A 55,781-nucleotide genomic window follows, 5' to 3' on the forward strand; every position below is an offset into this window, starting at 1 on the left:
CGTCGGGCCGCTTCTCCGTGTTGGTGCTGGAGGCCGGCGGAACCGACCGGCGCTTCTATGTCCAGATGCCGCTCGGCTACGGCAAGACCTTCTTCGACCCGGCTGTCAACTGGAACTACAAGGCCGATCCGGATCCGGGTCTCAGCAACAATGCCGACCACTGGCCACGCGGCAGGCTGCTTGGCGGCTCGAGCTCGATCAACGCCATGGTCTTCATCCGGGGCGCGCGCGAGGACTTCGATGCCTGGGCCGCTGCCGGCAATCCCGGCTGGGCGTATGATGACCTCCTGCCCTCCTTCAAGGCGCTGGAAGATAATGCGGCGGGCGCTGACCAGTGGCGCGGAGTCGGGGGCCCTTTGCACATCACGGACTGCACGAACGCGGTGCATCCGCTGACCAAGCGCTATCTTGCCGCCGCACAGCAGGCCGGGCTGCCGCTCAATCCGGACTTCAACGGCGCCTCCCAGGAAGGCGTCGGCGTCTACCAGATCACGACGAAAAACGGACGCCGCATGTCGGCCGCCCGCGCCTTCCTGCGGCCGGCGATGAAACGCTCAAACGTACGCGTCGAGACCAACGCGCTGGCGACGAAGATCCTGTTCGAGGGCAAGCGCGCCGTCGGCGTCGAATACGAGCAGAACGGGCAGAAGAAGACCGCTCGCGCGGGCCGCGAGGTGATCCTGTCGGGCGGCTCGATCAACTCGCCGCAACTGCTGGAGCTGTCCGGTATCGGCCCTGCGGCATTGCTGGCCGACCTCGGTATCCCAGTAGTGCACGCCAATGAAAATGTCGGCGCCAATCTGCAGGACCATGTCGGCATCAACTACACCTTCAAGGGCAAGCTGCCGACGCTCAACCAGATCCTGCGCCCGTGGTGGGGCAAGCTGCTCGTCGGCATGCAATACATCCTCTTGCGCTCCGGTCCGCTGTCGCTGTCGATGAACAATGCCGGCGGCTTCTTCCGCACCGACCCCTCGATGACGCGGCCGAACATGCAGCTCTATTTCCAGGCTTTCTCGACCGTCATCCCGAAGAGCGGCGAGCGTCCGATCCTGACGCCCGACCCCTGGCCGGGCTTCTCGATCGGCCTGTCCAATTGCCGGCCCTCGAGCCGCGGCGAGATCATGATCCGCTCGAAGGACCCGCGCGACTATCCGAGCATCAGGCCCAACGCCTATTCGACCAACGCCGATGTCGACGAGATGCTGGCGGCGGTGAAGTTCGTGCGCAAGATCGCCTCGATGCCGGCCATGGCCGAGATCATCGAGGAAGAGGTTCTGCCCGGCCCGTCGATCCAGTCGGACGCCGACCTGATCCAGGATTTCAGGAAACGCTCCGGCACCGTCTATCACCCTGTCTCGACCTGCCGCATGGGGCCTGATGCGGCGCGCGCCGTCGTCGACCCGCGGCTTCGGGTGCATGGGCTGGACGGTCTGCGCGTCATCGACGCTTCGATTTTCCCCGACAACATCACGGGCAACACCAACGCCGCCGCGATCCTGACCGGATGGAAAGGCGCCGACCTGGTTCTGGAGGATCACAAATGAAAATCACCGACGTGAAGACCTGGGTTGTCGGCAACCCGCCGCCCGGCATCGGCGGCAAGTATTTCATCTTCGTCAAGCTCACCACCGATGGCGGCGTGGTCGGTTATGGCGAGGCTTACAACGCCACCTTCTCCGCGCATGTCACCGCCAGGATGATCGAGGACATGGCCGAGCGCTATCTCGTCGGCCGCGATCCGCACGACATCGAGAATTTCTTCCGCCGCGCCTATTCCTCCGGCTTCACCCAGCGCCCCGACGTTTCCGGCATGGGCTGCTTCTCGGCGCTCGAAATGGCCTGCTGGGATATCGTCGGCAAGGAGGCCGGCAAGCCGGTCTACAAGCTGCTCGGCGGCCAGGTGCACGAGACCCTGCGCTCCTACACCTACCTCTATCCGCACACCGGCAGCGTCCATTCGGAAGATGCGCGCGGCAAGAACGTCTACAACGACCCAGACCTGGCTGCGGCCTGCGCGCTCGAATATGTCGAGCAGGGTTTCAACGCCGTGAAGCTCGATCCGGCCGGCCCCTACACCGCCTATGACGGCCATCAGCCGCGCTTGATCGACATCGACCTGTCGGCGCGTATGGTCAAGGCGATCCGCGAAGCAGTCGGTAACAGGGCGGATATCCTGTTTGGTACGCATGGCCAGTTCACCGCCTCGGGCGCGCTGCGGCTCGCCCGCGCCATCGAGCCCTACGATCCGCTGTGGTTCGAGGAGCCGGTGCCGCCTGATATGCCCGAGGTGATGGCGCAGGTCGCCCGCAGCACCTCCATCCCGATAGCAACCGGCGAGCGGCTGACGACGAAGTTCGAGTTCGCCCGCGTCATCGAGAACCGCGCCGCGACCATCCTGCAGCCGGATCTCGGCCGCTCCGGCGGCATTCTCGAGACCAAGAAGATCGCTGCCATGGCCGAAGCCTACCACATCCAGGTGGCGCCGCATTGCTATTGCGGCCCGATCGTCGGCGCCGCCAACATCCAGCTTGCCGTGACGCTGCCCAACTTCCTCATCCTGGAATCGCTGAAGCAGTGGGACGGTTTCCACGCCACGCTGCTCAAGAAGAAGATCGAATGGCAGGACGGCAACGTCATCCCCTCGAAGGAGCCCGGCCTCGGCGTCGAGCTCGACGAGGCGGTCTGCGAGGCCCATCCCTATAGCGGCAAGGAGCTGCATCTGCAGATGATGCAGACGCCGCTGATGCCGTGAGCCTCGCTTATGCCTTCGTCGGCCTTGGCCATCTCGGCGGCAACCTTGCCGCTAGCCTGCTGCGCAACGGCTTTGCCGTCACCGTCTTCGACCGCGACCCGGCGCCGGTCGAGCGCCTGGTCGCGCTCGGTGCATCGGCGTCGGGTAGCCCCGCCGAGGCCGCTGCCCGCGCCGGCAATGCAATCACCTGCCTGCCCTCGCCGAAGGTCAGCGAAACTGTGCTCGCCGGCCCCGACGGATTGCTCCAGGGCCTGCCCGCGGGCGGCACCTGGATCGAGATGTCGACCAATGGCCGTGACGAGATTTTACGACTCGCCGCGCTGGCATCGGCACAAGGCATCGAGACGCTCGAATGCCCGGTGACCGGCGGCGTGCATCTGGCCGCAGTGGGCAGGATCACGGCGCTCGTCGGCGGCGATGCGGCGCTCTACGAACGCCATCGTCCGGCCATCGAGGCGATGTGCGCGAAATCCTTCCTGATGGGCCCGGTCGGCTCGGCGGCGGTGATCAAGGTCATCACCAATATGCTCGCCTTCATTCATCTCGTCGCTGCCGGCGAAGCGTTGATGCTGGCGAAGCAGGGCGGGCTCGATCTCGCCCAGGCCTACCACGCCATCGTCGCCTCTTCCGGTAACAGCTTCGTCCACGAAACCGAAAGCCAGCTCGTGCTCAACGGCTCCTACGACATCGGCTTCACCATGGACCTGGCACTGAAGGACCTCGGCTTCGCGCTTGCCATGGCCAGGGATTTCGGCGCGCCGCTCGATCTTGCCACCCGCGTCAACGCGATTTTCGAAGAGGGTAAGCGCGCCTATGGTGGTGGCGCCTGGTCGACACAGATCGTCAAGCTGCTTGAGGATGAAGTCGGCGTGGAGCTTCGCGCGCCGGGCTTTCCGGCGAAGCTCGAACTGTAACCCGGCAGAAATTAGCCAGCTGTTTCAATTGCCTGACCGCACCGGCTGAATCGGCCTCTTAGCCGGCTGATTCAACCTCTCAGCGTCAGCGCGCCGGGCAGGATCTCGAACGTCGCCGGAATTCGGCCTGGCGACTCGCCGTCTATGTCGACCAGCGCGCCGTTCTTCTCGGCATCGCCGAGCGGCTCGACCAGCACCTTGCGGCCACGCAGGATGGTGATTGCCGGATGGTTGCGGTGGCGCCCGCCGTAGAGCAGGCGGAGGTCGCGGATCAGCCCAAGCTTGCCGGCGGCCCGCAGGATGATGATATCGAACTGGCCGTCGGCGAGCTCGGCGTCCGGCGCGATCATCATGCCGCCGCCGAAGAATTTGCCGTTTGCCACCGCGACCAGCGCCATGCGCGCCTCGACCGGCTCGCCGTCGTCGATGGTGATCCTGACATCCTGGAAGCGGTAGCGGATGAACTCCAGCACGGTGCGCCAGAAGAACAGCGCCTTGGCCGAGACCCTGCCCTTGCGCTTGTCGGCATTGACGGCGCGATCCGTCGCGCCGGACAGGCCGAGGCTGGCAATGTTGATGAAGTGGCGGCTGGCCAGCGCGCCGTGGTCGTCGATGTAGCAGATGCGGCCGGCGTCGATTTTTCGCGCATTGGAATCGGCGATCCGCTTCAGCGCGGCATCGATGCCGCGCGGCAAGTCGAGCCCGCGCGCGAAGTCGATGCCGGTACCACAGGGCAGAAGGCCAAGCGCGGCTTCCTGGCCGGTCTCATCTTGTGCCTGCAGCAACCCGTCGGCCACCTCGCTTGCGGTGCCGTCGCCGCCTGCCGCGATCACCAGGTCGCACCCGCCGGCGGCGAGATCGATCGCCAGCCGCTCTGCGTCGCCGCTGGCCTGAGTTTCCCGCAAGTGGAAATCGCCGAAATTCCTGTTGAGCGATGCCGCGGCCTCCGCCCAATGCCGCTTGAGCCTGCCGCCGCCGGCAATCGGATTGAGAACCACCCCGACTTTCAAGTCGACCTCCCCCGAGGCAAGTCGCGCAACTAGCACCCAAAGTCTTTTGCCGACATTGAAACGCGGACCGGGCGCCGGAGCAAGGCTCCAACATCGAACGGATACAGAAAAGCGGGGCAGGCTGTCTAAGCGGTTCGGCCGGCGGATTCCGCGGCTTTCGCCATTGGTCCCCGATAATCCCGCTATCCACAGGCGCGCCGGCATTCCCCAGACCCCTTACCCGGCGTACATTCAACCCATCTCAGGCGGCTACCGAACGCCCAGCCGAAAGGCAAAAGCGCAAGGCGGATTTCCTGAGGCCCGTACGGCCCAGAACGAGAGCAGGCTTGCCTGTTGGAGGGACGGATGCCGAGACCTACGGGTGCCGCGGAAAGCGTGCCAACGCCGACGGCGGACCGATGCTGCCATTAAGGCCGGTAAAAACCTTCGATGGCACGCTGGGCGAAGCCTGCAAGGGTGGAGATCGGCGTGGTCTGGAACGGGAGCTGCCCTTCGGGCGGCGACTGGCAGGACCGTCAAAATCAAGGCTGGCCTGGCGCGACGACTTTACGGAAGTTGCTGCCTTGACTGGTTCCTGATCTGACAGGGAGGCGCTGGGAGAAATCCCAGCGCCGACTGTCTTTTTGGTGCTGTCCGCCTCACAGGCTACCGCCCCTCCCGGGCGTCCGCTGCTGATGCTTTCCGGCCACAGTCGCCGGCCAAGCAACCTTCCGTAACGCATCGACACGCACAATCCACAATCGCGGCCAAATCCCGCCTTGTTCCCCGGCGATTGATCGGTTTGGGAACATTTAAAGGGACAAGACCGTGATCAAGACCGCCCTTGTCGCCATGACCATTGTCGGCTGCGACTGCGACGCCAAGCTCTGCGAATATATCGGCGAGACGCCTGCCAAGTGGGCGACGCTCGCCGACTGCGAAGCGGCGATGAAGAGCCAGATGCTGCACCAGCGCAATTTCGACTATCCGCTGGTTTCGGGTATCTGCCGCGTCAAGGGCTCGGCCTCTTCCTCCGAGCTTGCCGAGAAAGCTTCCAGGCCGGAGTTGAAGCCCAGGAACCGCGTTGTCGAAACCATCGCCCCGCTGCCGCCCGAGCTCGACCATCGCCCGAGCGCTCCGGTCGGCGCAACGGTGACCGCCAGCGAAACGGAATCGGCAAAGCCCGTGGCCTTCGACGGGTCGGTCGATGGCGGCCGCGCCGTGCTTTACCGCACCAAGGCCGGCTATGCCGTGGTCAAGACCGACCTCAGCCGCGCTGCCGGCGCAACGGTGGACGTGGCGAAGCGCTCGGCAAGCTGGCTGGCCGGATTGACCGGGCTGTAAGCCTGCCCAAGGTTCAGGTCGGCCCGAGCAGCCATTCCCTTATCATTGCCCGATGACAATGGCGTAGGGCCGCTTCGCAACCGCAGACCGGATTGATCAAGCCGACACATTGCCCGAAGATAACGCACAGGATATTGGCCTTCACCGGGGGGTGTCATGACAATTGCCGTTCGTATCGCGTTATCCCTGCTGCTGGCGCTCGCTCCCTTGCATGCCAGGGCGGAAGGCGACGACAAGGCCATGGTGATCGCATCCGACGACGCCGAGATGGCGGCGGCGGTCGAGAAGGCGCGATCCAGCCTGGAGGAATTCCTGAACCTGTCCGACGCTCCGCCGCCGGGAACCGACAGGTTCAAGCTGAAGGTGATGGTCGTCGACGGAAAGGCGACGGAGCATTTCTGGGTCATCCCCTTCAAGCGGACCGCCGACGGCTTCGTCGGCATATTGGCGAACGAGCCGGAAATCGTCCGCAATGTCGTCCTTGGCCAGAACATCGAATTCACCAAGGACGATATTTCCGACTGGGGCTACACCAAAAACGGCCGCCAGGTCGGCAGCTTCACCGTCTGCGTGATGTTTAAGAAGATGTCGAAGGAAGAGGCCGACTATATGCGCACTCAATACGGCTTCGACTGCTGAGGTCTATCCGCTCACTTCCCGCCATGGGAAAAATCGCCACCAGTCGGGCCGCGACCCGCTGCTTGAGCACTCCATCCAGAACTTCGATCGGCAGCAGCCGCTCATGGTTGCCTGCACGCAGCCGCACGAAGAAATGCATCCGGTAGGCAGCGATCCTACCCCGCGTGGCCGGATCGGCGCTGACATCGACAACGAATATCGAGCCGATGCGTGCCGGCCATGGCAGTCTGGCGAGCGCAGTGCCGAGGAAATCGCCAAGGCCGTAGGCGATCACGCTGTCGCCGACACGCTCGATGGGCTGCAAGACATGCGCGTGATGCCCGGCGATCAACCGGACGCCGTGATCCGCCAGCCGTCTCGCCAGCGCCCGCGTCGCGGGTCGTGGAAAATGCCGGAACTCCCAGTCCCAGTGCGGCACGGCGCAGATGAGATCGATGCCGGATACGGCGTCGCGCGGCCATTCCGCCGCGCGCATTGAGATGCGCTCTTCGAACGGCGCGGCGTCCGTGTTGCGCCACAGCGTGAAGGCCGCAAAGCCGATCGTCAGCGATCCGGCCGCATGACTCTGGACAGGCCCGCCGGCAACTGTGCCGATGGTCCGGACCCCGAGCCGGTTCAGCGCAGCGAGCGTTTCGTCGAAACCGGCGATGCCCTGATCGAGCACGTGGTTGTTGGCCAGGGACAGAACGAGCCTGTCGCGCGCGATGCCGGCGGCTGCGAGTGCATCGGCCAGGAAATGCTCGCTCATCGCATGATGCGTGCCGAGCCGCGTGCCCATGACCGCGCGTGCTCGTTCGACGATCGGACTTTCGCAATTGCCGATCACGAGGTCGGCGGATGAAAGCAGCGTCGTGATCGCCGGATCGCAATCCGGCGCATCGCGATTGGCGACTGCCGAAATGTCGCCGACGAAGGCCAGCCGCACCTTCCGTGTGGGCTGCGGATCGAGCAACGTCGCCGCGGGCGCCGCGAAGCCGCTTCTGTCGCCGGCAAGCGACGGTCTCAGCAGGCGCGGCAGCCATGACAGTTTATAGGCAAGCGGATAGTTCGACACGGGCCCATCCAGTTTCGCCCTGTGTAGACTGTCTGATGGATAGGTTGAAGCGGGTTGCTGGCGATCCCGCGGCGGGCATCTCGGACTGACCGAAATCCGTGTATGCTCACGACGTGGAGCAGTGGAGGGCGATGACGATGCGTAGAGTGATCCTTGCAGCAGCCTTGTTTGCATTCCTGCCGGCGTCCGTTGCCTGGGCGGAGATGCCGGACGCGGCCAAGTCCATGTTCGAGGCCAAGAGCGTGAGCGACCGGAACACGGCGCTGTCGACGTTGGAGGCGGCAGCGGCCAAGGACCCGGCCTCGGCCTATGCGGCCGGCGCCGGCGAATTCTTCACCGCGCTTGAGCTCCTCGCCGGCGGACTGCATCGCCACGGTTTCGAGAGCCCGAAATCCTTCATGCTGCCGCTGATGCGGTTGCCCGTGCCCGACAATCCCAACCCGCAGCCGCTGACCTACGAAGAATTCCGCGCCATCCTTGTCGCCTTCCGCGACCGGCTCGAAAAATCCGCCGCCATGCTGGGCTCAGTCCCGGCCAACGCCGACATCGGCATGGTGGTCGATCTCACCCGCGCCGGCATCGATCTCAACGAAGACGGCACGATTGCGCCGGACGAAAGCTTCGCCGCCATCATGGCGTCGCTGTCGCGCGGCAGCATCGACACCAGCAATACCGCGCCTTCGCTCACCTTCCGCTTCGACCGCGCCGACGGTTTTTGGCTGCAAGGTTATGCCGAGTTCCTCATGGCGCAGGCCGATTTCTGGCTGGCGCATGATTTTCGCAATGCTTTCGACGGCTCGTTCCACATGCTGTTCCCGCGCGCGAAACTGCCTCTGCAGGATACGCTTGTGCCGCTGGACGGCGGCATGAGCGGCAACATTTTCGCCTCGGAATGGCGCTTCGCCGACTTCATCTCGCTGGTGCATCTCGTCAACTGGCCGGTGGTCGAGCCGGAACGCCGGCAGGCCGCGCGACGCCACCTGCTGGAGATGATCCGACTGTCGCGCGAGGACTGGAAATCGATCCTGGCCGAGACCGACAACGATCGCGAATGGCTGCCGGGACCCCAACAGAAAGGCGTCAATCCGCTGACCGGCCTCGAGGTCGGCGAGGAACAGGTGCAGGCCTGGCTCGCCACGTTGACCGTGGCCGAGGATCTTCTCGAAGGCCGCGCGCTGCTGCCGCATTTCCGCATCACCGGCAAGGGCATCAACATGAAGCGCTTCTTCGACGAGCCGAAACCTTTTGACCTGGTCCTTTCGATCACCGGTCCCGGCATCGCGCCCTATCTCGAAAGCGGCAAGATCCTCACCAGCGACGATTTCGACCAGATCCAGCGCCAGTTCAGCGGCGCCGGTTTCTTGACGTTTGCGCTGTGGTTCAATTGAGGCCCGCGGTCTTAGGTTCCTCGCCCCCATGAAATGGGGGAGAGGTGGCTCGGCGAAGCCGAGACGGAGAGGGGGCGCCGGTCCCGCGCGGCGAAAGCGCTTTGAAGAGAAGGGCTTCCGCCTTACGAAACCCCCTCTCCGTCCGCTTCGCGGACACCTCTCCCCCGCCTCTGGCGGGGGCGAGGAAACCGAACCTTCGAGGTCGACGCCGTCCCCCTGGCTATCGTCAGAAAATTGCGCCCTGATAAAGCACCGCTTCCGCCTCTTCCGGCGCGAAGCGCCGCGCCAGCGTGCGGAAGGCGCTGTGGACGCCGTCGCGGTCCAGGTTGCAGCTTCTGAGGTGGCGGACGGCCAGCGTCGGATCGAATTCGGTGCGTCCGTGCAAGACCCGCTGATTGTCGAAGACCAGCACCTCGCCGGGCTGCAGCTGGTGCCGGAACTGGTTCGCCGGATCGCAGATCAGCCGCGTTAGCTCGGCAAGCGCCTCGATCAGCCCGTCGATCTCATCGACAGCCCCCGTTTGCGGCGCCAGGCAGCGATCGTTGTAGCGTATGCCGGTGACGGCGCCGCTCGCGTCGAGGCTGATGACATGCGCCTCGGCGCTGAAGAACACGTCGCCGGCATGCTCGCGATGGAAGGTGACGCCATGACGGGTCAGCAGGTCAAAGAGCTCCGGTCTGTTCCTGCGCATCCGTTCAGCGACTTGAAAGCCGTCGACCATCAACGAGGTGCCGCCGCTGCCGGCGCCGGTCCTGATGGCATGGAAGAAGATGAAGCCCGGCGGCGAATAGCGGAACGGCTCGTCCGTGTGCGGAATTTGCGCGCGCGCCGTTTCTCCGGCCACCCGCGCGTCGGGCCGCGAGATGAGATCGAAAACCTTGCCGTAACTAGTCTCGCGCACGGGCCCGTAGCGGCCGGCGACGCGCAGCGTCGCCTCAGGCTCGGCCGGGACGCCGGTCAGCATGGCGATGCCATGGTCGCGCAAGGCGCGCAGCGACTGGAAAAGCACCGCGTCGTCCTCCACCACGGCGTCGAAGGCGAAGCGCCCAAGCCGCGCGCCGAGATCGCTATTCCACAGTTCCGGCTGAAAGCGTGGCGCGCCGAAATCGCCGCCGCGTCCGGCATGGGCCGCCAGAAAGCCCGCCGCGAAGCGCGAGACATGGCCGTCCCGCCAGACCACGTCCGTCGTCCCAACCGTCGAGATCTCGATCGAGGTCGCGCGGATATCGGCCGGAACATCGGCAGGCGTCAGCCAGCGCTTTCCGGAAGCGGTGTCGCCGCATATCCCGCATTCGCAGGCAAGCCGCAGCCAGCGCATCGACAGCCGGCCGGCGCTGCCGTCATCGAATTCCACGGCGATGCGCGGTCCTTCGTTGCGCATCGCTCGCAAGGAGCGCGTCGCGAGTGCCTGGCCGGCGGGGACGGACTGAGTCTGCATATCGAGCATGGCGACGGCTTTCCTGGATTGAGTTGTCTTCAACAACGGTAGGGCGCTCGCGGCTTTTCTTGCAAACGAGTTTGTTTTCATAAGTTTTGAGGTATTCTCAATCCATGGCGTTTCTTCGCGACCTCCCGCTGTCGGCCCTGCGTGCGCTTGCAGCCGCCGCGCGCACCGGCAGTCTGACGCGCGCCGCCGACGAGCTCGGCGTCACGCCGGGCGCCGTCGGCCATCAGTTGCGGCAGCTGGAGGACCGGCTTGGCGTCAAGCTGGTCAGGCGCGAGGGCAACGGCATCGCGCTCACACGCATTGCCGAGGCGGCGCTGCCAGACATCGACCGCGGCTTCGACGCGCTGGCCTCCGGATTGCGGCGGCTGCGGTTCGAGCGCCGCGCCGATACCTTCACCATCGCGGCCGATCCGTCCTTCGCCTCGCTTTGGCTGGCGCCGCGCCTTGGCAATGTCCGCGCGGCTCTCGGCAGGCTGGACGTGCGCATCGTGGTGTCGATCGCGTTGGATTCGATGCTGGAGGAAGGCATCGACCTCGCCATCAGCTACCGCAACAGCACGGCAAGAGATCTCGCATCGGCCGATCTCTTCACCGAAAGGGTGGTTCCGGCCTGTGCCCCGGCGCTGATCCGCAACCGCACAGATCAAGACAGCGCCGAAGTGCTCAGCCGCCTGCCCCTCCTCCACATCGACCAGACCATGGGCGACGACGTTTACCCCACATGGGCAAACTGGTTCGCCGCCGCCGGCCGCCTACGCAAGAACATCGACCACGGCCCGCGGTTCCCCTTGACCGTGCTGGCCGCGCAGGCCTCGCTTTCCGGCATGGGTGCGCTGCTTGCCAGCGAACTGATGCTGAAGGAGCATTTCCGCGACGGCCAACTCGTCGAGATCGCCCGCGTTATTCCCGCGCTGACCATCAAGCGCCGTCTGGTCTGGCCGGTGGATGGACCGAAGGCCCGCCGCGCCGCCGTCGTCGCCGCGGCGCTTGCCGCGGTTGCCAAGGCGGAGCCGGACGATCCCAGGCCAATCGGATCATGACCCCTTTCCTGACAGCCTTCTGTCAGCAGCGTCCGCGCTCGGCCGGAGCCCTTTCACTCCGCTCTTTCCATTTCGGCCGAGTCCTCCCATATTCGGGCCATGGCCAGACATCCTGACAAGAAGACGCCTTCGCAAGATGGCGCGCCGAAGCGGCGCAGCCCGCTGACCGAATTCCTCGATGCCGCCGAGCCGCTGGAGCCCGGCGGCTTCGCGGAAGCGCCGCAGGCCGACTTTTCCGGCGCGCCGCTGACCGGCTCGATCTCCGATTGGGCCGGGCAGATCGAGCGTGAAGCTGAAAAGCAGCCGAAGGCAAAAGCGCCGAAGAAGAAGATACCAGAGCGCTCGTCGGCGCCCGGCCGCACCGCGCGCGGCACCTCGATGGGCGGCGCTGCCTCGGCGAAGGAGCGCGCGGCCGCCGGCCTCAACCCTGTGGCCGGCCTCGACATCAGCCTGGAGGATGCAGAGTCGGTTTCGTCCGGCGGCGTCACCGCAACGGTTGCGGCGCTGTCGGCGCTGATCGAATCCGGCAATCCGCTGCACAAGGACGGCCAGCTGTGGACGCCGCACCGTCCGGCCCGCCCGGAAAAGTCTGAGGGCGGCATCGCCATCAAGATGGTCTCGGATTTCGAGCCCGCCGGAGATCAGCCGACAGCCATCAAGGACCTCGTCGAAGGCGTCGAGCGGAACGACCGCACCCAGGTGCTGCTCGGCGTCACCGGCTCGGGCAAGACCTTCACCATGGCCAAGGTGATCGAGGAGACGCAGCGCCCTGCTTTGATCCTGGCGCCGAACAAGACGCTTGCCGCGCAGCTCTATGCCGAGTTCAAAAAATTCTTCCCCGAGAACGCGGTCGAGTATTTCGTCTCCTATTACGACTATTACCAGCCGGAAGCCTACGTCCCGCGCACGGACACCTATATCGAGAAGGAATCCTCGATCAACGAACAGATCGACCGCATGCGCCACTCGGCGACCCGCTCGCTGTTGGAACGCGACGACGTTATCATCGTCGCCTCGGTGTCCTGCATCTATGGTATCGGCTCGGTCGAGACCTACACGGCGATGACGTTCCAGATGCAGGTCGGCGACCGGCTCGACCAGCGCTCGCTTCTCGCCGACCTCGTCGCCCAGCAGTACAAGCGCCAGGACATCAACTTCGTGCGCGGCTCGTTTCGCGTGCGCGGCGACACCATCGAGATCTTCCCCGCCCACCTGGAAGACCGCGCCTGGCGCATCTCGATGTTCGGCGACGAGATCGAACAGATCACCGAGTTCGATCCGCTCACCGGCCAGAAGACCGGCGAGCTGAAGAGCGTCAAAATCTACGCCAACTCGCATTATGTGACGCCGCGCCCGACCTTGAATCAAGCCATCAAGTCGATCAAGGAGGAGCTCAAGCACCGCCTGCAAGAGCTTGAAAAGGCTGGCCGTCTGCTGGAAGCGCAGCGGCTGGAACAGCGCACGCGCTTCGATCTGGAGATGCTGGAGGCGACCGGCTCCTGCGCCGGCATCGAGAACTATTCGCGTTACCTCACCGGACGTCAGCCCGGCGACCCGCCGCCGACCTTGTTCGAATATGTGCCCGACAACGCGCTGATCTTCATCGACGAAAGCCACGTCACCGTGCCGCAGATCGGCGGCATGTATCGCGGCGACTTTCGCCGCAAGGCGACGCTGGCCGAGTATGGTTTCCGCCTGCCCTCCTGCATGGACAACCGGCCGCTCCGCTTCGAGGAATGGGACGCCATGCGCCCGCTGTCGGTGGCGGTTTCGGCGACGCCGGGCGCCTGGGAACTCGACCAGTCCGGCGGCGTCTTCGCCGAGCAGGTCATCCGTCCGACCGGCCTGATCGATCCGCCGGTCGAGGTGCGTCCGGCCAAGAGCCAGGTCGACGACGTCGTCGGCGAGATCCGCGACACGACCCGGGCCGGCTATCGCACGCTGGTCACCGTACTGACCAAGCGCATGGCCGAGGACCTCACCGAATATTTGCACGAGAACGGCATCCGCGTCCGCTACATGCATTCCGACATCGACACGCTGGAGCGCATCGAGATCCTGCGCGATTTGCGCCTCGGCGCCTTCGACGTGCTGGTCGGCATCAACCTGTTGCGCGAAGGCCTCGACATTCCCGAATGCGGCTTCGTCGCCATTCTCGATGCCGACAAGGAAGGGTTCCTGCGTTCGGAAACCTCGCTGATCCAGACCATCGGCCGCGCCGCCCGCAACGTCGACGGCAAGGTCATCCTCTACGCCGACCAGATCACCGGCTCGATGGAACGGGCGATGGCGGAGACCAACCGCCGCCGCGAGAAGCAGATGGAGTGGAACGCCGCCAACGGCATCACACCGGAATCGGTCAAGTCGCGCATCGCCGACATCCTCGACTCGGTCTACGAGAAGGACCATGTCCGCGCCGACATCTCGCAGTTCACCGACGACGCCGGGGCGATGATCGGCAACAATCTGAAGACGCACCTCGAGGCGCTGGACAAGCAGATGCGCGACGCCGCCGCCAATCTCGATTTCGAGAAGGCGGCGCGCGTCCGCGACGAGATCAAGCGGCTGCGCGAGATGGAGCTTGCCATCTCCGACGACCCGCTGGCGCGCGAGGTGGAAGGCCAAAGCCCTGCCTCAGGCCGCGAAAAGGGCAAGCACAACAAGGGCGTGGCCAAGCATCGCACGGTCGAGGAGCAGGAGCGCTTCCGCAAGCTCGATGAGGCACGCGCCGCCGAGGAGGCGGCAAAGGCTGCCCGGCCCAACCTCTTCCGCAAGCCGCATCTGGACGAGATGGGCGCTGACGGCGCCGTGCCGGTGAAGAAGCCGCTCTTCGCCAAGCCGTCGATCGACGACATGGGGCCCGGCACCGACATGGCGACGCCCGCCGGCGCGGTGTCGCGTTCGCTGTTCAAGAAGCAGAGCGCGCAGGAAGCGCACGGTTCCGATTTCGGCATTCCGGGCGAGCCGATCAAGCCGCTGTTCAGGAAGAACTCGCTCGACGAGATGACGGTGCGCCGCACGGAGAAACCGGTCGAGGGCAAGAAGCCGGCGAAGCCGCAGCCAACGCCTCCTCCGGCGGGGGAGATGTCCGGCAGGACGGGCGCGAAGGAACGCGACGATAAGCCGATCGTCCGCCAGCGAGCCGGCATCGGCTCCTACGAGGACCCTGGCGACGAGCGGCGTCAAAAACGCCGGCCGGGCAAGACCGGACGGCCGGGGCAGTAGCATCTTTTCCTTCTCCCCGGGTGGGAGAAGGTGTCGCCGAAGGCGACGGATGAGGGGTGCTCCAGCTTGGCGACACCGTTTGTCCAGCGAAGAGGTCGCGGCCGTCTCACTCCGCCGGAACACCCCTCATCCGTCTCGGCGCTTCGCGCCGATCCACCTTCTCCCACAACAAGGGGAGAAGGGAAGTGCGGACCACTTGCCTCCGCCCCTCCCCCGGTGTACCCAATTCCCAACTCGAACATCCGGAAAGGAGGGCTGCGTGAACTACTGCCACCACCGTCAGCGCGGCCCTGTCTGTGCCCTGCGAGCTTGCTTGCAGGGCTGACCAGGACGGTCCGGGTTTTCCCGCTTCGATTTTGGTCTGCCCTTTCGTGGTGCCGCTGAACCTGGCCTGATGGCCTAGGGGCGCACCGTCAAAGTGCATTGAGCCGGATTTTCCGGGCAGACCAGAGAAATCGACATGGCCCTGATCAGCCTCAAATCTCTCGGCGTCACCATGAGTGCGCCGCTCTTCTCCAACCTCGACCTCATCATCGGCGCCGGCGACCGGCTCGGCATCGTCGCGGCCAATGGCCGTGGCAAATCCACACTTCTCAAATGCCTGGCCGGCGAAGTCGAAGCCACGACCGGCGACATCACCCGGTCGCGCGGCCTGCGCGTCGGCCATGTCGAGCAATCCATCCCTGACGCATTCCTCGGCGGCAGCTTCCATGACGTCGTCGCCGATGCCTTGCCGCCCGAACAGCGCGACAGCGAGTTCTGGCGCGTCGACGTCGTGCTGGATTCGCTCGAGGTGCCGGAGGACATGCGCGGCCGGCCAATGCGTGCGCTGAGCGGCGGCTGGCAGCGTCTGGCGCTGATCGCCCGCGTCTGGGTCACCGATCCCGACGTGCTTCTGCTCGACGAGCCGACCAATCATCTCGACCTCGCCAGGATCAGCCAGCTGGAAACATGGCTCAAGGCGCTGCCGCGCGACGTGCCGGTCATCATCGCCAGCCACGACCGCGCCTTCCTCGACGCGGCCACCAACCGTACCCTGTTCCTGCGCCCGGAAGAGTCGGCGGTGTTCGCGCTGCCCTATTCCCGTGCCCGGCAGGCGCTCGACGAGCTCGACGCCTCGACGGCGCGCAAGTTCGAGCGCGACATGAAGATCGCCCAGCAGCTGCGCAAGCAGGCCGCCAAGTTGAACAATATCGGCATCAATTCCGGCAGCGACCTTTTGACGATTAAGACCAGGCAGCTCAAGGAACGGGCCGAGAAGCTGGAGGATGCCGCCATACAAGCGCATCGCGAGCGCTCGGCCGGCGCGATCAAGCTGGCCAACCGCGGCACCCACGCCAAGGTGCTGATCACGCTGGAGGACGCGGCGGTCGAAACCCCTGACGGCACGCTGCTGTTCAGGACCGGCAAGCGCCACATCTGCCAGGACGACCGCATCGTGCTGCTCGGCCGCAACGGCGTCGGCAAGACGCGCTTCATCGCGATGATCCGTGGCGCCATCGCCGAGCCGGGATCGGTCGCGAACATCAAGGTGACGCCGTCGGTGGTGCTCGGTTACAGCGATCAGGCGCTGTCGGGCATCGATAGCGACGACACGCCGCTGGCGATGGTCTCGCGCCGCTTCGAGGTCGGCGAGCATCGCGCCCGCTCGTTGCTCGCCGGCGCCGGCGTCGCGATCGAGATGCAGGAGAAGAAGATCGGCGCTCTGTCCGGCGGACAGAGATCGAGGCTGATGATGCTGGTGCTCAGGCTCATCCATCCCAATTTCTATCTGCTCGACGAGCCGACCAACCATCTCGACATCGACGGCCAGGAAGCATTGGAGGACGAATTGTTGAAGCATCAGGCGAGCTGCCTGCTTGCCTCGCATGACCGCTCCTTCATCCGCGCCGTCGGCAACCGCTTCTGGCTGATCGACAAGCGGCGGCTGACCGAGGTCGACGACCCGGAGGCGTTCTTCCGCTCGGTCGCCGAGATGTCGAACTGAGGCGATACCTCTGTTGGGCCGGCACTGCCGGCCCGACAGAGATTGCTGCCGGCTCGGCGATACTTTTCCACCTGCTAAAAAAAGCGCATGCTGAACTGCTTAGCCATGGAGGGAATGGGCCATGCGTGCAGTGGAAATCGTCAGCAATCTTTATCAGGCCTATGCGGACCGCGACATCGAAGGCGCCTTGTCTCGGTGCGCCGAAGATGTCGTGTTCCGCTGGATTGCCGATCCCCGGCAATCGCGTCATGCCGGCACCGCGCACGGCAAGCAGGAATTCCTCGCCAGGCTCCTGGCGCTCGATGACGACTTCGAGTACCGGCATTTTGTCCCCGTCGAGCTCATCGACGGCGGCGACAAGGTCGCCGCGCAAGTCGAGATCCACATGACGCGCCGCGCCACCGGCGAGGAGCTCATCATGCGTACCGCCAATTTCTGGACGGTCCGCGACGGCGAGATCATCGAGATGGTGGAATATTACGACACCGCGCTGGCCGCGTCGGTGCTCTGAAAAAAAATCGAGGGCGACCTGTCGGATCGCCGATTGCCGCCTCGTCCTTGGGATGCCGACACAATGATGCCGGCATCAACCAGGAGAGACATCATGTCGGTACTGTCATCCATCGGCCGTCTTGCCAACCGCTATGCCCAGGCGCGCGCGCGTCATCGCAGCGAGCGCATCCTGCTGTCGCTGCCGGCCGAGCTGCGCAAGGACATCGGCTTTCCGGAGATTTTCGAAACGCGGGAAAGCCGCCGCGCCGCCACCTTCTCGGCGAAGGTCATATAAGTCGCTTTCGATGCGATCGTTTTGCAGCCGCGCTTGCCGCCCGAGCTGTTTGGGCTAGCTACTCTAAAAATAATTCTCGGGCCATGTAGGATCGCCGCCGCTTCATCCGTCCTGGGGTCGCAAAACCGGATCAACCCGTGAAGAGGAACACGAGAATGAATGACCAAACCCCGCCCCGCGCCAAGGTCCTTGGCGGATTGACCCCCTACCTGCAGGTCGACGGCGCCATCAAGGCCGCCGAGTTCTACAAGAAGGCTTTCGGCGCGGAGGAAGTGTTCGCCTATCCGCCTGACGACAAGGGCCGCACCATGCACATCCATCTCTACGTCAACGGCTCGACGCTGATGCTGGGCGATGCCTATCCCGAACACGGTCATCCGCACCAGGCGGCGCAAGGCTATACGCTGCAGCTGCATCTCGGCAGCGACGACATCGATGCCTGGTGGCAGCGCGCGGTGGATGCCGGCTGCGAGGTCGTCACGCCGCTGCAGGTAATGTTCTGGGGCGACCGCTGGGGCCAGGTGAAAGACCCCTTCGGCGTCGCTTGGGCGATGAACGCGCCGGTGAAGTGAGCCCGCCCACCTCTCCCCCTCTTGTGGGAGAGGTGGGATTGCCCCGAATTGCCCTTCGCAAATCGGCTCCGGGTGAGGGGTAAGCGACGCCGAGCTGGCGCACCCCTCATCCGTCTCGGCGCTGCGCGCCGATCCACCTTCTCCCACAGGGGAAGAGACGCCACAAAGAGGAGTTCAGCATGTCCTATGTCGATGGTTTCGTGCTTGCCGTGCCGAAGGCAAATCTCGATGCGTACAAGAAGATGGCCGAGAACGCCGGCGCCGTCTGGATGGAGCACGGCGCGCTCGCCTATGTCGAATGCGTCGGCGACGATGTCCCCTATGGCGAGCTGACCTCGTTCCCGCGCGCCGTGCAGGCGAAGGACGACGAGGTCGTCATCTTCTCCTGGGTCGTCTACGAGTCCAGGCAGAGCCGCGACGCGGTCATGGCCAAGGTGATGGCCGATGAGCGTCTCAAGATGGACTGGTCCGCCATGCCGTTCGACGGCAAGCGCATGATCTTCGGCGGCTTCCAGCCATTCATCCAGCTTTGAGGAGCGACGGAACGCCAGTGTCGGCTGATCGCAATCCGTTGCGATTGGCCGAGACGCTCGTCAGGTCGTCATCCATGGGCGGAGCAAGGAGCGAAGCGACGCGGCGCAGACCCGAGGATCCATTCCGTTACCTATGAGCTTTGCAGCGATGCAAACGACCTCTGTTCTGCGCCGCCTTTAACCTTCGCGCGAGGTCACGGAATGGATCCTCGGGTCTACGCGTCCGCTTCGCTCCCGCTCCGCCCGAGGATGACGAAGTTCGGGCGCTTCGGCCAATCGCTGACGCGTGTGCTAGTTCAGCCGATCAAGCAGCGGCTTCAGCCGCTCCCCATACCTCTTCCACAGATCGACCGAGCCCTGATACATCGGCTGGCGCACCTGCGCGGCGGAAGCGGTGCGCACCGGCCGGTCCGTCTCGTGGAAGGACAGCACCTTGTCGTCCCAGGGCAGGCCGAGATACGCCATCAGCGCCCGCGACTGCCCTTCCTGGTCGGCGACGAAATCCTCATAGCGCACATCATGCACGACGCCAGGCAGCACCTTGTGCCAATGCGCCATGATATCGGTGTAGAGGTTATGGAAATCGGCGAGCTCGCCGAGGTCGTAGCCGTAGCGGTGGCTGTCGCCGCGGAAATGCACCTTGAAGATCGACAGGCACGTGGCCGCCGCATCGCGCGCGCAATGGACGATCTTGGCCTTCGGCAGCATCATGTGCAGGAAGCCGACCAGCAGGAAGTTGCCCGGCATCTTGTCGGTGACATGGCGGTAGCCCGGATAGCGGCTATGCAGCATGTCGAGATAGGCCTGGCCCGCCTCGGCGAAGGCCTTGTCGGGCATGTCGGCGATACCGGCGGGGAAGCCGCCCGGCATGTTCATCGGAAACTGCTTGCCGACGGCCGTCTTCAGGATGTTCAATTCGCCCGCACCGAAAACCTGCGGATGGCTGGCGATGATCTGCTCGACCAGCGTGGTGCCGGAACGTGGCATGCCGACGACGAAGATCGGCGTGTCGTCGGAAATGCCGCTTGGCCTGTGCTTCTCGAAGAAGGCTGCGTCGAAGGCCGTCTTCATCGCCTCGAATTCGCCCCGCGCGCGCGCGGGATCGTAGTCGATCACGCTGCGGCGGATGGCATTGCCCTCGGCGAAATAGTCGAAGGCGCGGCCATAATCCTTGAGGTCGTCATTAACCTTGCCCAGTCCGAAGGAGAGCTGCATGCGCGCGAGGCTGCCTTGCGGCGCCTTGGCGTGCTCGGCCTCCATGCCGGAAAGCTCCTTGTCGCGCTCGGTCTGGCGCTTGACCTGCGAGAGCAGCAGCCAGGCTTTCGACATGTTCGGGGCGATCGCCAACGCCTGGCGGGCGAAATCGGCCGCCTCGCCGAGCTTGCCCTTCTCCATCATCGCGACGCCAAGCCCGTAGAGCAACTCGGCGTCCTTCGGCCGGATCGACAGCGCCTCGCTAAACAGCTTGATCGCCTCATCCAGCCGCCCGGCCTCCTGCATCGTCTCGGCAAGGCCGATGCGCGCGCGGACGTGGAACGGGTTGCGGCCGATGGTGCCGCGATAGATCTCCTCAGCCGCGTCGAGCTGTCCGAGCTGCTTCAGCGACGAGCCGAGATTGTCGCGCGCGGCCAGTTGGTCCGGCCGGATATCCACCGCGCCGCGGAAGAAATCGATCGCGGCGGCGACGCGCCCGAGATCGCGCATGACCGTGCCCATATTGTTGAGGAAGTCGGCATTCTGGGGCTGCAGCGTCACCGACTGCTCGATGAGATCGAGCCCTTCCTCGCTCCTGCCGCTCTGGTGCAGCAGCAGCCCGAGGAAATGCAGCGCGGCGGCATGGTTCGGCTGCTGCCCCAATACCTGCCGGTAGAGGCCCTCGGCCTCCTGGCGCCGGCCGGCCTGGTGCAGTTGCAGCGCCTTTTGCACATAAGGATCGAGCGGGCTCGCCGAGCCACCTGGCCTGCCACCGGCGTTTGCCGCTCTTCTGCGATCTTTGTTAATGGGAAACCTGCCGTATTTGTTGGTCCGCCGGACCTAAGCCATGCGGGCAAGAGATTCAAGACAAACGTCAGCGCGCCTCGCGGTGTCTATCTTGCGAATGGACACCGCGGTCTGCTCAGCACGGCCCGTCGCCGACGATGCGATAGTCCGCCGCGCGCGCCTCGCAGGCGTTCGGGAAGGTGCGCATCTGCCCATGGCGCCTGGCGCAGACCGGCGCGTATTCGCGCGTGCAGAAGGCTTGTTCGCCACCACCGCCTCCGCCGTCGCGGCAAGGACCGTCCCGCACGATGCGGTAGCCTTCCCTTTCAGCCAGGCAGGCATTGGCAAAGGTCTGCCGGTCGCCGCCGCGCCGGGCGCAGACCGGTTGGTACTGCATGGTGCAGAGCTGCGGATGCGGCCGGGACGGCAGCGGGCGCGGCCCATCGTCGACGACGACGGTGCAGGCTGCCAGCAGCGCCGACAGCGTGAAAACGACAACGCCCTGCCATGACACCGCAAGAAGCCGCATATACCCCTCCTCCATCCCGACGCGTGACGCCGGCTCGCGGTATCCTCGCATCCTGCGCGTTAAACGCAACCATCGTTTGTGGAGCCACGGAACGGTCGTCGCCACCTACATTCTGGCCCATGCTTGGCCCGCCTCTGGCCGATGACCGGTGATAGGGCCGGGTCTATCGAGGCCCAGCGTTGGACGCGCCGCTGGCCGCCCGCGAGCGTCGTCTTGCAACCATCACGTTTCCGTGTAATAAAAATCATGTTCGGGCATTTGCGACCCGGAGAGCGGAACGTTTTGGACGACCTTTCCCCGATAAGTGTGAATCTCTGACAACCCCGTTTTTCGGCGGGGGGTTTGACCATGCGCGAATGCATGACCGCCGAAGCAACCACCGGGATTTGCCCAAGGCGCGAGGCAGCGGGCAAACCACCAAGACTGACACGGGTGAAGGAGTTTTCCCCAATGGCCCAGACCGGTACTGTAAAGTTCTTCAATGCCACCAAAGGCTTCGGCTTTATCACGCCGGATGGTGGCGCCAAGGACGTGTTCGTCCACATTTCCGCGATCGAGGCCTCTGGCCTGCGCACGCTGGTCGACGGCCAGAAGGTCACCTTCGACGTCGAGCCGGACCGCATGGGCAAGGGCCCGAAGGCGGTCAACCTGCGCGCTGCCTGATCCGCTGAAACAGCCTATCGTTGCGGATGCAATGGTGCGGCAGGATCATGAGCCGGCTTCAGGACAGGCCTGAATTTGCGAAGGCGCGACCGAAAAGGTTGCGCCTTTTTTGCTCGCAAATGCTTGGATCGGCAGGCGAAAACTTTCTCTTGCCGATAGCGCTAAAATAAAGGACAAATTTCCTCTCGGGCAGTTTGCCGGCCCGAGACTTGACTTGATGGGATCAAAGGAGTTTCCCATGCCGCAGACCGGCACCGTCAAATTCTTCAACCATGCCAAGGGCTTCGGCTTCATCACGCCCGATGATGGCGCGAAGGATGTCTTCGTCCACATCTCGGCTGTGCAGGCGTCGGGCCTTCCCGGTCTTGAGGATGGGCAGAAAGTGACATTCGACACCGAGCCGGACAAGCGCGGCAAGGGTCCGAAGGCCGTCAATCTGTCGGTCGGCTAAGCCGGCTCGCGACGGATCCGACGGAAGCTTTTCAGGCGGGACCGCTCCCGCCCCGGAACGGATTGTGCCTAGGTCCGGAAAGGTCGCCGGCTTCGAAAATCGCCAAGCCTCGCAAACCGCCGAGGCTCGAAAAATCCCCAGGCCTCGAAAAATCGTTTACGCCGATTTCCGTTCAGCCTCCGTTCAGCCACGGTCTTCTATTAACCTTTGCTAAAGCCGGTCCGTATCCCCCGAAAAACGCGCGGGCCGGCGCTAAGGAGACCGAAAATGAACCGTTTTCTCAGGACCGCCATCCTCAGTGTTGGCATTGCCGCGACCACCTTGGCCACCTTCTCGGCGGCCAATGCGGACGACTGGCGCTGGCACCATCATCGTCATCATGGCGGTGACGCCCTCGCCGCCGGCGTTGTCGGCCTCGCGGCCGGCGCTCTGATCGGCAGCGCGCTCAGCAACCCCGGGCCGCGCTATTACGAACCGGCCTATGGTGACGATTATTATGTCTACCGGCCGGTGCGCCGCTACTATGTTCAGCAGCCGCGCGTCGTCTATGCCGACCGCTACGCCGAGCCGTGGACCCGCGGCTGGTACGAGTATTGCTCGGACCGCTACCGCAGCTTCAATTCGCGGACCGGCACTTTCACCGGCAGTGACGGCGCTCAGCATTTCTGCGTCGCCAATTAAGAAACCCAGGTTCCCTACCTTAAAAAGCGCCGCCCTTGGGCGGCGCTTTTTTGAATAACTCGCCAACGATGGCTATGCCGAGATTCAGGTCAGGCCGAGCCGAGAGCGATGGGTTCCGAGAACCGGAGCGGAGCGTACTTACAGTACGTGAGCACCGGAAGCGCAGGAAACTGACGCTCGCAGGCCGGCATCACCTGAATATCGGCATAGCCTAGGTCAGAAACGGATTGGTCCGCCGTTCGTCGCCAAGGCGGCTACCCGGGCCATGGCCGCAGATGAAACCTATGTCGTCGCCTAGCGGCAGAAGCTTGTCCTTGATTGAGGCGATCAGCGCTGCGTGGTCGCCGCCGGGCAGGTCGGTGCGCCCGATCGAGCCGCGGAACAGCACGTCGCCGACATGCGCGAATTTGGCCGCCCGGTTGTAGTAGACGACATGGCCCGGCGCATGTCCCGGGCAATGCAGCACTTCGAACACATGGTTGCCGAACGACACCGTTTCGCCTTCGGTGAGAAAACGGTCCGGCACGCAATTGCGCACCGGATCGGTGAGGCCGAAACGTTTGGCCTGGTTCTCGAGATTGGTAAGCAGCGGCTTGTCGGCCTCATGTGGGCCGATAATGTCGATGCCCAGCGCGTCCTTCAGGTCCATCGCGCCGCCGGCATGGTCGATATGGCCGTGCGTGATCCAGATTGCGCCGGCGGTGATGGCATTGTCCTTCAGCGCCGACAGTATCTGGTCGACATCGCCGCCGGGATCGACCACGACGCCCGACCTGTCGTCCATGTCGAAGAGAATGGTGCAGTTCTGCTGGAAGGGCGTGACCGGCACGATACCGGCATTGAGCTGACCCATGGCATTCCTTTCCCTTCCTTCGAAGTGTCGCCCTGATGTAGACAGCCCGGCGAACCTCGTCCACCATTGTCCGAACTTCGGGAGGAAATGCGCGGCCGAGGCCGCTGGCCATGTTTCCAAAGGAATGGGCGGCCGAGGCCGCCGGCTTGGTAATAAAGAATGGGCGGCCGAGGCCGCCCATGGCAAAGTCCGAAAGACCGGACCTATTTCTTCATCGCATTCATGACCGCGCCGACGATGCCGGTCAGTATCGCGCCACCGCCAACGCCGCCGAGGAGGTTCTTCAGGTCGAGCGCGCTGCCGATGCCGCCCGCCGCCGCTGCCGCGTCAACGCCGCCGCCGCCGAGCAGGCTGCCGAGAATGGCCGCGCCGCCGACGCCGCCGATCGCACCGCTGAGGATTTTGGTAAGTTGGCCCATCGCCGCCTGCTTGAACGCTGCGCCAACCGCCTGGCCACCGATAACGCCGGCAATTACCTGTACAACGATCTGAATAATCGTGTTGCTGTCCATGTAACTAGTCCCTCCATAGCCGCCAGCCTCCTCGGGCCGACGCCATCATGAGACGCCGAATTGTTCGAAAGTCAAATGCGCGCGCGCTTAAATAAAAGGGGCGGCTCGAAAACCGCCCCTATTGCATAAAAAAGCTGTGACTATCTCTATTCTGCAGCGATTGCGTGCTTTGGCTGCACCGCGGCGGAATAGTCATTCATCAATGTCTTGGCGATCTCGCCGACCTCGAATCGGTATGGACCGATCTCGGAAACCGGCGTGACCTCGGCGGCGGTGCCGGTGAGGAAGCACTGCTCGAAACCTTCGAGCTCCTCCGGCATTATGGCGCGCTCGATCACCTCGAAAGCGCGGTCCTTCGCCAGGCCGATCACCGTGCGGCGGGTTATGCCGTCCAGGAAGCAGTCGGGCGTCGGCGTATGGATCTTGCCGTCCTTGACGAAGAAGATGTTGGCGCCCGTCGCTTCCGCCACCTGGCCGCGCCAATCGAGCATCATGGCGTCGGCGTAGCCATTGGCCTCGGCGGCGTGCTTGGACAGCGTGCAGATCATGTAGAGGCCGGCGGCCTTCGACTTGGACGGCGCGGTGCGCGGATCGGGCCGGCGCCATTCGGCGACGTCGAGCCGAATGCCCTTGAGCTTCTGCGCGGGATCGAAATAGCTCGGCCACTGCCAGATGGCGATGGCGCAGTTGATGCGGTTGTTCTGCGCCGAAACGCCCATCTGCTCGCTGCCGCGCCAGGCGATCGGACGCACATAGGCGTCCTGGAAACCCTGCTTCTTCAGCAGCGTGCGGCAGGCCTCGTCGATCTCGGCGACCGGATAGGGAATCTTGAAGCCGAGCAGGCGCGCCGATTCATGCAGGCGCTCATTGTGCTCGGTCAGCTTGAAGATCTGGCCGCCATAGGCGCGCTCGCCCTCGAAGACGGCACTGGCATAGTGCAGGCCATGGGTCAGCACATGGATCTTGGCGTCGGCCCATTTGACGAACTCGCCGTTCATCCAGATGAAGCCTTCCAATTGATCGAAGGGAACGGATGCCATGGAAACCTCCCGCGGGCAGGCGCCCGCAAATCGTTGTGTTTATGACCTTTCGAACCGGCCCCGCACAGGATCCGAAACGCTGGCCAATGCTTGAAAGCGTAGGCGGATATTCAATCCGTGGCAAACTCAGGAAGTTCCGGAAAAACGGCTTCCTCTTGCCTTTTTGTTCGCAATCCGCCGAAAAGCTTGTCAAAAATTATCATTGCCCGGAAATTACGTCAATAGTACTGACATAATTCCCGCCTCGCATGGAGAAACGATGACGAGCCCCGCAGCCGGAAAACCGATCAGGACGGCCATCGCCGATGAGGACGGCATCGACTTCGCCATCATCGAGCTGTTTTTCTTCGCCTATCGCGATTTCACCTCCGACCCGGACCAGATCCTCGCCGATTACGGCTTCGGCCGCGCCCATCATCGCGTGCTGCACTTCGTCAACCGCAGGCCGGGCCTCACCGTCGCCGAGCTGCTCGATGTGCTGAAGATCACCAAGCAGAGCCTGGCGCGGGTTTTGAAGCAGTTGATCGACACCGATCACATCGTCCAGGTGCAGGGTCCGCGCGACCGCCGGCAGCGCGAGCTTTACCCGACCGCCAAGGGTCGCGCCCTGGCCTTGGCACTGGCGCGGCCACAGTCGCGCCGCATCCGTGCGGCATTGGAGGATTCCGGAACCACCGAACGCGCCACGATCGAGCGTTTCCTGGAAGCGATGGTCAATCCGGAACTAAGAGCGCAGATCGACATTGTGCCTGCGCAAACATCGGGGAAGAACCATGGAGACCATTGAGAAGGTCGATCATCCGTCAGCGCCCGACGATGACGCGCCGCATCTTCTGGTCGTCGACGACGACACGCGTATCCGCAACCTGCTCAAGCAGTATCTGTCCGAGAACGGTTTTCGCGTCACTGTGGCCGGCAATTCCGGCGAGGCCAGGCGCAAGCTCGCCGGCCTCGACTTCGACCTTCTGGTGCTCGATGTGATGATGCCGGGCGAGACCGGCGTCGACCTCACCAAGGCGCTGCGGGCCGAGAAGAACGTGCCGATCCTGATGCTGACGGCGCTGTCCGAGACCGACAGCCGCATCACCGGCCTGGAAGCCGGCGCCGATGATTACCTGCCGAAACCGTTCGATCCGCGCGAGCTGATCCTGCGCATCAACAACATCCTGCGCCGTGGCGGCCCGGCGGCGACGCCGAAGGTGGAGCAACTGGTGTTCGGGCCCTACACGTTCCAGATCGCCAAGCGGGAATTGAAGCGCGGCGGCGAGGCGCTTAAGCTGACCGACCGCGAGCAGGAGATCCTCGCGATCTTCGCCGCGCGGGCGGGCGAGACCATACCGCGCCATGAGCTGGTGGGCGATGAATCGGATGTCGGCGAGCGCACCATCGACGTGCAGATCAACCGGCTGCGCCGCAAGATAGAGCGCGATCCATCCAATCCGGTGTGGCTGCAGACGGTGCGCGGTATTGGGTATCGGCTCAGCGTCGAATAGGTTACCGTCGAAGGCCCTTTGCTGAACGGCCATCGACGAGCGGAAGGGCGAATGGCGACCACGCAACTGGACAAGCCGAAAGGAAGCGGTCCCGGCGATCTCGCATTGCGGACGCTGAGGGCGATGCCGCGTGCCTGGAACCGGTTCTGGCGCCTGGTCGCGCTCTACATGCCGAAGCGGCTTTACGCACGCTCGCTGATCATCGTCATCGCGCCGATGATCCTGCTGCAGTCGGTGGTCGCCTTCGTCTTCATGGAGCGCCACTGGCAGACGGTCACGCAGCGCCTGTCGCAGGCGACCATCTCGGACATAGCGGCCGTCATCGACATGATGGAGACCTATCCGCACGACGCCGACTACGCCAACATCATCCGCATCGCCCAGGACCGCATGCAGTTGAAGGTGGATCTGCTGCCGCCGGATCCGCTGCCGCCGCCCGGTCCCAAACCGTTCTTCTCAATCCTCGACGAGGCCTTGTCGTCGGAGATCACGAAGCAGATCAACCGCCCGTTCTGGATCGACACGGTCGGCAACTCCAACGTCGTCGAGGTTCGCGTCCAGCTTGAAGGCAAGGTGCTGCGCGTCTTCGTGCGGCGCAGCCAGGCTTATGCCTCGAACACCCACATCTTCCTGATCTGGATGGTCGGCACATCGCTGGTGCTGTTGATGATCGCCATCCCGTTCCTGCGCAATCAGATCAGGCCGATCCTGACGCTCGCCGAGGCCGCCGAGAGTTTCGGCAAGGGTCGGCCAATGCCGCGCGATTTCCGCCCGCGCGGCGCCGAGGAAGTCCGTCGCGCCGGCTTCGCTTTCATCCAGATGCGAGAGCGTATCGAGCGCCAGATCGAGCAGCGCACCGCGATGCTGACGGGCGTCAGCCACGACCTCAGGACCATTCTCACCCGCTTCAAGCTGCAGCTGGCGCTGGCCGGCGGCAAGTCCGAGACCAAGGCCGCGCTGAACCAGGACATCGACGACATGCAGTCGATGCTGGAAGGCTATCTCTCTTTTGCCCGCGGCGAGTCCGCGGAGGATACCGGCCGCTTCGACCTTGAGACCTATTTCCAGAAGCTCGGCGAGGAAGCGCAATTGCGCGGCTGCAAGCTCGCGACGACGCTGGTCGGCGATCCGACCGTGCATGTGCGGCCGAACGCCTTTGCCCGTTTGCTGTCGAACGTCATCGGCAATGCTTTCCGCTATGCCAAGACCGTCGAGGTCCACGCCAATCATGGCCGCGGCTCGCTCACCGTCACCATCGACGACGACGGACCGGGCATCGCGCCCGACAAGCGAGAAGAGGTGTTCAAGCCTTTCCTGCGGCTCGACGAGGCGCGCAATCTCGATGCCAGCGGCACCGGCCTTGGCCTGTCGATCGCCCGCGACATCGCCCGCAGTCACGGCGGCGACGTCAGCCTCGAGGACAGCCCGCTCGGCGGCCTGCGCGCCGTGATCAAGGTGCCTGCGTAAGTCCAGCCGAGACAAGCTTCATCCGCCCGTCATGAAATCATGGTCAAGAGCGCGCATGAAGCGCGCGACCTCTGTTGATTCGGCCCTGCCGCATCGCTTCGATCCGGCCCCTGCCCGGGTGCGCTGGAGCGAGGCGCGAGCGGCTGCCTGGTTGCCGTTCCGGCACCGCGCCGGCGCGCTCAGGAATTATTGCGGCAAAGGATCGCCATGCGTATCGGGATCGCCATGCGTATCCTGATGGTCACCGACGCGTGGCGGCCCCAGGTCAACGGCGTGGTGCACACGCTGGAACGCCTCACCGAGGCGCTGAAACCCTTCGACGTCGAGCTCGATTTCCTGACGCCGAACCTGTTTCGCACCTTGCCGATGCCGACCTATCCCGACATTCGCTTGGCGTTGACCACGCCTGGCCGCGTCGCGCGCATGATCGAGGCCGCCAAGGCCGACCACATCCACATTGTCACCGAGGGTCCGCTCGGCATCATGGCGCGCCGCCATTGCCGAAAAGTGGGCCGCCCCTTCACCACCAGCTATCACACGCGCTTTCCCGAATATCTCAGCGCCCGCCTGCCGGTGCCGGAGAGCTGGGCTTACAATTGGCTGCGCGACTTCCACAATTCCGGACAGGGCACGCTCATCGCGACGCAATCGCTGGCGGACGATCTCGCGGCACGCGGCTTCAACAAGCTGAGGCCCTGGACGCGCGGCGTCGACACCGACCATTTCCGGCCCAACAAGCGCAAGGAAACCGGATTCCCCCGCCCGGTATTCTTGTGCGTCGGCCGGGTCGCAATCGAAAAGAACCTGACCGCCTTCCTTGATCTCGACCTGCCCGGCAGCAAGGTTATCGTCGGCGAAGGACCGGAACTGGCAAAGCTCAAGGCGCGCTATCCCAACGCGCATTTTCTCGGCCACCGCCCGAACGACGAGCTGGCCGAGATCTACGCGTCGGCCGATGTCTTCGTTTTTCCGAGCCGCACCGACACCTTCGGCAATGTCATCATCGAGGCGCTGGCCAGCGGAACGCCCGTCGCCGCCTATCCGGTGACCGGACCGATCGATATTGTCGGCGATGGCGTCGGCGGGGCCGTGTCGAACGACCTGGGCGAGGCGGCGATGAAGGCGACTCACGTCGATCGCGCCGAAGCGCGCCAGCGCGCGATGCGCTATAGTTGGCAGGCCTGCGCCGAAATGTTCCTCGACGCCGTCGACGAAGCGCTGGGCATGCCAAGCAAGCGCGCCGATCAGGACAGGGTGGCTCCAGTTCGCTCCAGGCTCGCCCTAGAATAGGCGCCCGCCGTCCGGCACCTTGCGCTCGATGGCACCGAGCACGACCGCGCCCTCTTCGTCGGGAAAGCCCAGCGTCAGCACTTCCGACATGAACGGGCCGATCTGGCGCGGCGGGAAATTGACCACCGCGAAGACCTGGCGGCCGATCAGCGTTTCCGGCGCGTAGTATTTGGTGATCTGCGCCGACGATTTCTTTACCCCGATCGCCGGGCCGAAATCGATCTTCAGCTTGATCGCCGGCTTGCGCGCCTCCGGAAACGGCTCGGCCTCGACGATCGTGCCGGCACGGATGTCGACACGGTCGAAATCGGCAAAGCTGATCTCGGGCTTGCGCTCGCTGCTGGAACTCATTGGCGGAATTGGCTTGGTTCAGGCGTTACCATGGGTCTCGAAGAGCACGCTGGAAAGCGCGTCCTTGGCCGATGTACCCGACCAGACGACGAACTGGAAGGCCTGGAAATAGCATTCGCAGGCCTCGAGCGCCGACGACAGCAGCACCTCGACCTGCTGGCTCGACGGCTCGACCCCGCCGGCAAGCAGCAGCGACTGCCTGAACATGATCGCGCCTTCCTGCTCCCACAGGTCGAAATGCCCGAACAGCATCTGCTCGTTGATCAGCGAAAGCAGCCGCATCACTTCCAGCGCGCGCGTCTCCGGCACCTTGATGTCGAAGGCGCAGGCCAGATGCAGCGCCTCGAAATCCTCCATCCAGGAAAAGGAGACGTGATAGTCTGTCCAGCTGCCGGCCACCGAAATCGAAATCTCGTCGTCGCCGGCGCGCTCGAAGGACCAGTCGTTGTTGTGGGCCACCTGCTCGATGACGTCCACCGGGTGGATTTCGCGGGAGAATTCGAGTTCGAGGAGTTCCATGAATGCTTCCTGTGTTCAGGGGAGCGCCACACGCTCCGCGGGGCACACACGACGAACAATCTTGTCTAGAACTCGGACGGTCAGGACTTTCCAACACAAAGACCCAACCGGACCCCACCGCCCGGCGCATGACCCTGCTTCGAATCATGCAACAAATTCAGTCTATTGATCGGGAGTCGCGTGAACAGCCCAATTTTTCGCACTGCGTCATCCGCATGTGGAAAGGTGGCTGTGACAAAGATTCATGCAATGCCGGTAAGCGATTCACGGCAAAGCGATTTTTCGGATCGCGCTATGTGGAAAAGTTTAACGATTATTTTTTTGCGCGGGGCTTCGCGGCACCCGCTGGTGCGGCTTGTCCGGTCAATTCGGCGAGCCTGGCCTCGAGCGCCTCGACGCGCGTCGCCAGCTGAATGTTGTCTTCCCGCGCCTTGACCGCCATCTCGCGCACCGCCTCGAACTCTTCGCGCTGCACCACATCCATGGAATTCAGCATGCGCTCGGCCTGGGCCCGGAACGCCGTCTCCACTTCGCGCCGCACGCCCTGCGCGGCACCCGCGGCATCGGTCATGATCTTTGCGAATTCATCGAGAATGCGGTTCGGTCCAGTCGCCATGGCATATCCTCGCTTTGTCATTTTGACGTAGTGGCGAGCGGCGCGGAATGCAAGCGAAGCCTTGCCTTGACCGCGCCAAAACCCTGCCGCATGGTCCGCGCCCAATCGTGACCGTCACCGGGGACCCGTTTTGAGCGAATATTTCCTGCTGCCGCTGGCCTCCCTGCCCTTCCCCAATATCGATCCGGTCATTGTCCATATCGGGCCGCTGGCGGTGCATTGGTACGGCGTCGGCTATATCGTCGGCATCCTCTTTGCCTGGTGGTACGCCAAGCGCCTGGTCACCAACCCGCGCCTGTGGCCCAACGGCAATCTGCCGATGAAGCCCGAGGATCTCGACGACTTCATTGTCTGGGCGGCGATCGGCGTCGTGCTCGGCGGGCGCACCGGCTACGTGCTCTTCTACGACCTGCCGCGCTATATCGCGCATCCGCTCGACATCTTCGCGGTCTGGCAGGGCGGCATGTCGTTCCACGGCGGCCTGCTTGGCGTCATCCTCGCCATGACGCTGTTTTCGCTCAAGCGCCGCATCCCCACCTGGACATTGTTCGATGCAGTGTCGGCGGGCGTGCCGGTTGGGCTGGGCCTGGTCCGGGTCGCCAACTTCATCAATTCGGAGCTTTGGGGCCGGCCGTCGGACGTGCCCTGGGCGATCGAATTCCCCAATGGCGGCCCGTTCACCCGCCACCCCAGCCAGCTCTACGAGGCGCTGCTCGAAGGGCTCGTGCTTTTCCTGGTGCTGCGCTTCCTCACCAACTCGCGGCTCAAGCTGAAGACGCCGCGCTTCGTCGGCGGCGCCTTCATCTGCGGCTACGGCCTGTCGCGCATCTTTGTCGAGTTCTTCCGCGAGCCCGACCAGCAGCTCGGCTATCTGCTCGGCACCGGCTGGCTGACCATGGGCATGATCCTGTCCACGCCGATGCTGCTCGCCGGTATCTGGGCCATGGTCACCGCAAGGCCGGCGGCCGAGCCGCGGGCGGCATGACCCGGCTGAAGGAGCGCATCATAGGCCTAATCGGCGCGGCGGGGCCGATCCCGGTCAGCGAATATATGGCGCTCTGCCTGTTCGATCCCGACGCCGGTTACTACACGACGCGCGAGCCCTTCGGCGCCGCCGGCGACTTCATCACCGCGCCAGAGATCAGCCAGATGTTCGGCGAACTCGTCGCCGTCTGGCTCTATCAGGCCTGGCAAGGTGCCGGCCGGCCGTTGCCTGCGACCTTCGCCGAGATCGGTCCCGGCCGCGGCACCCTGATGAACGACATGCTGCGCACCTGGTCACGGCTCGACCCGGCGCTCACCGGTAAGGCTTCGTTTGCCCTCATCGAGACCAGCCCGCGCCTGGCTGAAATCCAGAGAGAGACACTTGCCGACCAAGACGCAAAGCTAGCCTGGCACCAGACCATCGACACGCTGCCGCGGCAGCCGCTCTTCATCGTCGGCAACGAATTGTTCGACGCGGTGCCGATCCGGCAGTTCGTCCATGTGGGCGAAAGCTGGCGCGAGCGCGTTGTCGGCCTCGACGGCGCCGATGAACTGCATTTCTTCGCCAGCGCGGGGTCCGTCGATCCGGCACTGCTGCCGGCAGCCGCTGCCGATGCGCCGCAAGGCGCCGTCGCCGAAATCGCGCCCGCCCGTTCGGCGCTGATGTCGCAAATCGCCGAACGCATAGCTGGCCGGGGCGGCGCCGGCCTCTTCATCGACTACGGCTACCTGCAGGCGGGGATCGGCGACACTTTCCAGGCGCTGCGCCGGCACCAGCGCGAGGACGTTTTGGCCAATCCGGGCGAAGCCGACCTCACCGCCCATGTCGATTTCGCAGCTCTTGCCGACATGGCGCGCGCTCACGGTCTCGATGTGCAATTGTCGACCCAAAGCGAGTTCCTGCTCGGCATGGGCCTGCTCGAGCGCGCCGGCACGCTCGGCGCCGATGCCGATGCCAAGACACGTCAAGCCATTTCGGACGCGGTCGAACGCCTGGCCGGCCCCGACGCGATGGGTGAGCTGTTCAAGGTCATGAAGGTCCTGCCGGCGGCCAAAGCCGCCTGAGATCGACGAGCGGCTTCACCGGCTGGTCCGCTTCGTACTCCGAACTTCGCCTTGACGAGACCGCCCCGCACGGACGACAAACCCAACCATGCTGAATCAGACCAGACCCGATCCAGTGCGCTCGCCGCTGCTTGAAAAGGCGCAAGGCATGCGCCACGGCTATTTCACGCGCATCGGCGGCGTCTCCGACGGCATCTATCGGGGGCTCAACATCGGCACGGGCTCCAGCGACGATCAGACACTGGTCGCCGAGAACCGGCGGCGCGTTGCCGCCTGGATGGGCGTGCCGGCGGATCATCTGTTGACCGCGCACCAGGTCCATTCGCCGGATGTCGTCGTCGCCAGGGAACCCTTCGCTGGTCCTCGCCCAAAGGCCGACGCCATCGTCACCGACCGTCCGGGCATCGCTATCGGCGCCTCGACCGCCGATTGCGGGCCGGTTCTCTTCGCCGATGCCGAGGCGCGCGTCATCGGTGCCGCCCATGCGGGCTGGAAGGGTGCCTTCACCGGCGTGCTCGAGAATACCGTCGCCGCGATGGAGAGCCTCGGCGCCAGTCGCGAGCGCATCGTCGCCGTGCTCGGTCCTTCCATCGGCCCCGACAATTACGAGGTCGGGCCGGAATTCGTCGCCCGCTTCGTCGAGGCCGACGCCGGCAATCACCGCTATTTCAGGCCATCGAGGACCGCCGGCCACTCGATGTTCGATCTCAACCGATATACGGTCGACCGGCTGCGCAAGGCCGGCGTGACCGCTGAGGGGCTTGGCCGCTGCACCTATGCGGAAGAAGACCTGTTCTATTCCTACCGGCGCACCACACACCGCAAGGAAGCGGATTACGGGCGCCAGGTTTCGGCAATCGTTCTGGAGAAAGAATAATGGCGCTGCATTTCGAACGTTCGGAATTCGACGCGCGGCGCGACCGGCTGCTGATCGAGCTGGCCGAGAAGAAGCTCGACGCCGTGCTCCTGTTCGCGCAGGAGAGCATGTATTGGCTGACCGGCTACGACACGTTCGGCTTCTGCTTCTTCCAGTGCCTGGTGGTGAAGGCCGACGGCTCGATGGTGCTGCTCACCCGTTCCGCCGATCTGAGACAGGCGCGCCATACCTCGACCATCGAGAACATCGTGCTGTGGACCGATCGCCAGGGCGCCAATCCGGCGATCGACCTGCGCAACCTGCTTAACGACCTCGATCTGCTCGGCGCCCGCATCGGCGTCGAATACGACACCCATGGCTTGACCGCCTACAATGGCCGCCGCCTGGACGAGCAGTTGCAGACCTTCGGCCAGATCGCCGATGCTTCCGGCATCGTCGGCCGGCTGCGCCTGTTCAAGAGCCCGGCCGAGATCGCCAAGGCGGAAAAGGCCGCCAATCTTTCCGACGACGCGCTGGATGCCGCCCTGCCCCTGATCAAGCAAGGCGGCGACGAAGGGCTGATCCTTGCCGCCATGCAGGGCGCGGTCTTTGCCGGCGGCGGCGACTACCCCGCCAACGAATACATCATCGGCTCCGGCGCCGATGCCTTGCTCTGCCGCTACAAGGCCGGCCGCCGCAAGCTCACCAAGAACGACCAGCTGACGCTCGAATGGGCCGGCGTCTTCCACCACTACCATGCCCCCATGATGCGTACCGTTTTGACCGGCAAGGTGTCGAAACGTCATCAGGAATTGTTCGACGCTTCCCGCGCCGCCCTGCTCGCGGTCGAAAAGGCGATGACGCCGGGCAACACTTTCGGCGATGTCTTCGACGCGCATGCCCGCACGCTCGAAACGCACAATCTGACCAAGCACCGGCTGAACGCCTGCGGCTATTCGGTCGGCGCCCGCTTCACGCCGTCCTGGATGGACATGCCGATGTTCTACCAGGGCAACACGGAACCGATCGCGCCCAACATGACGCTGTTCGCGCACATGATCATCATGGACTCTGAGACCGAGACCGCGATGACGCTTGGCCGCACCTACCTCACCACGGAATCGGCGCCGAAGCCGCTGTCGCGCCATGATCTCGACTTGATCGTGCAGTGAATCCATAATCGTTCGTTCACGCGGGGGCGTTCGCCAGCAGGGAGTTTTCAGGCAAATGAGACGATCGCAGGTGACGACCGTGTCATTGCTTGCGGCGCTGGCGCTTGGCGCCTGCACCAATGCCAAGGACGTGCTCGAACCTTCGGCGATCACCCCGCCGGCGGGCTCGGCCCAGTCCTCGGCCGCTTCGCAGGGCACATCGACGACGGCCACAACCCCGACCACGACCGCGCCCGCCCCTTCGCCCGCGCCTTCCACCACAGCATCGCCCGCGACATCCAGGACACCGGCCCAGACCGCGGCTGTCTCCAAGACGCGGCTGCAGGTGGCGCCGATCGTCGGCGCGTCCGTGGAGGCTGCGGCGCCCTTGACGGCGGAACTGCAGGCCCGTGCCCGGCAGCGCGGCCTGACGCTTGTCGGCAGCACCGACCAAACGGCCACGCATGTGCTTAAGGGCTATTTTTCGACGATGTCCGAGGGCAAGGACACGACCGTCATCTATGTATGGGACATCTACGACCCCTCCGGCAATCGCCTGCACCGCATCAATGGCCAGCAGAAGGCGCCCGCGGCCGGCAGCGGCGAAGGCTGGCCCACGGTGGCGCCCGCGACCATGCAGGCCATTGCCGACCAGACGATCGACCAGTTCGCCGCCTGGCTCGGCAGCGGCGGCGCCGGTTGACCGGACCAGCGCGGGCCGAACTGTTGCCGGCCAAACTGTTGCCGGCTTGCGATGTTTTCCGTGTTTGTTGCGGCCGCCGGAAGGATTCCCCACGACGAGGCTTGCAATACCGGCCCGGCCCGCTAAAAGCCCGCTTAAAAGGCGCATGAGAGTCTCTCCGGCCTCTCCATCCTTCACCAGGAACGGTGCATGAAGCTTTTCGCGGGCAATTCCAATCGGGTGCTGGCCGAGGCGGTCGCTCGCTATCTCAACGTCCCGCTGGGCAAGGCCAGCGTCAGGCGCTTCGCCGACCAGGAAATCTTCGTCGAGATCCAGGAAAACGTGCGCGGCGAGGATGTCTTCATCCTGCAATCGACCTCTTATCCGACCAACGACCATCTGATGGAACTGCTCATCATGATGGACGCCTTCATGCGCTCCTCGGCGCGGCGCATCACGGCGGTCATCCCCTATTTCGGCTATGCAAGGCAGGACCGCCGCGCCTCGGGCCGCACGCCGATCTCGGCCAAGCTGGTCGCCAATATGATCACCCGCGCCGGCGCCGACCGCGTGCTGACGCTTGATCTCCATGCCGGCCAGATCCAGGGTTTCTTCGACATCCCGACCGACAATCTGTTCTCGGTGCCGGTGATGGCCCGCGACGTGAAGGCCAAGTACAAGCAGCTCGGCAATGTCGTCGTCGTGTCGCCCGACATTGGCGGCGTGGTGCGGGCGCGCGCGCTGGCCAAGCGCTTCGACGCGCAGTTGGCTATTGTCGACAAGCGCCGCGAGCGTCCCGGTGAATCGGAAGTCATGAACATCATCGGCGCGGTTGCCGGCAAGGACTGCCTCCTGATCGACGACATCGTCGATTCCGGCGGCACGCTTTGCAACGCGGCCGACGCGCTGCTGGCCAATGGCGCGACCTCCGTCACCGCCTACATCACCCATGGCGTGCTCTCGGGCGGCGCCGTTGCCCGTATCGCCGGCTCGAAGCTGCAGGAACTGGTGATCACCGATTCCATTCAGCCGACGCAGGGCGTGCTCGATGCCCCGAACATCCGTGTCATTTCGATCGCCGACCTGCTGGGCGAAGCGATCTCGCGCACCGCTACCGAGGAATCGGTCTCGAGCCTGTTCGATTGATCAGAAACTGGTTCCGCGGGGCGCATAGCGCAGCAGCGTGACCCCTTGCGCGAGGCGCTCCGTGCCGAGCGGCTTCAACGCCAGCGACAGGCCGGACTGGAAATAGGGCTTGCCGCCGCCCAGCACGACCGGATGCATGTAAAGCCGGTATTCGTCGATTAGGCCGGCACGCGCAAGGTGCCCGGCAAAGTCGGCGCCGGAGACCGAGATCTCGCCATCTTTATCCGCCTTAAGGGTCCTTGCCACCGCCTCCGCATCGGCCTTCACCAGGCGGGCATTCGGCCCGACCTCCTGAAGCGTGGTCGAAAACACGACTTTCGGCGTCTCCCGCCACGCGCGGGCAAAATCCCGCTCGACCTCCTCAGCCGCGATATCGCGTTCCGGGCTGTCCCAGAAGCGCATGGTTTCATACATTCGGCGCCCGCACAGCGCGATCGACGTCCGCCTCATCTCGTCGTTGAAATGCCGATGCAATTCTTCCTCGGGAACCGGCAGGTCGATGTCTCCGCTCGGCCCGGCGATGTAGCCGTCCAGCGATGTCAGCATGGCATAGACGAGCGTTGCCATGGGGGCCTCCGATTTTGCGTTTCTCGGAAAAGAAACATAACTGATTGCAAATTGCAATCAGAATTGGCGCCTAGGCCGAGAACCGGCACACCGGCTCAATGCCGCCGGGCGCTGTTTCACGCGGCGATCGGACCGCCTGTGCGGCGCGGGTTCTCACCGGCATCGCGCGCCCTGCGCAAATAGCCGCGCGGCGATGTGCCGAGCATGCGCTTGAACATCGTGATGAAGGCCGGCACGCTGTCATAGCCGAGATCGAGCGCCACCCTGGTGATCGGCTCGCCGTCGGCGAGCCTTGGCAACGCCGCGAAAAGGCAGGCCTGCTGGCGCCAGGTCGACAGCGACAGCCCGGTCTGGCGATGGAAGGCGCGGGTGAAAGAGCGCCGGCTCATGCCCGCGGCATCCGCCCATTCGTCGATCGTCGCATGCGGCGAAGGGGCCGCCACGAAACGCCGGCAAAGCGCCGCGAGCTTCGGATCGGACGGGAAAGGCAAGCCGAGCGGCCGTTCCGGCAGGTTCGGGATCTCGTGCAGCAGCAGTCCCATGACGAGCGCCGCCCGCCCTTCGAGCTCGCCGCCCTGCGGCAGCTTCTCCGATTCAACGATCAGGCTGTGCATCAGCTCGGTAATGCCGACGACGCGCAAGCTGTCCGGCAGGCCGGCAATGGCGCCCGGCATCACATAGACCGAGCGCATCGAGACGTCGCCCAGCATCTCGACGGAATGCTGGATGCCGGCTGGTATCCACATCGCATGGTCGGGCGGCACCATCCAGCGCCCATGCCTGGTCGTCACCAGGACCACGCCGACCAGCGCGTGCAGCAGCTGGCTGCGGCTGTGGCGGTGCTGCGGCACGTGATAGCCGTCCGGGTATTCGGTCGGCAGCGCGACCGCCGGCCCGACAGCCTGTTCCAGCCATTGCCAGCGGCTTTCATGCAGCCGGCCGAGCTCGGCGGCGTCGCCCTTGAATATCTCCTTGCCATGCGGCATCGATGTGGCCCACTTGCGAAACTATTGGACCAAACCACGAAAGAAGTCGCTTGGCAACGGGCCTATAAGGCCGGCTGCGGTTCGGCCCGCCCAGAGCATGATCCCGAAAAGTGGGAACCGGTTTTCGGAAAAGACCATGCTCCAACAAGAGACTACGGAGCATTGCCTTGACTGATACGACCGCCACCTCCGTCGCCGCACCGGCGCCGGCAAGCAACATCTCGGCGCAGGCGACGGCCTTCACCGTCATTCTTGCGGTGAGCTTCTGCCACTGCGTCAACGACATCATGCAGTCGCTGCTTTCGGCGATCTATCCGCTGCTCAAGGACAATTACGGTCTCGATTTCTGGCAGATCGGCCTTTTGACCTTCACCTTCCAGGTGACGGCCTCGCTGCTGCAGCCGGTGATCGGCATGATCACCGACAAGAAGCCGATGCCCTACTCCTTGCCTTGGGGCATGGCCTCGTCGCTGGTCGGCCTGGTGGTGCTCGCCCATGCCGGTCATTACTGGCTGCTCTTGATCGGCGCCTCGCTGATCGGCATCGGCTCGGCGATCTTCCATCCGGAATCCTCGCGTATCGCCCGCTTCGCCTCGGGCGGCCGGTTCGGCCTGGCGCAATCGCTGTTCCAGGTGGGCGGCAATTTCGGCCAGGCCATGGGGCCGCTGCTCGCCGCCTTCATCGTCGTGCCCTTCGGCCAGACCAGCATTTCCTGGTTCGCCGTCGGCTCGCTGATCGGCATCGTCGTGCTGTGGCAGGTCGGCGGCTGGTACAGCCGGCTGCGCGCCTCGCTGGCCACCCGCAAGCAGGCTGCCCATGTCTCGCCCTTCGCGCGCAAGAAGGTCATGTGGGCATTGGCCGTGCTGACGCTGCTGGTGCTGACCAAGAACGCCTATATCGCCTCGCTCTCCAGCTACTACACCTTCTATGCCATGCATAAATTCGGCGTTTCGGTGCAGATGAGCCAGGTGATGCTGTTCCTCTTCCTCGGCGCCTCGGCGCTGGGCATCCTGCTCGGCGGCCCCTTCGGCGACCGCTATGGACAGAAGGCGATGATCTGGTTCTCGATCGTCGGCGTGCTGCCCTTCACGCTGGCGCTGCCCTACGCCAACCTGGAATGGACGATGGTGCTTACCGTGCTGATCGGCCTGATCCTGTCGTCGGCCTTCTCCAACATCGTCGTCTTCGCGCAGGAGCTGGTTCCGGGCCGCGTCGGCATGATCGCCGGTATCTTCTTCGGCTTCGCCTTCGGCATGGGCGGCATCGCCGCCGCGGTGCTCGGCGTCGTCGCCGACATGAAGGGCATCGACTTCGTCTACCAGATCTGCTCGTACCTGCCCTTCCTCGGCCTGCTGACTGTTTTCCTGCCCAACATGAAGGGAGCGCGGAAGGCCTGAGCCGATCGGATCAGCGGCCAAGCTGCCGTTCAACAAAAGATCGCCGCCGGGTTCGGAGCCTTGAAGGTTTCGGAGCCGGCGGCGGCGTCCCATGGCGCGACGCTTGCTTTATCCAACAAGCAGCTTCTTCCCTCGCCGCCCTCGCGACGAGATCAGCTCCTTCCCCTCAAACCCAGGCGTTGCAAAAGGCCGTGAAGAAAGAGGCCCCGGCCATCGGCTGGCTTCGCCGCCGGCTGGCGTTGCCGCCTCGGCAGCGCTGCAAACAGCTCGGGAAGCTTTCGGAGCGTCGAACTCCAAAGCAGCGTGTCGAGCTGCGCGATGTCCGCCGAATTCAGCTCTTCAGGCTCGCTTCTGAGCGCCTGGGCAAGCACATCCCGGAAGTCTTCCGGCCTGTCCGCCAGTCGGACATTCGGCCAATGCTGGAATTGCTCGTAGCCGCGCAACGCGAAGGATGTCGCCACGACCGGCTTGCGGTTGTACAGCGCTTCCGCGGTCTTGATATTCGTGCCGCCGCCCTCGACGATCGGAAGCATCACGACGTCCGCAAGCTCGATCAGCGCGCTGAGGTTCGCGCCGTCCTGCATGCCGAGCAGCTCGATCCGGGCATTGTCGGCGCCACGGTGCCGCAGGAATCCGGGATCGTTGCGGATCTGGTCGGCAACGCCGCCAACCACCACAATCCGTTCCGAGGCTGAGAGAAAACCAAGGTCCGGATCCGTCATCTGGAGAAAACCGCGGGCGTTGGGCGGATGGCCCGACCCGACGAACAGCGCCGTGCGCAGGCCGGCGAACCGCGATGCCCAACGATCGAGGCCGACGGGCGTTTCCCGCGGCCATACGCCGTTGGCGGCGACCACCACGCTTGGATTGAGCTTGCGAAAATGGGCTGCATCCTGCTCGCTGACCGCGACCACCAGGTCCGCCTTTGCGGCAAGATCGGACTCGATGTCCGCCGCACGTCGAGCGCTCCAGAGGTCCGTTCCCGCGCCGGCAATCGCGGCCTCTTGCGCCAGCAAGTGCTGTTCGACATTGTGCGAGCTGTAGACGATTGAAAAATTCGCCTCGGGCGAGCACGTTTCAACATACTCACGCAAAGCCGGCCAAAGCCAGCCCTGCTCCACGGCAATGACATCCGGCCTGAAGTCGTCGAGAAATCTTGCGATTTCAAGGCGATGGGAGCTGCTGCGCGCGATGAATTCGGCGGTGGCAACATCGGAGCGCCATTTACGCCTGGCCATCTGCTTGCGAAACCGGCGCGGCATCTCGATGAAAAGATCGCCGGCCTCCATTTCCCGCCTGGCGCCGCGGTTGGGAGTAACGAGGACATGGCGTGTTTCCCATCCACAATCCCGCAGGACCTTGTGGATGGCGTTCGCCCGCAGCTGGCCGCCCTGGACCGGCTGCCGGATCGGATACGTTCCCAGCGAAACATATCTCATCGGATCAGCGTGATGCTGCAATCGCCGGCATCAAGCAGCGATCCTACGACGGCACTCATTTTTTTGCCCCCTTCTTCAGAGGCGACAGTACCATTTTTCGGTGCCGAGTCTGGAGATGATATCGGCGGCCGGGCGCTGACTTCTCGCCGATATCGAAAGGACGGCATAGGGACAATATCGAGCGTCCCCGCCCAACCGCGAAACGATGATCCGTCGTCTTACAGCACCCGCCCGAGGGCGGGTGCTTTCGCGTTTTGGCGGCCAGCCTCAGGCCTTGAAGAAGGCCAGCAGGTCGGCGTTGATGACATCCGCATGGGTCGTTGCCATGCCGTGCGGAAAGCCCTTGTAAACCTTGAGCTCGCCCTTCTTGAGCAGCTTGATCGAGAGGAGCGCGGAGTCGGCGATCGGGACGATCTGGTCATCGTCGCCATGCATGACCAGCACCGGCACGTCGATTTTCTTCAGGTCCTCGGTGAAGTCTGTTTCTGAGAAGGCCTTGATGCAGTCGTAATGCGCCTTGGCGCCGCCCATCATGCCCTGGCGCCACCAATTGTCGATGACACCTTCGGAAGCCTGGGCGCCGGGACGGTTGAAGCCGTAGAACGGGCCGGCCGGCACGTCGTGGAAGAACTGTGCCCGGTTGGCCGCCAGCGCCGCGCGGAAACCGTCGAACACCTCGATCGGCAGGCCGCCGGGATTGGCCGGCGTCTTCAACATGATCGGCGGCACCGCGCCGATCAGCACGGCCTTGGCGACGCGGCCTCCGCCGCCATATTGCGCGACATAGCGCGCGACCTCGCCGCCGCCTGTCGAATGACCGACGTGGATGGCATCCTTGAGGTCGAGATGCTCCGCGAGCGCCGCCACATCCGCGGCATAGGTGTCCATCTCGTTGCCGGTATCGGTCTGACTGGACCTGCCATGGCCGCGCCGGTCGTGGGCGATGACGCGGTAGCCCTGTGCCAGGAAGAACAGCATTTGGGCGTCCCAGTCGTCGCTGCTCAGCGGCCAGCCATGGTGGAAGACGACCGGCTGGCCAGTCCCCCAGTCCTTGTAGAAGATCTGCGTTCCGTCCTTCGTGGTGATCGTGCCGCTGCCCGAACCCGACTTGGTCTGCGAGGTCATCTCAATCTCCTTGTATTAGCGCGATAAACAATATCGCGATAATTATTTCGTAATGAAGATCGAGAGCCTTGTCTACCAAAAAATGTATCGCGATACCATTTCCCGTGATACATAAAGGATGCTCAGTCGGCAAAGGAATGCGCCGTGCCTCTCCCGTTGGACAATCAGCTCTGCTTCACCCTCTACGCCACCAGCATGGCGATCAACCGCACCTACAAGCCGATGCTGGACGAGATGGGGATCACCTATCCGCAATATCTCGTGCTCAATGCGCTGGGAGAGACGGACGGCATGTCGGTGGGCAGCATCGCGCATCGGCTGGCCCTCGAATCGAGCACCATCACGCCGCTGGTGAAACGCATGGAACAGGCAGGCCTTGTCACCCGCCAGCGCAGCCAGACGGACGAGCGCCAGGTGCAGGTCGATCTCACCGCCGCCGGACGTGCTCTGCTCGTCCGGTGCAATTGCCTGAACGAGACCCTGATCGAGCGCTCAGGCATGAAACTGGCTGAACTCGATGCGCTGAACCGGCAAATCCAGGCGCTGCGCAATGCTTTAAGCGGCGACCAGATGGTGGACACCGCCGAAGGCTAATCGAGATTCAAAGTCGGACTGGCATCACCTGAATATCACCCTAGTGCAGGCCGAACTCGCGTAACAACTCCTCGCGATAGCGCACGAAGCGGCTTTCGCTGCGCTCGCGCGGCCGCGGCAGATCGACATCGATCAGTCGCGCCGCGCCGCCTTTCTCCCTGGGCAGGATCAGCACCCTGTCGGCAAGATAGATCGCCTCTTCAAGGTCATGGGTCACCATGACCATGGTGACATTCTCCTCGCTCCAGATGCGCGCCAGCTCCTCCTGCATGGAGATCTTGGTCATGGCGTCGAGCGCCCCGAGCGGCTCGTCGAGCAGCAGGATTTCCGGCTGCACCGTCAGTGCCCTGGCGATGCCGACGCGCTGCGCCATGCCGCCGGAGAGCTGCCTGGGATATGCATCGCTGAATTCGGCAAGGCCGACCAGGGCGACATAGAAACGCGCCCGCTTCTCGGCCTCCGCCTTGGCAATGCCGCGCACTTCGAGACCGAAGGCGACATTGCCGAGCACAGTCAGCCAGGGCAGCAGCCGCGGCTCCTGGAAAATTACCGCCCGCTCTTCGCCGACGCCCTCAATCCGCTTGCCGTCGATCGCGACGGCGCCGCCATCGGCCCGCTCCAGCCCGGCAAGGATGCGCAGCAGCGTCGTCTTGCCGGAACCGCTTGCGCCGACAATGACCAGGCATTCGCCGGAGCGGATATCGAGATTGAGCGAGCGCAGCACGGCAAGCTGCCGCCCGGCGAGTGCGAAGGATTTCGACAGGTCGCGGATCGTGACATCGCCGCCGCGTGCCGTGGGCATGGTTTGCGTCTCCGTGCTCAATTGGTCTTGGTTTCGCCGAGACGGTAGAGAATGTCGGAAGCCTTGAGCTTGCCTTTCGGCAGCCGGCCGTCGCGCTCGAGGATATTCACCCAGAACTCGACGTCGCGGTCGGTCACCGCCGCCTTCTCGCGCAGGCCGAAGCCGGTCCAGTAGCGCGCCAGCTCGCCATTCTCGCCACGCCTGTTGAGAATGTCGGCTAGCAGCTTGCGCGTCTCGTCCGGATTTTGCCGCGACCAGTCCGACGCGCGCGCCGACTGTTCGACGAAGTTGTGGGCCGCATCCGGATTCGCCGTGATGAAATCACGACGCAGCACGACGAAGCCACCGGCGATTTCGCCGAGCACGTCGGTATCGTTGAAGACGCCGCGCACGCCGCCATTGCTGACCAGTTGGCCCGCAAACGTCGCTTGCCAATAACCCAGCCCGGCAATATCGACCTGACGCGAGCGCAAGGTCTGTTCGAGCTGCGGCCCGGGCACCACGACCAGCTTGGCCGCGTCCGGCGGCAGGCCAACGCTGTGCAGCGCCTCGCGCACCGTATAGTCGAGATGGGCGCCGAGCGTGTTGACCGAGATCGTCTTGCCGGCAATGTCGGCGATCGATTTGATCGGACTGTCTTCCAGCACGTAGAAGACACTCTTCACGTCCTTGTTGATGCCGTTGCTGGGATAAGCCGCGACGAAGTCGTTGCCGCCGGCGATAGAGTTGATCACCGCCGGCGTGGCTGCCGAGCCCAGGTCGACGCTGCCGGACGCGAGCGCGAACAGCGATTCCGGGCCGCCCGCGGCATAGCCGACATTTTCGAGCTCGATGCCGAGGCCCTTGAAATAGCCGAGCGCGTCGGCCAGCTCATGCGGGGAGATGCTGCCGCGGCTGGCGAGATAGCGGATCTTGACGGATGCGGCTTGCGCCATGGCGATCGACGGCAGGCCGGCGAGAATGCCGGCAGCAAGCGGGGCGCGCAGGAGAAGCGAACGGCGGGTGATGCTCATGATCAAGCCTTTCGTTGTTTTGGGAGTGACGGTGAAGGTTTGGGTGCTTAGCCGGCTGAAACATTCCAACGACACAGCCGCCGCTGCAGGACGACCAGCACCTGGTTGGCGATTAGGCCGAGTGCCGCCAGGATGACGATCGCCGCGAACATCAGCGGAATCTGGAAATTGTACTGGGCATTCATCACCTGGAAGCCGATGCCCTTGTTGGCGCCGATCATCTCCGAGGCGATCAACAGCAGCAGCGCGGTCGTGGCGCCGAGCCGCAACCCGACGAAGATCGACGGCACCGCGCCCGGCAGCACGACGCGGCGGAAAATCGTCAGTCGCCGGGCGCCATAGGCGTGCGCCATTTCGAGCAGCTTCGGGTCGACCTCCTTGACGCCGCTGATGGTGTTGAGCAGCAGCGGAAACAGCGTCGCCCAGAAGATGACGAACACTTTCGAAGCTTCACCCAGTCCCAGAAGCAGGATGAACACCGGGTAGAGCGCCAGCGCCGAGGTCTGACGGAACAGCTGCAGGATCGGGTCGAGCGCGGTCTCCACGGCACGCGCCTGGCCCATGACCAGGCCAAGCGGAATGGCGACGACGACGGCCGCCGCGAATGCAAGGCCGGCACGCTGCAGGCTGATGGCTATGTCGCCGAGCAGGCTGCCGCCAATGAGGCCCTTCCAGAGCGCCGCGACGATCGTGTCGACCGGCGGCAGCACGGCCGAATTGACCCAGCCGCTGCTCGCTGCCACCTGCCAGAACACGAGGAAGCCGAGCAGCACGCCATAACGCGACAGGATTCGCGCCGAAGTCCGCGTCAGGAGGCGCAGCGGCTCCATGCCGGTGCCGCTGCCACCCTCATGCCGGCCGATACCGACCGTCTTTTCGATATGCTGCAAAGTCATCGTCTTGCTCTCGCGTCGGGAATCATTCGGCGGCGAGCACGGTCGAGCGCGCGGCCGTCCACGGGTTCTGCGGCCGCCTCAGGCCAAGATTCTCGCGCAGCGTGCTGCCCTCGTAAGCGGTGCGGAACAGGCCGCGACGCTGCAGCTCCGGGATCACCAGGTCTACGAAATCGTCGAGCGCGCCGGGCAACCATGGCGGCAGGATGTTGAAGCCGTCGGCGCCCTCGCTCGTGAACCATTCCTCCAGCTGATCCGCGGCTTGGGCGGCGCTGCCGATGACCGTGTAATGGCCGCGCGCGGTCGCAACCCACTGATAGAGCTGGCGGATCGTGAAATTATGCTCGTCCGCAATCTGGCGGATCAGCGCCTGGCGGCTCTTCATGCCTTCGGTCTCCCTGCTCGGCGGCAGCGGGCCGTCGAGCGGATAGTCCCTGAGGTCGAGCGTCTGGCCGGCAAGTCCGTTGAGCAGCGCCACGCCGTCCTCCGGCAGGATCAGGTCGTTCAGCTGCTGGTATTTGGCACGGGCCTCTTCCTCGGTGCGGCCGACGAAGGGCGCCACGCCCGGCATGATAAGCACCTGCGCCGGATCGCGCCCGGCCGCCGCGACGCGCGCCTTGATGTCGCGATAGAACTCCTGCGCCGAGGCAAGGTTCTGATGCGCGGTGAATATCACCTCGGCCGATGCCGCCGCGAGTCCGCGACCGTCCTCCGACTGTCCCGCCTGCACGACCACCGGATGACCCTGCACCGGACGCGGCACGTTGAGCGGCCCCTTGACGCTGAAATGCGCGCCCTTGTGGTTCACGTCATGCAGCTTGTCCTTGTCGTAGAAACGGCCCGTCTTCTTGTCGCGGATGAAGGCGTCGTCTTCCCAACTGTCCCACAGCGCCTTGACCGTTTCGACATGCTCATGCGCCCGCGCATAGCGCTCGGCGTGATTGGGCTGGACGTCACGATTGAAGTTGCGCGCCGTGTCGTCGCCGGCCGACGTCACCACGTTCCAGCCGGCGCGCCCGTTCGACAACAGATCGAGCGAGGCGAATTTGCGCGCGAGTGTGTACGGTTCTTCATAGGTGGTCGAGGCGGTGGCGATGAAGCCGATATGCGTGGTCAACGGCGCCAGCGCGGCAAACAGTGTCACCGGCTCGAAACCGGCGATCTTGGCGTTGCCGCCTTCACGGGCGCCGAGGCCGATGGTGAGATTGTCAGCCAGGAAATAGGCGTCGAACAGGCCCCGCTCGGCGGTCAGCGCGAGTTGCTTGTGGAACTCGAAATTGGTCGCGCCATCGGCCGGCGCGTCCGGATGACGCCAGGCCGCGACGTGCTGGCCGCCGCCGGGCAGAAAGGCGCCGAGCTTGATCTGTCTGGATGTGCTGGAGCTGGTCATGGCTGATCCTTCGGGTTCCAAAACGACTGCCTGAATTCAGGCGGCGAGGCCGACGCTGCGAGTTTCGCCAACGATGCGCAAAACCTCGGCAACGGCCTGGCGGGCGCGGGCTTGGGTGGCTTCCGACACCAGCACGCCGTCGGTGAAATCCTTGTCGGAAGCGTAGATCGCGGTCGGCATGGTGAGCGCTTCGAAGAATCCGAACAGCGGCCGCAGCTGATGCTCGACGATCAGCGAATGGCGCTCGCCGCCGCCCGTGGCAACGAGAATGATCGGCTTGCCGCGCAGCGACGACGGATCGAGCAGATCGAACAAGTGCTTGAAAAGTCCGGTATAGCTGCCTTTGAAGGTCGGCGACCCCACCACCAGAACGTCGGCGCCGAGCAATTGCTCAACGATATTGCGCGCCGTTTGATCGAGATCGGAAATGCGCCGTGCCGACGGGAACGATAGACCGAGATCTTCAATGTCATGGACCGCCGAGGCCGCCCCGATGCGGCCAGCCGCTTCGTCCGCGATCTGCGTGATAAATGCCTTGGTCTTTGACGGACGGGTCAGATTGCCGGAAAATCCAACCACCAGCTTCTTTGTCATGTTCGGGCTCTCCTCGCGGACATTTCTTCATTAAGGCTACAGATTTTGTAGAATTAAATGAGCGAGAAGATTTCAAAACGCGCCGCGCAAACGGATTGAGTTTGCGCGGGAGAAGCGTTGATTGGTTCAGCCCATGCGGGTCAGGCCTCGACCTTGACCGGAGCCAGTGGAGGCGCCTGAAGTCCCTGGAACGGGTCGCGCCAGGCATCGATCGCCTCGAGCCGGCCATACCAGCGGCGGATAGACGGGTAGTCGTCGAGCGGCAATCGGGCGGCATCGTTGAAAGGCAGGAACGTCGCCATGCGGAAGTCGGCATAGGAGACGGAATTGCCGACCAGCCAATCGCGTCCGGCAAGCTCAGGCTCGAGGATCGCGGCGGCGGCGTGGAACTGCCTCAGTCCCTCCTCGACCAGCGCGCGGTCGATAGGACCAAGCCCATAGCGCTGCTTGGTCCCACGCTCGAAATGCACCATGTCGCAAGCGAAAGCGAACCGTTCCTTGCCCCAGCTGATCCAGCGGATCATGTCCGGCTCGTCCTGCCCGCCGCGCCAGAAATCCGAATGCGTCTCGCGCGAAAGCCGGCAGGCGATGGCGTCGGTCTCCCAAAGGCTCCATCCCGGCCCGACCAGGATCGGCAAGGTCAGATTGGGGTTCAGCGCGCGATAGCGTTCGGCCTGCCCCGGCGCCATGGGCGATGCGAACTCGAACGCGATCTCCGCCTTGAGATGGCGCGCCGTCGCGACCGCGAGGCGAGGATTGGGATTGCGGCTGAACAGAAGCTTCATATTGGTCCCCATGGATTTGGCCACATGCCCGCAGGACGGCTGAGAACTGCGCGTTCCTACATTTGCCGCAAGTCGGATTTCCGGTTTATCCTTTCGGCACCGGAACCGCCCGCAACCCGCCCGGCCAACCGCTTGCACCCTTGCCCGCCTTCCGCTATAGAGCCGCCACCCGCGTAGACACCCTTGGAGGCAACGCGGAGGAAGGCCGGCCAGGCCTGCATGATCCCAAGACGCTTTTGGATCGCCAAACGCATCGACAGATCGTGCAAGGCCGCGACGGCTTTCGACGTTTACGGACGGGTTTGCCGGCCGCGAACGCTCCACAACACGCGAAAGGAAATGCCATGAGCCACGATGCTTATGAGCTGAAAGCCGAAGCGCGCGAACAGGTCGGTAAGGGGTCCGCCCGTGCAGTTCGTCGCGACGGTAAAGTGCCTGCAGTTATCTATGGCGACAAGCAGCCTCCCCTGGCGATTGCGCTCAACTACAAGGACATCTTCTACAAGATCCATGGCGGCGGGTTCCTGACCACGATCGCCACGATCGATGTCGACGGCAAGAAGATCCAGGTCCTGCCGAAGGATTTCCAGCTCGACCCGGTCAAGGATTTTCCTGTCCATGTCGACTTCCTGCGCATCGGCAAGGACACTGAAGTCAATGTCGACGTGCCTGTCCACTTCATCAATGAAGACAAGTCGCCAGGCATCAAGCGCGGCGGCGTGCTCAACATCGTTCGTCACGAAGTCGAGTTCCACTGCCCGGCCAACGCGATCCCGGAGTTCATCACCGTCGATCTCACCGGCACCGACATCGGCGATTCGATCCATATCTCGGCGGTCAAGCTGCCGGCCGGCGTCAAGCCGGTCATCTCCGATCGCGATTTCACCATCGCGACCGTTGCCGGCTCGTCGGCGATGAAGCCGGAGACGGAAGCGACCACGGAAGCTGTGGAAGAGACGGCGGCCCCGGAGGCCGAAGAGAAGTAATTCTCCGAGCCGGATGATTTCATCCGGCTCTAAACCAAAGAAATAGAGCATGATGTTTTCCGAAAACCGCTTCTCACTTTTCGGCATCGTGTTCTAAGTCTGGAGGCGGCGATGCTTGTCTTTGCAGGCCTCGGCAATCCGGGCGCGAAATACGAAAACAACCGGCACAATGTCGGCTTCATGGCGGCGGACGCGATTGCCCGCCGCCATTTCTTTTCGCCCTGGTCGAGAAAATTCCAGGGCCTGGTCTCAGAAGGCACGCTCGGCGGCGAAAAAATCCTGCTGATCAAGCCGCAGACCTTCATGAACCTCTCCGGACAGTCGGTCGGCGAAGCGCTGCGCTTCTACAAGCTCGAACCATCCGCCCTCACCGTCTTCTACGACGAGATCGACCTTGCTGCCGGCAAGCTCCGGGTCAAGGTGGGCGGCGGCTCCGGCGGCCATAACGGCATCCGCTCGCTCGACCAGCATGTCGGCAACGCCTATCGCCGGGTGCGCATCGGCGTCGGCCATCCCGGCGTCAAGGAGATGGTGCACGGCCATGTGCTTGGCGATTTCGCCAAGGCCGACCGCGAGTGGCTCGATGTCCTGCTGGACGCAATCGCCGACGCTGCCGGCTTGCTCGCCATGGGCGACGACAGCTCGTTCATGAACCGGGTCACGCTCGCCTTGCGCGACAAGCTTGTGCCGACCGGCGATGACGACCGCCCGCCGCCCAAGGCGCCGAAGCAGCAAAGCCATGTCCGCCAGGCGCGCCCGCAGCAGCCGGCGGCAAAGCTCCCAGAAAGCGGCCCGATGGCTGCCATGCTGAAGAAGCTCTTTGGCAAGGACTAAAGCATGTCTCCCGAAAGTGGGAACCGGTTTCGGGGTAAAGACATGCGCAAAATCAAAAGACTAAAGCGCAGGGAGCGAATCTAAAAGATCGCGACGCGCTTTAGGCCCTGTCACGATAGAGGCATGGGGCTTGACGTTCGTCACCCCTATCGCCCATAGCCCTCACCAAAATCGAATTTCCGACAGGATTGGACGAACATGGGTTTCAAATGTGGCATCGTTGGCTTGCCCAACGTCGGCAAGTCCACGCTGTTCAACGCGCTGACCAGGACGGCCGCCGCACAGGCCGCCAACTATCCTTTCTGCACCATCGAGCCGAACACCGGCGAGGTGGCGGTGCCTGACCCGCGCCTGCAGAAGATCGCGGCGATCGGCAAGTCGAAGGAGATCATCCCGACCCGCATCTCCTTCGTCGATATCGCCGGCCTGGTGCGCGGCGCCTCCAAGGGCGAAGGGCTGGGCAACCAGTTCCTCGCCAACATTCGCGAGGTCGACGCCATTGTGCATGTGCTGCGCTGCTTCGAGGATGACGACATCACCCATGTCGAAGGCCGTATCGACCCTGTCGCCGACGCCGAGACGGTCGAGACCGAGCTGATGCTCGCCGACCTCGAAAGCCTCGAGCGCCGCATCGCCCAGATCCGCAAGCGCGCCGCCGGCAAGGACAAGGAGGCCATGGCCGTCCTGCCCATGATGGAGGCCGCGCTCGAGCTTCTGCAAGCCGGCAAGCCGACGCGCTTCCTGCTCAACGGCATCGCCGCGGAGGACCTGCGCATCCTGCAGGGGCTGAACCTGCTCACCTCGCATCCCGTTCTCTATGTCTGCAACGTCGCCGAGGCAGACGCCGCCACCGGCAACGAGCACACCAGGGCGGTGGAGAAGATGGCGGCCGCGCAGGGCGCCGGCACGGTTGTGATCTCGGCGGCGATCGAGGCTGAAGTCGCCCAGCTTTCAGACGAGGAGGAAATGGAATTCCTTGCCTCGATCGGCCTCGATGAGCCGGGCCTCAACAAGGTGATCCGCGCCGGCTACGAGCTCCTGCACCTGATCACCTATTTCACCGTCGGACCGAAGGAGACGCGCGCCTGGACGATCCACAAGGGCGATAAGGCGCCGCAGGCGGCCGGCGTCATCCACACCGATTTCGAGCGCGGCTTCATCCGCGCCCAGACGATCGCCTACAACGACTTCGTCACGCTGGGCGGCGAAGCGGCCGCCAAGGAAGCCGGCAAGGCGCGAGACGAAGGCAAGGAATACGTCGTTCAGGACGGCGACATCATGCTGTTCAAGTTCAACACCTGATCTCCAGGGAGACCCGGCGATGATAAAAACCTTCGTCGTGGACAATGATCGCCTGCGTCTTACCGAGGACCTTGCGGCGGATGGCGACAGGGTCGTCTGGGCCGATCTTTTCAACCCGACCAAGGAGGAAGAGGCGCGCATCGAGAGCTGGCTGGGCATTGCCATCCCGACCCGCGAGGAAATGGAAGAGATCGAGATTTCGAGCCGGCTCTATATCGAGGACGGCGGCTACTTCATGACCGCCGTGCTGCCGGCGCAGACCGAGGCCGACGATCCCTTGATGTCGCCGGTGACCTTCGCGCTCGCCGGCAAGAGGCTGATCACCATCCGCTATCATGAGCCCAAGGCCTTCAAGACTTTCCCGCAGCGCGCCGAGAAGGTGGCGACCGGCTGCACCAGCGGCGACACCATCCTGATCGGCCTCCTCGAGGCGATCGTCGATCGCCTGGCCGACATCCTCGAGCGCGCCGGCCGCGAGGTGGAAACGATCTCGCGCGACATTTTCGAGGCGCGCTCGACCAAGGCCTCGAAGCGCAACCGCGATTTCCAGGAGCTCCTCAAAGGCATCGGCCGCAAGGAGGACATCGCTTCCTCGGTCCGCGACAGCCTGATCTCGTTGCAGCGCCTGGCCGGCTTTCTCGCCCATGTCGCTGACCAGACCAAGATGAGCAAGGATGTGCGCGCCCGCATCAAGACGCTGTCGCGCGACGTGCTCTCGCTTGCCGACCATGCCACCTTCCTGTCGCAGAAGATCTCCTTCCTGCTCGACGCCACGCTCGGCATGATCTCGATCGAGCAGAATGCCATCATCAAGATCTTCTCGGTCGCCGCCGTCATCTTCCTGCCGCCGACGCTGGTCGCCTCGATCTACGGCATGAACTTCGACATCATCCCCGAGCTCAAATGGGAGTTCGGCTACCCGTTCGCCATCGCCCTGATGGTCGTCTCGGCAATCCTGCCCTTCTGGTATTTCCGCCGCCGCGGCTGGCTCTGACGGACTTGGCCGGCGACGGCTGGCTTACCAGAAATCACTTGACCAAATCGACTTGGGCCGGCATCCGGGTTTTCCGATCCTTGGGGATCGCGTTCGTCAACCGGATTGCCGATCATGACCGGAAAGACCTGGGCCTATGAGGATTTCGCCGAGGGCGCCTCGCTCGACCTCGGCAGCAAGGACGTAAGTGCCGCCGAGATCATCGAATTCGCTTCGGAGTTCGATCCGCAGCCGATGCATCTCGACGAGGAAGCCGGCAAGGCGAGCATCCTCGGCGGGCTTTCGGCTTCGGGCTGGCATACCTGCGCGATGTTCATGCGCATGCTGTGCGACGCCTTCCTGCTCGATTCGACCTCGCAGGGGTCGCCCGGCATCGAGCATGTGAAATGGAAGAAGCCGGTGCTGGCCGGCGACAGGCTTACCGGCACGCTCACCATACTTTCCAAGCGCCAGTCGAAATCGAGGCCGCAGCTCGGCTTGATCACTATGCGCAGCGAGCTCGTCAACCAGCGCGGCGAAAGCGTCTTCGAACTCGAAAACACCGGGATGTTCCTAGCGCGTGATGCCGCAAGGGACCCGTCATGACCCTGGACGAGTATTTCCTGATCGGCGAGACCGTCACGCTCGGCTCGCATAAATTCGAAGCCGACGAGATCAGGGCGTTTGCCAACAAATACGATCCGCAGGTCTTCCACGTCGATGAAGAGGCGGCGAAGAAGAGCGTGCTTGGCGGGCTCTGCGCCTCAGGCTGGCACACTGCCGCCACCTGGATGAAATACAACCTCGAGAAGCGCATGGAGACCGAGGGCGTGCGCTGGACAGGCCCCGGTCCGCAGCCCGAATTCGGCCCCTCGCCCGGCTTCCGCAATTTGAAGTGGCTGAAGCCGGTCTATGCCGGCGAGACCGTGACTTTCACGCGCACCGCGCAGGCGCACCGCCCGCTCGCCGGGCGGCCCGGCTGGAACCTGCTGACGCTGCGTTCGGAAGGTTTCGATTCGACCGGCGACAAGGTGATTGAGTTCGACAGCGCCGTTCTGGTGAAGGTGGGATAGCGCCTCTCCTTCTCCCCTTGTGGGAGAAGGTGGATCGGCGCGCAGCGCCGAGACGGATGAGGGGTGTTCCAGCGAAGTGCGACGTTGGCGTTCCCTGGAACACCTCTCATCCGTCGCCTTCGGCGACACCTTCTCCCACAAGGGGAGAAGGAGAAGATCAATGCCCCTCGAACCCGATCAACGTCCTCACCGGCACGCCTAGCGCTTCCAGCTTCTGGCGGCCGCCGAGGTCCGGCAAGTCGATGACGAAGCATGCCGCGACGATGTCGGCGCCGATTTGCCTCAGCAGCTTCACCGCGGCTTCCGCCGTGCCGCCGGTGGCGATCAGGTCGTCGACCACGATCACCTTCTCCCCCGGCGAGACGCCGTCCTTGTGCATCTCCATCTCGTCCAGGCCGTATTCGAGGCTGTAGGCGACGCGCACCGTCTCGTAGGGCAGCTTGCCTTTCTTGCGGATCGGCACGAAGCCTGCCGAAAGCTGGTGCGCCACGGCGCCGCCGAGGATGAAGCCGCGCGCCTCAATGCCGGCGATCTTGTCGATCTTCAATCCCGCATAGGGATGGACCAGCTCGTCGATGGCGCGGCGGAAGGCGCGCGCGTCGCCAAGCAGCGTGGTGATGTCGCGAAACAGGATGCCGGGCCTGGGGTAGTCCGGAATGGTGCGGATGGCCGCAAGCAGCGTGTCTTCGAGGGAGGATTTCATCGAGGCTTTCCGCGTGTCCGGCTGTCGGATTTGGCGGCGTCGGCCTTTGCTGCCCGACGCGACCGACAAGGGCTACCGCGATGTCGCGCCAGAGACAAGCACATCCGGCAAAGGATCGGCACCGATCGGCCTCGGCCATAATGAAAAAGGGCGCCCGCGAAGGCGCCCTTCGAAAAGCAGGCGCTACCGAGCGGCTACATGCCGAGATCCGAGCGCAGCTCGGAGCGCGCCACTTCGTACTCGGCCTTGAAATCGGGACGGTTGAGCAGGACCGCGGCGATCACGCTGCCGGAGATCTTGCCCATCTCGATGTCGGACGGATAATGGATGCCGCCGACCACGCGGTTGTGGGCGAATTCGGCCGCGCGCGCCATGATCTCGGCGCGCTTTTCGGGGACCATGTCGGCAAGGACGATGCCCATCATGGTGCCGACCGTCGCATGACCAGACGGCCAGGAACCGGAGCTCGACAGCTTCACGACCGGCTTGACCAGATCGCTGAGCTGATGCGGCCGCGGCCGCTTCCAGACATCCTTGGCGGGATCGACGACGGCGCCTTCGGTCGCCACGACGCGATCGAAGAAGGCACTGAACTTCGGCAGCTTCTCCTTGTTGAAATTCGGGCCCATGACGTCAGCGAAGCGCCAGATATTCTCCTCGGCGTCGGCGATGGCGCGCTTTTCCATTTCCGGCGTGCGCGTCACCTGCAGCGTCAGCACCTCGCCGAGCTCGGCTTTGGTTTCCGGCGAGTCATTGGCCGGTGGCGGCGGCAGGATCATCGTCAGGTCAATGTCCTTGCTGGTGACGAAAGGCTGGGCCTCATCGGCATGGGCGACATATCCGGTGACAAGCAGCAGGAAACCCGCCGCGAGCGATGCATATCTTTTCATGGGTGCGATCCTTTGGTGAGTGCGAGGCAGGATCGCCACGAGCGATGACGGTCATGTGACACGCCCCGGTTTGCGCGCGCCGAAATACAAAAGGGCGCCTTGTGGCGCCCTTTCAAAATTCTTGCGATCGACGCCGCCTCAGTGCGCCACGTCGGCCCACACCCTGCGCTTGGTCATGTAGACCAATGCGCCGAAGACCAGCAGAAATATCATGACGCGGAAGCCGGTTTTCTTGCGATCCTCGAGATGCGGCTCGGCCGCGAACATCAGGAAGGCCGAGACGTCGCGCGCATACTGGTCGACGGTCTGCGGCGAGCCGTCGTCATAGGTCACCTGGCCGTCCGAGAGCGGCTTGGGCATCTTCAACGACACGCCGGACAGGAAGTACGGGTTGTAGTGCGTGCCTTCCGGGATCACCATGCCGGCCGGCGG

The 55,781-nt window shown here is 64.0% G+C and carries 58 protein-coding genes (2 of these 58 cut by a window edge); 34 read left to right on the plus strand and 24 right to left on the minus strand.

What is annotated here, in order from left to right; translation table 11 throughout:
- The 3 genes in view from LB515_RS06195 to LB515_RS06205 are tightly spaced (each overlapping or abutting the next) and all read left to right on the plus strand, a layout consistent with a single transcriptional unit that may run on beyond the window.
- Positions 1-1,547: the 3' portion of a GMC family oxidoreductase gene (locus LB515_RS06195; protein WP_224707107.1), read on the plus strand. It extends 70 nt beyond the left edge of the window; only the last 1,547 of its 1,617 coding nucleotides appear in the window; its start codon lies off the left edge, out of view; the stop codon is at positions 1,545-1,547.
- Positions 1,544-2,755 (plus strand): mandelate racemase/muconate lactonizing enzyme family protein, encoded by a 1,212-nt coding sequence (locus LB515_RS06200; protein ID WP_224707108.1) that lies wholly within the window; start codon positions 1,544-1,546, stop codon positions 2,753-2,755. Before LB515_RS06195 ends, LB515_RS06200 begins: the two co-directional genes overlap by 4 nt.
- Positions 2,752-3,669 carry an NAD(P)-dependent oxidoreductase gene (locus LB515_RS06205; protein ID WP_224531237.1) on the plus strand — a complete coding sequence of 306 codons (918 nt, stop codon included), beginning with the start codon at positions 2,752-2,754 and terminating at the stop codon, positions 3,667-3,669. Before LB515_RS06200 ends, LB515_RS06205 begins: the two co-directional genes overlap by 4 nt.
- A gap of 71 nt (positions 3,670-3,740) precedes the next feature.
- Here LB515_RS06205 and LB515_RS06210 read toward each other — a convergent pair whose 3' ends face one another.
- Complete coding sequence (locus LB515_RS06210) at positions 3,741-4,679, minus strand: diacylglycerol/lipid kinase family protein (RefSeq protein ID WP_095766558.1); 939 nt, start codon at positions 4,677-4,679, stop codon at positions 3,741-3,743.
- Positions 4,680-5,486: 807 nt separating this feature from the next.
- Between LB515_RS06210 and LB515_RS06215 the strand changes: the two genes are divergently transcribed.
- On the plus strand, positions 5,487-6,002 hold the full coding sequence (locus tag LB515_RS06215) for a hypothetical protein (RefSeq protein ID WP_224707109.1): 516 nt from the start codon (positions 5,487-5,489) through the stop codon (positions 6,000-6,002).
- Positions 6,003-6,158: 156 nt separating this feature from the next.
- The gene (locus LB515_RS06220) at positions 6,159-6,641 is read left to right on the plus strand and encodes a YegJ family protein (RefSeq protein WP_224707110.1); all 483 of its coding nucleotides are present in this window, start codon (positions 6,159-6,161) and stop codon (positions 6,639-6,641) included.
- On the opposite strand, the gene LB515_RS06225 is transcribed toward LB515_RS06220, so the two are convergent.
- The gene (locus LB515_RS06225) at positions 6,580-7,593 is read right to left on the minus strand and encodes a CapA family protein (RefSeq protein ID WP_318012609.1); all 1,014 of its coding nucleotides are present in this window, start codon (positions 7,591-7,593) and stop codon (positions 6,580-6,582) included. The genes LB515_RS06220 and LB515_RS06225 overlap by 62 nt on opposite strands.
- A 239-nt stretch (positions 7,594-7,832) precedes the next feature.
- Here LB515_RS06225 and LB515_RS06230 point away from each other — a divergent pair, with 239 nt between their 5' ends.
- Positions 7,833-9,083, plus strand: a complete 1,251-nt coding sequence (locus LB515_RS06230; RefSeq protein WP_411969126.1) for a hypothetical protein — start codon at positions 7,833-7,835, stop codon at positions 9,081-9,083.
- Between the two features lie 226 nt (positions 9,084-9,309).
- On the opposite strand, the gene LB515_RS06235 is transcribed toward LB515_RS06230, so the two are convergent.
- Entirely contained in the window at positions 9,310-10,530 is a 1,221-nt protein-coding gene (locus LB515_RS06235) for a clavaminate synthase family protein (protein WP_224707112.1), read from the minus strand.
- 104 nt (positions 10,531-10,634) lie between these two features.
- Between LB515_RS06235 and LB515_RS06240 the strand changes: the two genes are divergently transcribed.
- From LB515_RS06240 to LB515_RS06270, 7 genes are all read left to right on the plus strand, one after another.
- Positions 10,635-11,570: a LysR substrate-binding domain-containing protein gene (locus LB515_RS06240; protein ID WP_224707113.1), complete on the plus strand. Its 936-nt coding sequence runs from the start codon at positions 10,635-10,637 to the stop codon at positions 11,568-11,570.
- Positions 11,571-11,669: 99 nt separating this feature from the next.
- Positions 11,670-14,795: an excinuclease ABC subunit UvrB gene (uvrB, locus tag LB515_RS06245; protein ID WP_318012610.1), complete on the plus strand. Its 3,126-nt coding sequence runs from the start codon at positions 11,670-11,672 to the stop codon at positions 14,793-14,795.
- Positions 14,796-15,255: 460 nt separating this feature from the next.
- Positions 15,256-16,782 carry an ABC-F family ATP-binding cassette domain-containing protein gene (locus LB515_RS06250; RefSeq protein ID WP_224707114.1) on the plus strand — a complete coding sequence of 509 codons (1,527 nt, stop codon included), beginning with the start codon at positions 15,256-15,258 and terminating at the stop codon, positions 16,780-16,782.
- Between the two features lie 121 nt (positions 16,783-16,903).
- Positions 16,904-17,293, plus strand: coding sequence for a nuclear transport factor 2 family protein (locus tag LB515_RS06255; RefSeq protein WP_095766548.1), 390 nt, complete (start codon positions 16,904-16,906; stop codon positions 17,291-17,293).
- Between the two features lie 93 nt (positions 17,294-17,386).
- A complete protein-coding gene (locus tag LB515_RS06260) occupies positions 17,387-17,569 on the plus strand; it encodes a hypothetical protein (protein WP_224587753.1) in 183 nt (60 codons plus the stop codon).
- A gap of 155 nt (positions 17,570-17,724) precedes the next feature.
- Positions 17,725-18,141 (plus strand): VOC family protein, encoded by a 417-nt coding sequence (locus LB515_RS06265; protein ID WP_095766546.1) that lies wholly within the window; start codon positions 17,725-17,727, stop codon positions 18,139-18,141.
- Positions 18,142-18,320: 179 nt separating this feature from the next.
- Positions 18,321-18,674, plus strand: a complete 354-nt coding sequence (locus LB515_RS06270; protein WP_095766545.1) for a DUF1428 domain-containing protein — start codon at positions 18,321-18,323, stop codon at positions 18,672-18,674.
- Positions 18,675-18,965: 291 nt separating this feature from the next.
- Here LB515_RS06270 and LB515_RS06275 read toward each other — a convergent pair whose 3' ends face one another.
- Positions 18,966-20,600 (minus strand): tetratricopeptide repeat-containing sulfotransferase family protein, encoded by a 1,635-nt coding sequence (locus LB515_RS06275; RefSeq protein WP_224707115.1) that lies wholly within the window; start codon positions 20,598-20,600, stop codon positions 18,966-18,968.
- 190 nt (positions 20,601-20,790) lie between these two features.
- Positions 20,791-21,183, minus strand: a complete 393-nt coding sequence (locus LB515_RS06280) for a Kazal-type serine protease inhibitor domain-containing protein (RefSeq protein ID WP_224707116.1) — start codon at positions 21,181-21,183, stop codon at positions 20,791-20,793.
- A 450-nt stretch (positions 21,184-21,633) separates the two neighbouring features.
- Between LB515_RS06280 and LB515_RS06285 the strand changes: the two genes are divergently transcribed.
- The 3 genes from LB515_RS06285 to LB515_RS06295 all read left to right on the plus strand — a co-directional run bounded on the left by LB515_RS06285 (position 21,634) and on the right by LB515_RS06295 (position 22,978).
- Positions 21,634-21,846: a cold-shock protein gene (locus LB515_RS06285; protein WP_006202520.1), complete on the plus strand. Its 213-nt coding sequence runs from the start codon at positions 21,634-21,636 to the stop codon at positions 21,844-21,846.
- A 238-nt stretch (positions 21,847-22,084) separates the two neighbouring features.
- Positions 22,085-22,297 carry a cold-shock protein gene (locus LB515_RS06290; protein WP_008877668.1) on the plus strand — a complete coding sequence of 71 codons (213 nt, stop codon included), beginning with the start codon at positions 22,085-22,087 and terminating at the stop codon, positions 22,295-22,297.
- A 267-nt stretch (positions 22,298-22,564) separates the two neighbouring features.
- Positions 22,565-22,978, plus strand: a complete 414-nt coding sequence (locus tag LB515_RS06295) for a BA14K family protein (RefSeq protein WP_095766542.1) — start codon at positions 22,565-22,567, stop codon at positions 22,976-22,978.
- 211 nt (positions 22,979-23,189) lie between these two features.
- On the opposite strand, the gene LB515_RS06300 is transcribed toward LB515_RS06295, so the two are convergent.
- From LB515_RS06300 to LB515_RS06310, 3 genes are all read right to left on the minus strand, one after another.
- Positions 23,190-23,831, minus strand: coding sequence for an MBL fold metallo-hydrolase (locus tag LB515_RS06300; protein ID WP_224531202.1), 642 nt, complete (start codon positions 23,829-23,831; stop codon positions 23,190-23,192).
- A gap of 203 nt (positions 23,832-24,034) precedes the next feature.
- Positions 24,035-24,343: a hypothetical protein gene (locus LB515_RS06305; RefSeq protein WP_095766540.1), complete on the minus strand. Its 309-nt coding sequence runs from the start codon at positions 24,341-24,343 to the stop codon at positions 24,035-24,037.
- Positions 24,344-24,489: 146 nt separating this feature from the next.
- The gene (locus LB515_RS06310) at positions 24,490-25,383 is read right to left on the minus strand and encodes a branched-chain amino acid aminotransferase (RefSeq protein WP_224707117.1); all 894 of its coding nucleotides are present in this window, start codon (positions 25,381-25,383) and stop codon (positions 24,490-24,492) included.
- Positions 25,384-25,642: 259 nt separating this feature from the next.
- On the opposite strand from LB515_RS06310, the gene LB515_RS06315 reads away from it, so the two are divergent.
- The 4 genes from LB515_RS06315 (at position 25,643) to LB515_RS06330 (ending at position 29,633) form a co-directional block, all read left to right on the plus strand.
- The gene (locus LB515_RS06315) at positions 25,643-26,170 is read left to right on the plus strand and encodes a MarR family winged helix-turn-helix transcriptional regulator (RefSeq protein ID WP_140647554.1); all 528 of its coding nucleotides are present in this window, start codon (positions 25,643-25,645) and stop codon (positions 26,168-26,170) included.
- On the plus strand, positions 26,157-26,876 hold the full coding sequence (locus tag LB515_RS06320; RefSeq protein ID WP_095766537.1) for a response regulator: 720 nt from the start codon (positions 26,157-26,159) through the stop codon (positions 26,874-26,876). The genes LB515_RS06315 and LB515_RS06320 overlap by 14 nt, the downstream gene beginning before the upstream one ends.
- A 51-nt stretch (positions 26,877-26,927) precedes the next feature.
- Positions 26,928-28,343 carry an ATP-binding protein gene (locus LB515_RS06325; protein WP_224531195.1) on the plus strand — a complete coding sequence of 472 codons (1,416 nt, stop codon included), beginning with the start codon at positions 26,928-26,930 and terminating at the stop codon, positions 28,341-28,343.
- Positions 28,344-28,568: 225 nt separating this feature from the next.
- On the plus strand, positions 28,569-29,633 hold the full coding sequence (locus LB515_RS06330) for a glycosyltransferase family 4 protein (protein WP_224531367.1): 1,065 nt from the start codon (positions 28,569-28,571) through the stop codon (positions 29,631-29,633).
- Here the strand turns inward: LB515_RS06330 and LB515_RS06335 are convergent.
- The 3 genes from LB515_RS06335 to LB515_RS06345 all read right to left on the minus strand — a co-directional run bounded on the left by LB515_RS06335 (position 29,625) and on the right by LB515_RS06345 (position 31,119).
- Positions 29,625-29,984 (minus strand): tRNA-binding protein, encoded by a 360-nt coding sequence (locus LB515_RS06335; protein ID WP_127251739.1) that lies wholly within the window; start codon positions 29,982-29,984, stop codon positions 29,625-29,627. The genes LB515_RS06330 and LB515_RS06335 overlap by 9 nt on opposite strands.
- 18 nt (positions 29,985-30,002) lie before the next feature.
- Positions 30,003-30,503 carry a YbjN domain-containing protein gene (locus LB515_RS06340; protein ID WP_040989643.1) on the minus strand — a complete coding sequence of 167 codons (501 nt, stop codon included), beginning with the start codon at positions 30,501-30,503 and terminating at the stop codon, positions 30,003-30,005.
- A 313-nt stretch (positions 30,504-30,816) separates the two neighbouring features.
- Complete coding sequence (locus tag LB515_RS06345) at positions 30,817-31,119, minus strand: accessory factor UbiK family protein (protein ID WP_040990372.1); 303 nt, start codon at positions 31,117-31,119, stop codon at positions 30,817-30,819.
- 130 nt (positions 31,120-31,249) lie between these two features.
- Here LB515_RS06345 and lgt point away from each other — a divergent pair, with 130 nt between their 5' ends.
- The 6 genes from lgt to LB515_RS06375 all read left to right on the plus strand — a co-directional run bounded on the left by lgt (position 31,250) and on the right by LB515_RS06375 (position 37,003).
- The gene (gene lgt, locus LB515_RS06350) at positions 31,250-32,104 is read left to right on the plus strand and encodes a prolipoprotein diacylglyceryl transferase (protein ID WP_224707118.1); all 855 of its coding nucleotides are present in this window, start codon (positions 31,250-31,252) and stop codon (positions 32,102-32,104) included.
- Positions 32,101-33,168, plus strand: coding sequence for a class I SAM-dependent methyltransferase (locus LB515_RS06355; protein ID WP_224707119.1), 1,068 nt, complete (start codon positions 32,101-32,103; stop codon positions 33,166-33,168). The genes lgt and LB515_RS06355 overlap by 4 nt, the downstream gene beginning before the upstream one ends.
- A gap of 88 nt (positions 33,169-33,256) precedes the next feature.
- The gene (pgeF, locus tag LB515_RS06360) at positions 33,257-34,045 is read left to right on the plus strand and encodes a peptidoglycan editing factor PgeF (protein WP_224707120.1); all 789 of its coding nucleotides are present in this window, start codon (positions 33,257-33,259) and stop codon (positions 34,043-34,045) included.
- Entirely contained in the window at positions 34,045-35,196 is a 1,152-nt protein-coding gene (locus tag LB515_RS06365) for a M24 family metallopeptidase (protein WP_224707121.1), read from the plus strand. Before pgeF ends, LB515_RS06365 begins: the two co-directional genes overlap by 1 nt.
- A 55-nt stretch (positions 35,197-35,251) precedes the next feature.
- Positions 35,252-35,878 carry a hypothetical protein gene (locus tag LB515_RS06370; RefSeq protein WP_224707122.1) on the plus strand — a complete coding sequence of 209 codons (627 nt, stop codon included), beginning with the start codon at positions 35,252-35,254 and terminating at the stop codon, positions 35,876-35,878.
- A 189-nt stretch (positions 35,879-36,067) separates the two neighbouring features.
- The gene (locus LB515_RS06375) at positions 36,068-37,003 is read left to right on the plus strand and encodes a ribose-phosphate pyrophosphokinase (RefSeq protein WP_095766529.1); all 936 of its coding nucleotides are present in this window, start codon (positions 36,068-36,070) and stop codon (positions 37,001-37,003) included.
- Here the strand turns inward: LB515_RS06375 and LB515_RS06380 are convergent, their stop codons facing one another.
- Both LB515_RS06380 and LB515_RS06385 read right to left on the minus strand, forming a co-directional pair.
- The gene (locus LB515_RS06380; RefSeq protein ID WP_224707123.1) at positions 37,004-37,570 is read right to left on the minus strand and encodes a dihydrofolate reductase family protein; all 567 of its coding nucleotides are present in this window, start codon (positions 37,568-37,570) and stop codon (positions 37,004-37,006) included.
- Between the two features lie 116 nt (positions 37,571-37,686).
- Positions 37,687-38,556, minus strand: a complete 870-nt coding sequence (locus LB515_RS06385; protein ID WP_224707124.1) for an AraC family transcriptional regulator — start codon at positions 38,554-38,556, stop codon at positions 37,687-37,689.
- Between the two features lie 167 nt (positions 38,557-38,723).
- Between LB515_RS06385 and LB515_RS06390 the strand changes: the two genes are divergently transcribed.
- Positions 38,724-39,953, plus strand: coding sequence for an MFS transporter (locus LB515_RS06390; RefSeq protein ID WP_224707125.1), 1,230 nt, complete (start codon positions 38,724-38,726; stop codon positions 39,951-39,953).
- A gap of 152 nt (positions 39,954-40,105) precedes the next feature.
- Here LB515_RS06390 and LB515_RS06395 read toward each other — a convergent pair whose 3' ends face one another.
- Together LB515_RS06395 and LB515_RS06400 are read right to left on the minus strand one after the other, a co-directional pair.
- Positions 40,106-41,392, minus strand: a complete 1,287-nt coding sequence (locus tag LB515_RS06395; protein WP_224707126.1) for a glycosyltransferase — start codon at positions 41,390-41,392, stop codon at positions 40,106-40,108.
- Between the two features lie 267 nt (positions 41,393-41,659).
- On the minus strand, positions 41,660-42,517 hold the full coding sequence (locus LB515_RS06400; RefSeq protein ID WP_224604465.1) for an alpha/beta fold hydrolase: 858 nt from the start codon (positions 42,515-42,517) through the stop codon (positions 41,660-41,662).
- A gap of 144 nt (positions 42,518-42,661) precedes the next feature.
- Here LB515_RS06400 and LB515_RS06405 point away from each other — a divergent pair, with 144 nt between their 5' ends.
- Positions 42,662-43,111 (plus strand): MarR family winged helix-turn-helix transcriptional regulator, encoded by a 450-nt coding sequence (locus LB515_RS06405; protein ID WP_224636604.1) that lies wholly within the window; start codon positions 42,662-42,664, stop codon positions 43,109-43,111.
- Between the two features lie 40 nt (positions 43,112-43,151).
- Here the strand turns inward: LB515_RS06405 and LB515_RS06410 are convergent, their stop codons facing one another.
- From LB515_RS06410 to LB515_RS06435, 6 genes are all read right to left on the minus strand, one after another.
- Positions 43,152-43,913 carry an ABC transporter ATP-binding protein gene (locus LB515_RS06410; RefSeq protein ID WP_224636605.1) on the minus strand — a complete coding sequence of 254 codons (762 nt, stop codon included), beginning with the start codon at positions 43,911-43,913 and terminating at the stop codon, positions 43,152-43,154.
- Positions 43,914-43,930: 17 nt separating this feature from the next.
- Entirely contained in the window at positions 43,931-44,926 is a 996-nt protein-coding gene (locus LB515_RS06415) for an ABC transporter substrate-binding protein (protein WP_224707127.1), read from the minus strand.
- A gap of 47 nt (positions 44,927-44,973) precedes the next feature.
- Positions 44,974-45,822 (minus strand): ABC transporter permease, encoded by an 849-nt coding sequence (locus tag LB515_RS06420; protein WP_224707128.1) that lies wholly within the window; start codon positions 45,820-45,822, stop codon positions 44,974-44,976.
- A gap of 22 nt (positions 45,823-45,844) precedes the next feature.
- Complete coding sequence (locus LB515_RS06425; RefSeq protein WP_224707129.1) at positions 45,845-47,209, minus strand: LLM class flavin-dependent oxidoreductase; 1,365 nt, start codon at positions 47,207-47,209, stop codon at positions 45,845-45,847.
- Between the two features lie 36 nt (positions 47,210-47,245).
- A complete protein-coding gene (gene msuE / locus LB515_RS06430) occupies positions 47,246-47,803 on the minus strand; it encodes an FMN reductase (protein ID WP_095766519.1) in 558 nt (185 codons plus the stop codon).
- A gap of 140 nt (positions 47,804-47,943) precedes the next feature.
- Positions 47,944-48,588 (minus strand): glutathione S-transferase family protein, encoded by a 645-nt coding sequence (locus LB515_RS06435; protein ID WP_224606078.1) that lies wholly within the window; start codon positions 48,586-48,588, stop codon positions 47,944-47,946.
- 344 nt (positions 48,589-48,932) lie between these two features.
- Here LB515_RS06435 and LB515_RS06440 point away from each other — a divergent pair, with 344 nt between their 5' ends.
- The 6 genes from LB515_RS06440 (at position 48,933) to LB515_RS06465 (ending at position 53,756) form a co-directional block, all read left to right on the plus strand.
- Positions 48,933-49,574 carry a 50S ribosomal protein L25/general stress protein Ctc gene (locus tag LB515_RS06440; RefSeq protein WP_095766518.1) on the plus strand — a complete coding sequence of 214 codons (642 nt, stop codon included), beginning with the start codon at positions 48,933-48,935 and terminating at the stop codon, positions 49,572-49,574.
- Between the two features lie 111 nt (positions 49,575-49,685).
- Positions 49,686-50,408, plus strand: a complete 723-nt coding sequence (pth, locus tag LB515_RS06445) for an aminoacyl-tRNA hydrolase (RefSeq protein ID WP_224707130.1) — start codon at positions 49,686-49,688, stop codon at positions 50,406-50,408.
- Between the two features lie 198 nt (positions 50,409-50,606).
- Positions 50,607-51,710 (plus strand): redox-regulated ATPase YchF, encoded by a 1,104-nt coding sequence (gene ychF / locus LB515_RS06450; RefSeq protein WP_224626820.1) that lies wholly within the window; start codon positions 50,607-50,609, stop codon positions 51,708-51,710.
- A 19-nt stretch (positions 51,711-51,729) separates the two neighbouring features.
- Positions 51,730-52,704, plus strand: a complete 975-nt coding sequence (corA, locus tag LB515_RS06455) for a magnesium/cobalt transporter CorA (RefSeq protein ID WP_140543249.1) — start codon at positions 51,730-51,732, stop codon at positions 52,702-52,704.
- A 114-nt stretch (positions 52,705-52,818) separates the two neighbouring features.
- Entirely contained in the window at positions 52,819-53,289 is a 471-nt protein-coding gene (locus tag LB515_RS06460) for a MaoC family dehydratase (RefSeq protein WP_224707131.1), read from the plus strand.
- A complete protein-coding gene (locus LB515_RS06465; protein ID WP_224531108.1) occupies positions 53,286-53,756 on the plus strand; it encodes a MaoC family dehydratase in 471 nt (156 codons plus the stop codon). Before LB515_RS06460 ends, LB515_RS06465 begins: the two co-directional genes overlap by 4 nt.
- Positions 53,757-53,913: 157 nt before the next feature.
- On the opposite strand, the gene LB515_RS06470 is transcribed toward LB515_RS06465, so the two are convergent.
- The 3 genes from LB515_RS06470 to LB515_RS06480 form a co-directional block, all read right to left on the minus strand.
- Positions 53,914-54,459 (minus strand): adenine phosphoribosyltransferase, encoded by a 546-nt coding sequence (locus tag LB515_RS06470; RefSeq protein ID WP_095766724.1) that lies wholly within the window; start codon positions 54,457-54,459, stop codon positions 53,914-53,916.
- 194 nt (positions 54,460-54,653) lie between these two features.
- A complete protein-coding gene (locus tag LB515_RS06475) occupies positions 54,654-55,349 on the minus strand; it encodes an acid phosphatase (protein ID WP_224524622.1) in 696 nt (231 codons plus the stop codon).
- A gap of 138 nt (positions 55,350-55,487) precedes the next feature.
- Positions 55,488-55,781, minus strand: partial view of a cytochrome c1 gene (locus tag LB515_RS06480; RefSeq protein ID WP_224524619.1) — the 3' portion only. It continues 564 nt past the right edge of the window; the window shows 294 of its 858 coding nt (coding positions 565-858); its start codon lies beyond the right edge, outside the window; its stop codon occupies positions 55,488-55,490.

It is taken from the genome of Mesorhizobium sp. CA15 (genome assembly GCF_020165215.1).
Lineage (GTDB): Bacteria > Pseudomonadota > Alphaproteobacteria > Rhizobiales > Rhizobiaceae > Mesorhizobium.

Coding starts and splice junctions, on each gene's coding strand:
- LB515_RS06200 (WP_224707108.1), top strand. CDS start 1,544: ATGAAAATCACCGACGTGAAGACCTGGGTTGTCGGCAACCCGCCGCCC.
- LB515_RS06220 (WP_224707110.1), top strand. CDS start 6,159: ATGACAATTGCCGTTCGTATCGCGTTATCCCTGCTGCTGGCGCTCGCT.
- LB515_RS06230 (WP_411969126.1), top strand. CDS start 7,833: ATGCGTAGAGTGATCCTTGCAGCAGCCTTGTTTGCATTCCTGCCGGCG.
- LB515_RS06235 (WP_224707112.1), bottom strand. CDS start 10,530: ATGCTCGATATGCAGACTCAGTCCGTCCCCGCCGGCCAGGCACTCGCG.
- LB515_RS06240 (WP_224707113.1), top strand. CDS start 10,635: ATGGCGTTTCTTCGCGACCTCCCGCTGTCGGCCCTGCGTGCGCTTGCA.
- uvrB (WP_318012610.1), top strand. CDS start 11,670: ATGGCCAGACATCCTGACAAGAAGACGCCTTCGCAAGATGGCGCGCCG.
- LB515_RS06250 (WP_224707114.1), top strand. CDS start 15,256: ATGGCCCTGATCAGCCTCAAATCTCTCGGCGTCACCATGAGTGCGCCG.
- LB515_RS06255 (WP_095766548.1), top strand. CDS start 16,904: ATGCGTGCAGTGGAAATCGTCAGCAATCTTTATCAGGCCTATGCGGAC.
- LB515_RS06260 (WP_224587753.1), top strand. CDS start 17,387: ATGTCGGTACTGTCATCCATCGGCCGTCTTGCCAACCGCTATGCCCAG.
- LB515_RS06265 (WP_095766546.1), top strand. CDS start 17,725: ATGAATGACCAAACCCCGCCCCGCGCCAAGGTCCTTGGCGGATTGACC.
- LB515_RS06270 (WP_095766545.1), top strand. CDS start 18,321: ATGTCCTATGTCGATGGTTTCGTGCTTGCCGTGCCGAAGGCAAATCTC.
- LB515_RS06280 (WP_224707116.1), bottom strand. CDS start 21,183: ATGCGGCTTCTTGCGGTGTCATGGCAGGGCGTTGTCGTTTTCACGCTG.
- LB515_RS06285 (WP_006202520.1), top strand. CDS start 21,634: ATGGCCCAGACCGGTACTGTAAAGTTCTTCAATGCCACCAAAGGCTTC.
- LB515_RS06290 (WP_008877668.1), top strand. CDS start 22,085: ATGCCGCAGACCGGCACCGTCAAATTCTTCAACCATGCCAAGGGCTTC.
- LB515_RS06295 (WP_095766542.1), top strand. CDS start 22,565: ATGAACCGTTTTCTCAGGACCGCCATCCTCAGTGTTGGCATTGCCGCG.
- LB515_RS06300 (WP_224531202.1), bottom strand. CDS start 23,831: ATGGGTCAGCTCAATGCCGGTATCGTGCCGGTCACGCCCTTCCAGCAG.
- LB515_RS06305 (WP_095766540.1), bottom strand. CDS start 24,343: ATGGACAGCAACACGATTATTCAGATCGTTGTACAGGTAATTGCCGGC.
- LB515_RS06310 (WP_224707117.1), bottom strand. CDS start 25,383: ATGGCATCCGTTCCCTTCGATCAATTGGAAGGCTTCATCTGGATGAAC.
- LB515_RS06315 (WP_140647554.1), top strand. CDS start 25,643: ATGACGAGCCCCGCAGCCGGAAAACCGATCAGGACGGCCATCGCCGAT.
- LB515_RS06320 (WP_095766537.1), top strand. CDS start 26,157: ATGGAGACCATTGAGAAGGTCGATCATCCGTCAGCGCCCGACGATGAC.
- LB515_RS06325 (WP_224531195.1), top strand. CDS start 26,928: ATGGCGACCACGCAACTGGACAAGCCGAAAGGAAGCGGTCCCGGCGAT.
- LB515_RS06330 (WP_224531367.1), top strand. CDS start 28,569: ATGCGTATCCTGATGGTCACCGACGCGTGGCGGCCCCAGGTCAACGGC.
- LB515_RS06335 (WP_127251739.1), bottom strand. CDS start 29,984: ATGAGTTCCAGCAGCGAGCGCAAGCCCGAGATCAGCTTTGCCGATTTC.
- LB515_RS06340 (WP_040989643.1), bottom strand. CDS start 30,503: ATGGAACTCCTCGAACTCGAATTCTCCCGCGAAATCCACCCGGTGGAC.
- LB515_RS06345 (WP_040990372.1), bottom strand. CDS start 31,119: ATGGCGACTGGACCGAACCGCATTCTCGATGAATTCGCAAAGATCATG.
- LB515_RS06355 (WP_224707119.1), top strand. CDS start 32,101: ATGACCCGGCTGAAGGAGCGCATCATAGGCCTAATCGGCGCGGCGGGG.
- pgeF (WP_224707120.1), top strand. CDS start 33,257: ATGCTGAATCAGACCAGACCCGATCCAGTGCGCTCGCCGCTGCTTGAA.
- LB515_RS06365 (WP_224707121.1), top strand. CDS start 34,045: ATGGCGCTGCATTTCGAACGTTCGGAATTCGACGCGCGGCGCGACCGG.
- LB515_RS06370 (WP_224707122.1), top strand. CDS start 35,252: ATGAGACGATCGCAGGTGACGACCGTGTCATTGCTTGCGGCGCTGGCG.
- LB515_RS06375 (WP_095766529.1), top strand. CDS start 36,068: ATGAAGCTTTTCGCGGGCAATTCCAATCGGGTGCTGGCCGAGGCGGTC.
- LB515_RS06380 (WP_224707123.1), bottom strand. CDS start 37,570: ATGGCAACGCTCGTCTATGCCATGCTGACATCGCTGGACGGCTACATC.
- LB515_RS06385 (WP_224707124.1), bottom strand. CDS start 38,556: ATGCCGCATGGCAAGGAGATATTCAAGGGCGACGCCGCCGAGCTCGGC.
- LB515_RS06395 (WP_224707126.1), bottom strand. CDS start 41,392: ATGAGATATGTTTCGCTGGGAACGTATCCGATCCGGCAGCCGGTCCAG.
- LB515_RS06400 (WP_224604465.1), bottom strand. CDS start 42,517: ATGACCTCGCAGACCAAGTCGGGTTCGGGCAGCGGCACGATCACCACG.
- LB515_RS06410 (WP_224636605.1), bottom strand. CDS start 43,913: ATGCCCACGGCACGCGGCGGCGATGTCACGATCCGCGACCTGTCGAAA.
- LB515_RS06415 (WP_224707127.1), bottom strand. CDS start 44,926: ATGAGCATCACCCGCCGTTCGCTTCTCCTGCGCGCCCCGCTTGCTGCC.
- LB515_RS06420 (WP_224707128.1), bottom strand. CDS start 45,822: ATGACTTTGCAGCATATCGAAAAGACGGTCGGTATCGGCCGGCATGAG.
- LB515_RS06425 (WP_224707129.1), bottom strand. CDS start 47,209: ATGACCAGCTCCAGCACATCCAGACAGATCAAGCTCGGCGCCTTTCTG.
- msuE (WP_095766519.1), bottom strand. CDS start 47,803: ATGACAAAGAAGCTGGTGGTTGGATTTTCCGGCAATCTGACCCGTCCG.
- LB515_RS06435 (WP_224606078.1), bottom strand. CDS start 48,588: ATGAAGCTTCTGTTCAGCCGCAATCCCAATCCTCGCCTCGCGGTCGCG.
- LB515_RS06440 (WP_095766518.1), top strand. CDS start 48,933: ATGAGCCACGATGCTTATGAGCTGAAAGCCGAAGCGCGCGAACAGGTC.
- pth (WP_224707130.1), top strand. CDS start 49,686: ATGCTTGTCTTTGCAGGCCTCGGCAATCCGGGCGCGAAATACGAAAAC.
- ychF (WP_224626820.1), top strand. CDS start 50,607: ATGGGTTTCAAATGTGGCATCGTTGGCTTGCCCAACGTCGGCAAGTCC.
- corA (WP_140543249.1), top strand. CDS start 51,730: ATGATAAAAACCTTCGTCGTGGACAATGATCGCCTGCGTCTTACCGAG.
- LB515_RS06460 (WP_224707131.1), top strand. CDS start 52,819: ATGACCGGAAAGACCTGGGCCTATGAGGATTTCGCCGAGGGCGCCTCG.
- LB515_RS06465 (WP_224531108.1), top strand. CDS start 53,286: ATGACCCTGGACGAGTATTTCCTGATCGGCGAGACCGTCACGCTCGGC.
- LB515_RS06470 (WP_095766724.1), bottom strand. CDS start 54,459: ATGAAATCCTCCCTCGAAGACACGCTGCTTGCGGCCATCCGCACCATT.
- LB515_RS06475 (WP_224524622.1), bottom strand. CDS start 55,349: ATGAAAAGATATGCATCGCTCGCGGCGGGTTTCCTGCTGCTTGTCACC.